50 protein-coding genes, 5 tRNA genes and 2 pseudogenes (2 of these 57 cut by a window edge) are annotated in these 56,579 nt (G+C 73.2%); 28 read left to right on the forward strand and 29 right to left on the reverse strand.

Going from position 1 to position 56,579, the window contains the following annotated elements:
* The 7 genes and pseudogenes from KBX63_RS21705 to KBX63_RS21730 form a co-directional block, all read right to left on the reverse strand.
* Positions 1-65, reverse strand: the beginning of a protein-coding gene (locus tag KBX63_RS21705; RefSeq protein WP_210913424.1) for an endonuclease/exonuclease/phosphatase family protein. 745 nt of this gene lie to the left of the window's left edge; the window shows 65 of its 810 coding nt (coding positions 1-65); its start codon is at positions 63-65; its stop codon lies beyond the left edge, outside the window.
* A gap of 8 nt (positions 66-73) precedes the next feature.
* Entirely contained in the window at positions 74-1,564 is a 1,491-nt protein-coding gene (locus KBX63_RS21710; RefSeq protein WP_210913426.1) for a phosphatase PAP2 family protein, read from the reverse strand.
* Positions 1,565-1,645: 81 nt separating this feature from the next.
* Entirely contained in the window at positions 1,646-2,647 is a 1,002-nt protein-coding gene (locus KBX63_RS21715) for a YihY/virulence factor BrkB family protein (RefSeq protein ID WP_210913429.1), read from the reverse strand.
* Positions 2,640-3,644, reverse strand: coding sequence for a diacylglycerol kinase family protein (locus tag KBX63_RS21720; RefSeq protein WP_210913431.1), 1,005 nt, complete (start codon positions 3,642-3,644; stop codon positions 2,640-2,642). The genes KBX63_RS21715 and KBX63_RS21720 overlap by 8 nt, the downstream gene beginning before the upstream one ends.
* A gap of 149 nt (positions 3,645-3,793) precedes the next feature.
* Positions 3,794-3,973 (reverse strand): annotated as a pseudogene (locus KBX63_RS36785) (Clp protease N-terminal domain-containing protein); the annotation flags it as partial.
* A 189-nt stretch (positions 3,974-4,162) separates the two neighbouring features.
* A pseudogene (locus tag KBX63_RS36790) lies at positions 4,163-4,345 on the reverse strand (Clp protease N-terminal domain-containing protein); the annotation flags it as partial.
* Positions 4,345-4,581: an HTH domain-containing protein gene (locus tag KBX63_RS21730; RefSeq protein ID WP_074318164.1), complete on the reverse strand. Its 237-nt coding sequence runs from the start codon at positions 4,579-4,581 to the stop codon at positions 4,345-4,347. The pseudogene KBX63_RS36790 and the gene KBX63_RS21730, both read right to left, overlap by 1 nt.
* 169 nt (positions 4,582-4,750) lie before the next feature.
* On the opposite strand from KBX63_RS21730, the gene KBX63_RS21735 reads away from it, so the two are divergent.
* From KBX63_RS21735 to KBX63_RS21755, 5 genes are all read left to right on the forward strand, one after another.
* Positions 4,751-5,611 (forward strand): universal stress protein, encoded by an 861-nt coding sequence (locus KBX63_RS21735; RefSeq protein ID WP_210913436.1) that lies wholly within the window; start codon positions 4,751-4,753, stop codon positions 5,609-5,611.
* Positions 5,612-5,683: 72 nt separating this feature from the next.
* The gene (locus tag KBX63_RS21740) at positions 5,684-8,077 is read left to right on the forward strand and encodes a phosphoketolase (protein WP_210913439.1); all 2,394 of its coding nucleotides are present in this window, start codon (positions 5,684-5,686) and stop codon (positions 8,075-8,077) included.
* Positions 8,078-8,087: 10 nt separating this feature from the next.
* The gene (locus tag KBX63_RS21745) at positions 8,088-8,945 is read left to right on the forward strand and encodes a universal stress protein (protein ID WP_210913442.1); all 858 of its coding nucleotides are present in this window, start codon (positions 8,088-8,090) and stop codon (positions 8,943-8,945) included.
* A gap of 140 nt (positions 8,946-9,085) precedes the next feature.
* Complete coding sequence (locus tag KBX63_RS21750; protein WP_247662842.1) at positions 9,086-10,081, forward strand: nitroreductase; 996 nt, start codon at positions 9,086-9,088, stop codon at positions 10,079-10,081.
* 94 nt (positions 10,082-10,175) lie between these two features.
* Positions 10,176-11,852, forward strand: coding sequence for a GAF domain-containing sensor histidine kinase (locus KBX63_RS21755; RefSeq protein WP_210913586.1), 1,677 nt, complete (start codon positions 10,176-10,178; stop codon positions 11,850-11,852).
* Positions 11,853-11,867: 15 nt separating this feature from the next.
* Here KBX63_RS21755 and KBX63_RS21760 read toward each other — a convergent pair whose 3' ends face one another.
* A complete protein-coding gene (locus KBX63_RS21760; RefSeq protein ID WP_210913443.1) occupies positions 11,868-12,506 on the reverse strand; it encodes a response regulator transcription factor in 639 nt (212 codons plus the stop codon).
* A 222-nt stretch (positions 12,507-12,728) separates the two neighbouring features.
* On the opposite strand from KBX63_RS21760, the gene KBX63_RS21765 reads away from it, so the two are divergent.
* On the forward strand, positions 12,729-13,703 hold the full coding sequence (locus tag KBX63_RS21765) for a nitroreductase (protein ID WP_210913444.1): 975 nt from the start codon (positions 12,729-12,731) through the stop codon (positions 13,701-13,703).
* A 33-nt stretch (positions 13,704-13,736) separates the two neighbouring features.
* Here the strand turns inward: KBX63_RS21765 and KBX63_RS21770 are convergent, their stop codons facing one another.
* The gene (locus KBX63_RS21770; protein WP_210913445.1) at positions 13,737-14,729 is read right to left on the reverse strand and encodes an NAD-dependent epimerase/dehydratase family protein; all 993 of its coding nucleotides are present in this window, start codon (positions 14,727-14,729) and stop codon (positions 13,737-13,739) included.
* Positions 14,730-14,977: 248 nt separating this feature from the next.
* Between KBX63_RS21770 and KBX63_RS21775 the strand changes: the two genes are divergently transcribed.
* Positions 14,978-17,341: an IPT/TIG domain-containing protein gene (locus KBX63_RS21775; RefSeq protein ID WP_210913446.1), complete on the forward strand. Its 2,364-nt coding sequence runs from the start codon at positions 14,978-14,980 to the stop codon at positions 17,339-17,341.
* 150 nt (positions 17,342-17,491) lie between these two features.
* On the opposite strand, the gene KBX63_RS21780 is transcribed toward KBX63_RS21775, so the two are convergent.
* Positions 17,492-17,566 (reverse strand) — tRNA-Val (locus tag KBX63_RS21780).
* A 46-nt stretch (positions 17,567-17,612) separates the two neighbouring features.
* A tRNA-Gly gene (locus KBX63_RS21785) sits at positions 17,613-17,685 on the reverse strand.
* A 147-nt stretch (positions 17,686-17,832) separates the two neighbouring features.
* Between KBX63_RS21785 and KBX63_RS21790 the strand changes: the two genes are divergently transcribed.
* Positions 17,833-18,075: a DUF6458 family protein gene (locus KBX63_RS21790; RefSeq protein WP_210913448.1), complete on the forward strand. Its 243-nt coding sequence runs from the start codon at positions 17,833-17,835 to the stop codon at positions 18,073-18,075.
* A 124-nt stretch (positions 18,076-18,199) separates the two neighbouring features.
* On the opposite strand, the gene KBX63_RS21795 is transcribed toward KBX63_RS21790, so the two are convergent.
* Positions 18,200-19,018 (reverse strand): isocitrate lyase/phosphoenolpyruvate mutase family protein, encoded by an 819-nt coding sequence (locus KBX63_RS21795; protein WP_307871790.1) that lies wholly within the window; start codon positions 19,016-19,018, stop codon positions 18,200-18,202.
* Between the two features lie 70 nt (positions 19,019-19,088).
* Between KBX63_RS21795 and KBX63_RS21800 the strand changes: the two genes are divergently transcribed.
* The 3 genes from KBX63_RS21800 to KBX63_RS21810 all read left to right on the forward strand — a co-directional run bounded on the left by KBX63_RS21800 (position 19,089) and on the right by KBX63_RS21810 (position 20,780).
* Positions 19,089-20,069 carry a helix-turn-helix domain-containing protein gene (locus KBX63_RS21800; protein WP_210913450.1) on the forward strand — a complete coding sequence of 327 codons (981 nt, stop codon included), beginning with the start codon at positions 19,089-19,091 and terminating at the stop codon, positions 20,067-20,069.
* A 154-nt stretch (positions 20,070-20,223) separates the two neighbouring features.
* A complete protein-coding gene (locus KBX63_RS21805; protein WP_210913453.1) occupies positions 20,224-20,646 on the forward strand; it encodes a hypothetical protein in 423 nt (140 codons plus the stop codon).
* On the forward strand, positions 20,643-20,780 hold the full coding sequence (locus tag KBX63_RS21810) for a hypothetical protein (RefSeq protein ID WP_210913455.1): 138 nt from the start codon (positions 20,643-20,645) through the stop codon (positions 20,778-20,780). Before KBX63_RS21805 ends, KBX63_RS21810 begins: the two co-directional genes overlap by 4 nt.
* A 96-nt stretch (positions 20,781-20,876) precedes the next feature.
* On the opposite strand, the gene KBX63_RS21815 is transcribed toward KBX63_RS21810, so the two are convergent.
* The 3 genes from KBX63_RS21815 to KBX63_RS21825 form a co-directional block, all read right to left on the reverse strand.
* Positions 20,877-20,951 (reverse strand) — tRNA-Val (locus tag KBX63_RS21815).
* Between the two features lie 14 nt (positions 20,952-20,965).
* Positions 20,966-21,036, reverse strand: a tRNA-Cys gene (locus tag KBX63_RS21820).
* Between the two features lie 34 nt (positions 21,037-21,070).
* Positions 21,071-21,143 (reverse strand) — tRNA-Gly (locus KBX63_RS21825).
* Positions 21,144-21,599: 456 nt separating this feature from the next.
* On the opposite strand from KBX63_RS21825, the gene KBX63_RS21830 reads away from it, so the two are divergent.
* The 3 genes from KBX63_RS21830 to KBX63_RS21840 all read left to right on the forward strand — a co-directional run bounded on the left by KBX63_RS21830 (position 21,600) and on the right by KBX63_RS21840 (position 25,981).
* Positions 21,600-22,202: a TetR/AcrR family transcriptional regulator gene (locus KBX63_RS21830; RefSeq protein WP_210913457.1), complete on the forward strand. Its 603-nt coding sequence runs from the start codon at positions 21,600-21,602 to the stop codon at positions 22,200-22,202.
* A 102-nt stretch (positions 22,203-22,304) separates the two neighbouring features.
* Positions 22,305-22,883: a TIGR03086 family metal-binding protein gene (locus KBX63_RS21835; protein WP_210913459.1), complete on the forward strand. Its 579-nt coding sequence runs from the start codon at positions 22,305-22,307 to the stop codon at positions 22,881-22,883.
* Positions 22,884-23,050: 167 nt separating this feature from the next.
* On the forward strand, positions 23,051-25,981 hold the full coding sequence (locus KBX63_RS21840; RefSeq protein ID WP_210913461.1) for a M36 family metallopeptidase: 2,931 nt from the start codon (positions 23,051-23,053) through the stop codon (positions 25,979-25,981).
* Between the two features lie 49 nt (positions 25,982-26,030).
* On the opposite strand, the gene KBX63_RS21845 is transcribed toward KBX63_RS21840, so the two are convergent.
* Positions 26,031-26,915, reverse strand: coding sequence for a hypothetical protein (locus KBX63_RS21845; RefSeq protein WP_307871791.1), 885 nt, complete (start codon positions 26,913-26,915; stop codon positions 26,031-26,033).
* A gap of 150 nt (positions 26,916-27,065) precedes the next feature.
* On the opposite strand from KBX63_RS21845, the gene KBX63_RS21850 reads away from it, so the two are divergent.
* From KBX63_RS21850 to KBX63_RS21870, 5 genes are all read left to right on the forward strand, one after another.
* Positions 27,066-27,734, forward strand: a complete 669-nt coding sequence (locus tag KBX63_RS21850) for a methyltransferase (protein WP_210913462.1) — start codon at positions 27,066-27,068, stop codon at positions 27,732-27,734.
* Between the two features lie 9 nt (positions 27,735-27,743).
* Complete coding sequence (locus KBX63_RS21855) at positions 27,744-28,931, forward strand: cytochrome P450 (RefSeq protein ID WP_210913464.1); 1,188 nt, start codon at positions 27,744-27,746, stop codon at positions 28,929-28,931.
* A 35-nt stretch (positions 28,932-28,966) separates the two neighbouring features.
* On the forward strand, positions 28,967-29,815 hold the full coding sequence (locus KBX63_RS21860; RefSeq protein ID WP_307871792.1) for a polysaccharide deacetylase family protein: 849 nt from the start codon (positions 28,967-28,969) through the stop codon (positions 29,813-29,815).
* 89 nt (positions 29,816-29,904) lie between these two features.
* Positions 29,905-30,837, forward strand: a complete 933-nt coding sequence (locus KBX63_RS21865; RefSeq protein ID WP_210913468.1) for an ATP-binding cassette domain-containing protein — start codon at positions 29,905-29,907, stop codon at positions 30,835-30,837.
* A complete protein-coding gene (locus KBX63_RS21870) occupies positions 30,834-31,643 on the forward strand; it encodes an ABC transporter permease subunit (protein ID WP_210913471.1) in 810 nt (269 codons plus the stop codon). The genes KBX63_RS21865 and KBX63_RS21870 overlap by 4 nt, the downstream gene beginning before the upstream one ends.
* 29 nt (positions 31,644-31,672) lie before the next feature.
* Here the strand turns inward: KBX63_RS21870 and KBX63_RS21875 are convergent, their stop codons facing one another.
* The 4 genes from KBX63_RS21875 to KBX63_RS21890 all read right to left on the reverse strand — a co-directional run bounded on the left by KBX63_RS21875 (position 31,673) and on the right by KBX63_RS21890 (position 35,979).
* Positions 31,673-32,350, reverse strand: a complete 678-nt coding sequence (locus KBX63_RS21875) for a response regulator transcription factor (protein WP_305798340.1) — start codon at positions 32,348-32,350, stop codon at positions 31,673-31,675.
* Positions 32,347-33,948 carry a sensor histidine kinase gene (locus KBX63_RS21880; protein ID WP_210913473.1) on the reverse strand — a complete coding sequence of 534 codons (1,602 nt, stop codon included), beginning with the start codon at positions 33,946-33,948 and terminating at the stop codon, positions 32,347-32,349. The genes KBX63_RS21875 and KBX63_RS21880 overlap by 4 nt, the downstream gene beginning before the upstream one ends.
* Positions 33,949-34,002: 54 nt before the next feature.
* Positions 34,003-34,707: a dethiobiotin synthase gene (gene bioD, locus KBX63_RS21885; RefSeq protein ID WP_210913597.1), complete on the reverse strand. Its 705-nt coding sequence runs from the start codon at positions 34,705-34,707 to the stop codon at positions 34,003-34,005.
* A 135-nt stretch (positions 34,708-34,842) separates the two neighbouring features.
* Positions 34,843-35,979, reverse strand: a complete 1,137-nt coding sequence (locus tag KBX63_RS21890; RefSeq protein ID WP_210913600.1) for an 8-amino-7-oxononanoate synthase — start codon at positions 35,977-35,979, stop codon at positions 34,843-34,845.
* 243 nt (positions 35,980-36,222) lie between these two features.
* Here KBX63_RS21890 and bioB point away from each other — a divergent pair, with 243 nt between their 5' ends.
* The 4 genes from bioB to KBX63_RS21910 all read left to right on the forward strand — a co-directional run bounded on the left by bioB (position 36,223) and on the right by KBX63_RS21910 (position 39,261).
* On the forward strand, positions 36,223-37,218 hold the full coding sequence (bioB, locus tag KBX63_RS21895; protein ID WP_074318140.1) for a biotin synthase BioB: 996 nt from the start codon (positions 36,223-36,225) through the stop codon (positions 37,216-37,218).
* Positions 37,219-37,223: 5 nt separating this feature from the next.
* Positions 37,224-37,418 (forward strand): hypothetical protein, encoded by a 195-nt coding sequence (locus tag KBX63_RS21900; protein ID WP_210913475.1) that lies wholly within the window; start codon positions 37,224-37,226, stop codon positions 37,416-37,418.
* A 4-nt stretch (positions 37,419-37,422) separates the two neighbouring features.
* Positions 37,423-37,929, forward strand: coding sequence for a GNAT family N-acetyltransferase (locus KBX63_RS21905; RefSeq protein WP_210913482.1), 507 nt, complete (start codon positions 37,423-37,425; stop codon positions 37,927-37,929).
* Between the two features lie 135 nt (positions 37,930-38,064).
* Entirely contained in the window at positions 38,065-39,261 is a 1,197-nt protein-coding gene (locus tag KBX63_RS21910) for a YbfB/YjiJ family MFS transporter (RefSeq protein WP_210913483.1), read from the forward strand.
* Between the two features lie 70 nt (positions 39,262-39,331).
* Here KBX63_RS21910 and KBX63_RS21915 read toward each other — a convergent pair whose 3' ends face one another.
* From KBX63_RS21915 to KBX63_RS21925, 3 genes are all read right to left on the reverse strand, one after another.
* Positions 39,332-40,318 carry a GlxA family transcriptional regulator gene (locus KBX63_RS21915; RefSeq protein ID WP_307871793.1) on the reverse strand — a complete coding sequence of 329 codons (987 nt, stop codon included), beginning with the start codon at positions 40,316-40,318 and terminating at the stop codon, positions 39,332-39,334.
* 62 nt (positions 40,319-40,380) lie between these two features.
* The gene (locus KBX63_RS21920; protein ID WP_210913486.1) at positions 40,381-40,908 is read right to left on the reverse strand and encodes a DUF488 family protein; all 528 of its coding nucleotides are present in this window, start codon (positions 40,906-40,908) and stop codon (positions 40,381-40,383) included.
* A gap of 291 nt (positions 40,909-41,199) precedes the next feature.
* Positions 41,200-44,136: a glycoside hydrolase family 9 protein gene (locus KBX63_RS21925; protein WP_210913488.1), complete on the reverse strand. Its 2,937-nt coding sequence runs from the start codon at positions 44,134-44,136 to the stop codon at positions 41,200-41,202.
* A 358-nt stretch (positions 44,137-44,494) separates the two neighbouring features.
* On the opposite strand from KBX63_RS21925, the gene KBX63_RS21930 reads away from it, so the two are divergent.
* From KBX63_RS21930 to KBX63_RS21940, 3 genes are all read left to right on the forward strand, one after another.
* The gene (locus KBX63_RS21930; protein ID WP_210913496.1) at positions 44,495-45,289 is read left to right on the forward strand and encodes an LPXTG cell wall anchor domain-containing protein; all 795 of its coding nucleotides are present in this window, start codon (positions 44,495-44,497) and stop codon (positions 45,287-45,289) included.
* Positions 45,290-45,674: 385 nt separating this feature from the next.
* Positions 45,675-47,240 (forward strand): aldehyde dehydrogenase family protein, encoded by a 1,566-nt coding sequence (locus KBX63_RS21935; protein ID WP_210913498.1) that lies wholly within the window; start codon positions 45,675-45,677, stop codon positions 47,238-47,240.
* An 89-nt stretch (positions 47,241-47,329) separates the two neighbouring features.
* Positions 47,330-47,728: a VOC family protein gene (locus KBX63_RS21940; RefSeq protein ID WP_247662826.1), complete on the forward strand. Its 399-nt coding sequence runs from the start codon at positions 47,330-47,332 to the stop codon at positions 47,726-47,728.
* Positions 47,729-47,792: 64 nt separating this feature from the next.
* On the opposite strand, the gene KBX63_RS21945 is transcribed toward KBX63_RS21940, so the two are convergent.
* Positions 47,793-48,857, reverse strand: coding sequence for a GNAT family N-acetyltransferase (locus KBX63_RS21945; protein ID WP_210913500.1), 1,065 nt, complete (start codon positions 48,855-48,857; stop codon positions 47,793-47,795).
* Positions 48,858-48,951: 94 nt separating this feature from the next.
* Positions 48,952-49,656, reverse strand: a complete 705-nt coding sequence (locus KBX63_RS21950; RefSeq protein WP_210913501.1) for an amino acid-binding protein — start codon at positions 49,654-49,656, stop codon at positions 48,952-48,954.
* Between the two features lie 144 nt (positions 49,657-49,800).
* Here KBX63_RS21950 and KBX63_RS21955 point away from each other — a divergent pair, with 144 nt between their 5' ends.
* The gene (locus KBX63_RS21955; protein WP_210913502.1) at positions 49,801-50,880 is read left to right on the forward strand and encodes a phosphotransferase family protein; all 1,080 of its coding nucleotides are present in this window, start codon (positions 49,801-49,803) and stop codon (positions 50,878-50,880) included.
* A complete protein-coding gene (locus KBX63_RS21960; protein WP_210913503.1) occupies positions 50,880-52,100 on the forward strand; it encodes an acyl-CoA dehydrogenase family protein in 1,221 nt (406 codons plus the stop codon). The genes KBX63_RS21955 and KBX63_RS21960 overlap by 1 nt, the downstream gene beginning before the upstream one ends.
* Positions 52,101-52,217: 117 nt before the next feature.
* Here KBX63_RS21960 and KBX63_RS21965 read toward each other — a convergent pair whose 3' ends face one another.
* The 4 genes from KBX63_RS21965 to KBX63_RS21980 all read right to left on the reverse strand — a co-directional run.
* On the reverse strand, positions 52,218-53,264 hold the full coding sequence (locus KBX63_RS21965; protein WP_210913504.1) for a LacI family DNA-binding transcriptional regulator: 1,047 nt from the start codon (positions 53,262-53,264) through the stop codon (positions 52,218-52,220).
* Positions 53,265-53,346: 82 nt separating this feature from the next.
* A complete protein-coding gene (locus tag KBX63_RS21970; protein ID WP_210913505.1) occupies positions 53,347-54,780 on the reverse strand; it encodes a GH1 family beta-glucosidase in 1,434 nt (477 codons plus the stop codon).
* The gene (locus KBX63_RS21975; RefSeq protein ID WP_210913507.1) at positions 54,777-55,619 is read right to left on the reverse strand and encodes a carbohydrate ABC transporter permease; all 843 of its coding nucleotides are present in this window, start codon (positions 55,617-55,619) and stop codon (positions 54,777-54,779) included. The genes KBX63_RS21970 and KBX63_RS21975 overlap by 4 nt, the downstream gene beginning before the upstream one ends.
* A gap of 10 nt (positions 55,620-55,629) precedes the next feature.
* Positions 55,630-56,579: the 3' portion of a carbohydrate ABC transporter permease gene (locus tag KBX63_RS21980; protein WP_210913510.1), read on the reverse strand. It continues 22 nt past the right edge of the window; the window shows 950 of its 972 coding nt (coding positions 23-972); its start codon lies beyond the right edge, outside the window; it ends in the stop codon at positions 55,630-55,632.

A 56,579-nucleotide genomic window follows, 5' to 3' on the forward strand; every position in this document is an offset into this window, starting at 1 on the left:
AGCCGGTCGGTGCCGCCCCGGTCCCGGCCGCCGGTGCGGATGTTCCAGGTCATCACTCGCAGCACGGCGACGCTCAGTCGGCCCGGCCGGCTCGGGCCAGCTCGTCGTCGAGGGCGCCCACGTCCTCCGACTCGATGCTCGGCCGGTTTCCTTCCCGCACGTCGGCGTTCGGCCGAATGACCAGGTAGAGCAGCCCGATCCAGAGCACGGAGAGCAGGATCGCGCCCATGAAGTCGGTCGGGTGGTGCATCCCCCGGTACATCCGCGAGGTCGCCACCCCGACCGGCATGATCACCGCGAGCGCCACGAAGACCCAGCGCCACCAGCGGTCGGTGCGCGGCAGCACGATGACGGCGATGGCCAGCCAGACGCAGATGGTCGCCGCGATGTGCCCGGACGGGAAGGAGGAGGTGGGCATCTGGCCGTCCAGGTTCTCCACCGCCGGGCGCGGCCGGTCGACCGCCCGGGCGGAGGCGAGGAAGAGGGTCAGCTCGCCGACCATCGCCAGCGCCACGAAGAGCACCGGCCGCCACCGTCGCCACACCGCCAGCACCAGCGGACAGAACACCAGCGAGATCAGCAGGATCGCGTGCGTGTCGCCGAACTTGCTCCACCACCAGCTCACCTCGGTCAGCACGCCGGTGTGCCGGTCGGCGAACCAGCGCGGCACCGCGGTGTCGAGGGTGTCGAAGAAGGTGCCCTTGGCGTGGTAGCTGACGTACGTGCCGAAGCCGTACAGCGCCCCGAAGACCAGCACCCAGCCGACCAGCAGCTCGGCCACCGCCGAGCGGGGGTGGGCCAGCACGTGCTCCTCGGCGGAGGCGGGGGCGATGTCGTGCCCGGCCTCCGGTTCCAGGCCTTCGGTCAGCGGCGCCACCGGCCGGCCCCGCTCGCGGCGCCACAGCCGGAACGCGTACGCGGTGACGCCCAGCCAGGCGGCGCCGAGCAGCCAGCCGGCCAGCACGTCGGAGATGAAGTGCACGCCCAGCGCGATCCGGGTCAGCCCGACCAGCGCCACCAGCACGACCGCACCGGCGATCGCCGGCTTGCGCCAGCGTGGCGCCATCGCCGGCAGGAACACCAGCAGCAGCGCACCGTACGCGACGAACGACCCGAGCGCGTGCCCGCTCGGGAAGCTGTTGCCCGGCGCGCTGGCGATCGGCACGTCCACCACCGGGCGGAGCCGACCGACCAGCGTCTTCAGGGACGGGTCGAGGATCAGCCCGCCGACCCCAGTGATGATCAGATAGACGGCCAGCCGTGGCTGCCGCCGGATCAGCAGCCCGACCACGGCGATGGTGACAAGCCAGATGAGGATCGGCCGGCCGCCCAGGTCGGTCACCGCCTGGAGCACGGTGACCAGCGCGTGGTGCGGGGCGACGAGATCGTTGAACCACTCGGCGACCGCGTGGTCGGCGTCCTGCAACGGGCTCCACCGCACCCGGACGAGCAACAACAGCAGCCCGAAGGCCACCCCGGCGCCGGTGACGGCCACCAGACCGGCGATGCTCCGCTCGGCGAAATGCCCGATCGGACGCCGCGCCACCTCTTTGACCGCGGTCACCCCGCACCTCCCTTGTCTACTGGCGAGGCGCTTTACCCGATCGGCGCCGTGCGTACACGCGAGGGCCGCGCGGGGGGCGGGCTACAGGGAGGTCATGTTCCCGGTGTCGAAGAGCTCGGCGCGGTCGGCCTCGGGCTCCCACAGGTCCGGTTGGGCCGGCTCCCGCACACCGATGCGCAGGGCCTCCAGCTGTGCGGCGAAGGCCAGCCCGCCGAAGAGCGCCATGCCGGTGAGGTTGGCCCAGAGCAGCAGCGCCATCATCCCGGTCAGCGCGCCGTAGGTCTGCCCGAAGCCGTCGCTGAACCGCACGTACGCGGCGAGCAGCAGGCTGGCGAGCCACCACAGCGCCGTGGCGATGCCGGCGCCGAAGAACAGCCAGGACAGGCCGGGTTGCCTGCGGCGCGGCGCGCGCCGGAACAGCACCGCCACGGCGAGCACGGTCAGCGCGAGGCTCAACGGGAAGCGGACCACCGTCCAGATGCCGTTGGCGACCTCACCCCACTCGTAGTGCTCCCGCACCGAGTCGCCCATCGCGCCGCCGCCCACCAGGATCAGGAAGCCGGCGAGCGCGGGCAGGCCGGCGGTGACGGCCAGCACGGCGGCGCGGAGGTACTTCCACAGCGCCGGGCGGTCCCGCTCCACGCCGTAGATCCGGTTGGCGCCCCGTTCGATCTGGGCCATCGTGGTGGTCAGCGCGACCAGCCCGGTGAGCAGACCGAGGGTGAGCGCCAACTCGCCGGCGTCCTCGACGCGTTCACCCTCGCCGAGCAGCTCGGCCACCACCTGCTCACTCTGGCCGGGGGTCAGCGCCAGCACGGTGTCGGCGACCACGCGGCCGCCCTCCTCGACGCCCAGCTCGCTGATCAGGCCGGTGAGGGCGATCAGGAACGGCACCACGGCCAGGCAGAGTTGCAGCGCGAACGCCCGCGAGTGGCTGAACCCGTCGCCGTAGCGGAACCGGATGAAGGCGTCCCGCAGCAGGTGCCAGCCGCCCTGGCGACGTAGCGTGTGCCAGGCGTCGTCGGCGGAGAGCTCCTCGTCGGCCATCAGCCGGGTCTCCGGCACGATCCGGGTGCTACTCACGGCGCGCTTCCTCGATCAGCTGCTCGCCCCGCTCTCCGGCCTTCTGCGCGTCGACAGCCAGGTCGGGGGCGTCCTCGGGCTGTGGCACGCAGAGCCAGAGCGCCTGGGGACGCACCGCCGCCCGCAACTGCCGGCCCGGCGAGATGAGGTCGCCGTCCAGCTCCCGGGGCTGGGCCCGGTTGCTGGTGACCACCACGCGCCGCCCGCGGAACACCTCCATCTGCGGCACCCGGCCGTTGCGGCGGATCACCGCCCAGCCGAGCGCGAGCCAGTGCCGCAGGTTTCGCGGGGTGAGCACCGCGATGTCGAGCCAGCCGTCGTCCGGCTCGGCCTCGGTGAGCAGCCGCACGCCGCCTTGGAGTCGGCCCACGTTGGCGATCAGCACCGAGCGGGCCCGGCGGCGCACCGGCGGCCGGTCGTCGATGCGGATCTGCACCCGCATCGGCCGGTCCCGCAGGTGCCGGGCGGCGCCCACCACGTACGCCGGCCAGCCGATGCGGGCCTTGGTCGTCTCGGAGGTGGCGGCGAGCATCTGGGCGTCGAAGCCCATTCCGGCCATCACCGTGAAGTACCGGTCCTCGACGGCGCCGACGTCGAGCAGCCGCCGGCCGCGCTCGATGGCGACCTGGAGCCCGGCGGCCATGTCGGTGGAGAGACCCAGGTTGGCGGCGAGCAGGTTGCCGGTGCCCTGGGGCAGCACGGCCAACGCCACGTCGGTGCCGACCAGGCCGCTGACGCAGGACATCACGGTGCCGTCGCCGCCGCAGGCGAAGACCAGATCGACGCCGGCCTTGACGGCCTGCTCGGTCTGGCCCCGGCCCGGGTCGTCGATGGTGGTCTCGAACCACTGCGGCTCGGGCCAGCCGGCGGCGGCCAGGGCGTCGTTGACGGTGCGGCGCAGGTCGTCGAGATCGGCGACCTTAACCGGGTTGACCACCACGGCGGAACGCAGCCCACCGTCGCCGCCCGAGGGCCGCCTGTCCTGTCCAGCATCCACGGCGCCAGTGTGCAGCACCGGGGCGCCTTCAGCGAGCCCACGAGCGGCCGGCGTCGGAAGTGCCACAGACAGGTTTCAAGCCGACCGTCACCGTTCACCGCAGCGCGCCTGTCAGCGCGTTGTCAGGCCGCCGTCCGCAGCGCGCTCTCCACCCGTCGGCGCAGGTCGTCGAGGTCGACCCCGGCCTCCGTGAGCACCAGTGCACCCAGCCCCTGCCCCTCGCGGAGCACCCCGAGCAGGATGTGTTCGGTGCCGATGTGGCGGTGGCGCAGCCGCAGCGCCTCGCGCAGCGACAACTCCAGCGCCTTCTTCGAGCGGGGCGAGAACGGCCCGCCCAGGAACCGCCGGCGGCCCCAGCGGCGCCGCGGTGCCGGCACGGCCTCGCGCAGGGCGTCCGGGCCGAAGGACTGCTCGATGCGGGCCACGATCGCGGCCAGGTCGATGCCGATTTCCCGCAGTGCCGCCGCGTCGGCGTCACCGAGGCCGGCGCCACCGCTGGCGGTGTGCCGGCGGACGCGCTCTCGCAGGTCGTCGGCGCGTACGCCGACGTCGGCGAGCACCCGGCTGGCCAGACCCGCCTCGTCGGCGGTCAGGGCGAGCAGCAGGTGCTCGGTGCCGACCGGGCGCTGGCCCTCGGTCCGCGCCTCCTCCAGCGCCCGCCGCACGACCTCGCGCGCCCGGTCGGTGAACCGTTCGAACATCACGCCTCCCAGGATTGATTGACCGCCGGCCGCCCGGCGTGCTTCTTGTGGACCGCCTGCCGGCTGACCTCGAGCGCGTCGGCGATCTCCTGCCAGGACCAGCCCTGTCGACGGGCGTTGTCCACCTGGACCACCTCGAGCCGCTCGAGCAGCCGACGCAGCGCGCGGACGGCGCGCAGCCCGACCCGGGGGTCGGTGCTGCCGGCTGCCGCCGCGAGTTCCGTCGCCTGACTCATGCCGTCAACATACGTTGACAGCGCCACTCGTGTCAACCCTCGTTGACGAGCCGCCGCCATCACGTCCGACGGCGCGACCCGATCCGGCCCGCCGCCGTCACCGTCCGACTACCCTCGGTCAGGGACAGCGTGGTCGTGCCCGGGCGCGACGCCCGGGAGGTGATGTCGGATGGCCGCATCCGCCGATGCAGCGGTGCTGGTTGGCCTCGGCTCGGACCACGACCTCCCAGTCCTTCACCAGGCCGCGCAGGAGGCCGCCGCGCACGGCCGGCCACTGCACCTGCTGCACACCTTCGACTGGCACGAGGCCTTCGCCGCGGACACCGTCGCCGCACCCCGGGACCACGCCGAGGATCTGATCACGCGGGGCGCGCAGCTGGCCCACGAGATCGAGCCGGGGCTGACCGTCCGCGGCGAGATCGTCGAGGGCCGCCTGTTGTCCATCCTGATCCGTCGATCGGAAGCGGCCTTCCTGCTCGCGGTCGGCGACAGCGGGATGGCCGGCAGCGGCAAGTGCATCCCGTCCGACACGTCCGCCGTACAGCTGGCCGCGCGGGCCGGCTGCCCGCTGCTGGTGGTCCGCCAACAGCAGCCGCCGCCGGGCCCGGTGCTGGTCGGGGTGGACGGGTCGCCCAGCTCGACCCTCGCTCTGGAGTGGGCCTTTGAGTGCGCGGCCCGGCGCTGCACCCGACTGCTGGCGCTGCGGGTGGTGGAGCCCGACGAGGACACCGACATGGTCACCGACCAACTGGCCGAGGTCGTGGCCCGGTTCGCCGCCCGTCGGACGGACGTGGAGTCCGAGTCCCGCGTCATCCGTGGCGATCCCGGCCAGGTGCTGGTGGACGTGTCCCGCTCGGCGCAGGTCGCGCTGGTCGCCGCCCGGGGCGACGAACCGGGCGGCGGGATGCTGGGGGCGGTCGCCCAGTCCGTGCTCTACCATTCCCCGGCCCCTGTGATCGTCGTCCGGGGGCTGGCCGAGGCCCCGCTCACCGGGCCCGGCGCCCGCCCGAACCGGGCCCAACGGCCCTGACCTCGGGGCGCAGGCGACGGCGAGGCTGGACGTCGGATGCCCCACTCCCCGATCTGCGAGAGGCTCAGCATCATGGACACCGCACTCGATCCAAACCGGTCGATCACCGACGACGAGCTGCGCCGGCTGCACGCCTACTGGCGCGCCGCGAACTACCTCACCGTCGGGCAGATCTATCTGCTCGGCAACCCGCTGCTACGGGAGCCACTGACCCCCGACGACATCAAGCCACGGCTGCTCGGGCACTGGGGCACCAGCCCCGGGCTCAACCTGATCTACGCCCACCTCAACCGGGTGATCGTGGCGCGCGACCTGAACGCCATGCTCGTCACCGGCCCTGGGCACGGCGGCCCGGCCATCGTGGCCAACACCTGGCTGGAGGGCAGCTGGTCGGAGCGCTACCACGACGTGTCGCGCGACGAGGCGGGGATGGCCCGGCTGTTCCGCCAGTTCTCCTTCCCCGGCGGCATCCCCAGCCACGTGGCGGCGGAGGTGCCGGGTTCGATCCACGAGGGCGGCGAGCTGGGGTACGCGCTGAGCCACGCCTACGGCGCCGCCTTCGACAACCCCGACCTGGTGGTGGCCTGCGTGATCGGCGACGGCGAGGCGGAGACCGGGCCGCTGGCCGGCAGTTGGCTCTCCAACGTCTTTCTCAACCCGGCCCGCGACGGCGCGGTGCTGCCCATCCTGCACCTCAACGGCTACAAGATCGCCAGCCCGACCGTACTGGCCCGGATCCCCGAGGCGGACCTGCTCGACCTCATGCGCGGCTCGGGCTACGAGCCGTACGTGGTGGCCGGCGACGACCCTGCCCAGGTGCACCGCACCCTCGCCGCGACGCTGGACCGGACGCTGGACGAGATCGCCGCGATCCAGCGGAGGGCGCGCTCCGGCGGCGTCGTCGAACGTCCCCGCTGGCCGATGATCATCCTGCGGACGCCGAAGGGCTGGACCGGCCCGCGCGAGGTCGACAGCAAGGAGGTGGAGGGCACCTACCGCGCCCACCAGGTGCCGCTGTCGCAGGTACGCGACAACCCGGCGCACCTGGCCGAGCTGGAGCACTGGCTGCGCAGCTACCGGCCGGAGGAGCTGTTCGACGCGACCGGCGCGCCGGTGGACGAGCTGCGGACGCTGCCGCCGCGTGGCGACCGGCGGATGAGCGCCAACCCGGTCACCAACGGCGGCGTGGTGCTCCGCGACCTGACGCTGCCCGACTTCCGCGAGTACGGCGTGGAGGTGCCCCACCCGGGCGAGCCGATGGCCGGCGCGACCGGGGTGCTCGGCCCGTGGATCCGGGACGTCATCGCCGCCAACCCGCAGACGTTCCGGCTGTTCGGCCCGGACGAGATCGCCTCCAACCGGCTGGACGCCGCCTTCGGGGCTACCGACCGGGCCTGGATGGCGGGCACGGTGCCGGACGATGACCACCTCTCCCCCGACGGCCGGGTGATGGAGGTGCTCTCCGAGCACCTGTGCCAGGGCTGGCTGGAGGGCTACCTGCTGACCGGCCGGCACGGCGTGTTCACCAGCTATGAGGCGTTCATCCACATCGTCGACTCGATGCTCAACCAGCATGCCAAGTGGCTGAAGGTGACCCGGGCCATCCCCTGGCGGCAGCCGCTCGCCTCGTTGAACTATCTGCTCTCCAGCCACGTCTGGCGCCAGGACCACAACGGCTTCTCCCACCAGGACCCGGGCTTCATCGACCACGTGGTCAACAAGAAGGCCGAGGTGGTCCGGGTCTACCTGCCGCCGGACGCCAACACCCTGCTCGCCACGATGGACCACTGCCTGCGCAGCCGGCACTACATCAACGTGGTGGTGGCCGGCAAGCAGTCGGCACCGAACTGGCTGACGATGACCGAGGCGATCCAGCACACCCGGCGTGGCCTGGGCATCTGGGAGTGGGCCAGCAACGACGGCGGCGCCGAGCCGGACGTGGTCCTCGCCTGTTGCGGGGACGTGCCCACCCTGGAGACGCTGGCCGCCGCCGAACTGCTGCGCCAGCATCTCCCGGAGCTGAAGGTGCGACTCGTCAACGTGGTGGACCTGATGCGGCTCCAGCCGGACACCGAGCACCCGCACGGCCTGACCGACAGAGAGTTCGACACCATCTTCACCGAGGACCGCCAGATCATCTTCGCGTACCACGGCTATCCGTGGCTGATCCACCGGCTCACCTACCGCCGTACGAACCACGAGAACCTGCACGTGCGCGGCTACAAGGAGGAGGGCACCACCACCACCCCGTTCGACATGGTGATGCTCAACGACCTGGACCGCTTCCACCTGGTCATCGACGTCATCGACCGCGTGCCCGGGCTGGCCGCCCGCGCCGCGCACCTGCGCCAGCAGATGGTCGACGCCCGGCAGTCGGCCCGCGACTACACCCGCCGGTACGGCCAGGACGACCCACAGGTCGCGGAGTGGCGCTGGGTCCGCGAGACCGACCCGACCAACCCCTGAGGAGAACGACGTGCGTGACGCGGAGATCCTGGTCGGCTACGACGGCTCGACCGACGCCTCGGTGGCCCTGGACTGGGCGCTGGACGAGGCCGAGCAGAGCGGCCAGCCGGTGCGGCTGGCGTACGTCTTCGAATGGCTGACCGTGGCCGGCTGGGTCGGCCCGGGCGTGGCGCCCGGCGTCTGGCCGGACGACACCGCACGGCGGCAGGTGGAGCAACTGGTCCGGGATGCGGCGGCGCAGGCCGCCGCCGCGCATCCCGGGCTCGCGGTCACCGGCGAGGTGTACGACGGCCCGCCCGCCCTGGTGTTGCAGGAACGCTCGGCCGAGGCCGGCCTGCTGGTGCTCGGCAGCCGCGGCCACGGCGGATTCGGTGGGCTGCTCGCCGGGTCGACGGCGGTGGCGGTCGCCGCGCACGGGCACTGCCCGGTCGTGGTGGTCCGGGGCGGGGCCGGCGGTGCGCCGACCGACGCGTCGGGCGGACCGGTGGTGGTCGGCGTGGACGGCTCCGAGCCGTCGCTGGTGGCGCTCGGCTTCGCCGCCGAACGCGCGGCCCGCCGGCGGGCGCCCCTGCGCGTCCTGCGGGCGTGGACGCCCGGCCCCGGCGGGGCGGCCGGAGTGCCGGACGAGCGGGCGGCGGTGGAGGAGACGCTGGAGCCGTGGCGGCGGACGTACCCCGAACTGGCCGTGACCGTCGACCTGGTCCCGGGCAGCCCGGCGGCCATGCTGATCGAGGCGAGCCGCGACGCGCGGCTGGTGGTGGCCGGCAGCCGGGGCCGGGGCGGGCTGGCCGGCATGCTGCTGGGCTCGGTCAGCCAGCAGTTGATCCAGCACGCCCACTGCCCGGTCGCGGTCGTCCGGGAACGCTGACCCCGGGGGCGTAACGACCCGACCTGCCCGGGACCTACGACCCCTGCGCGCCGCCGTGGGATGCCGCAGGATGGAGCGGCAAGCCACGCAGAGCACCGCCGCCCGAGGCACGGACGGGCAGAGACGGAGAGGTCGTGACGATGAGTCAGGAAGGCCAGCTGACCACCGCGCTGGCGGAGGCCGCCGCCACCGCCGGCCACGCCCCCTCGGTGCACAACACCCAACCCTGGCGCTGGCGGGTGCTGCCCGACGCGTTGGAGCTGCGCATGGTCCGCGACCGCCAGCTCGCGGCCACCGACCCGGAGGGTCGGCTGCTCGCCCTCAGCTGCGGCGCGGCCCTGCACCACGCCCGGCTGGCGCTGGCCGCCGAGGGGTGGCGCGCGGTGGTGGAGCGGCTGCCCGACCCGCGCGACGGCGAGCTACTGGCCCGGCTGACCACCCTGGACCGCGCGGAGGTCGACCCGGACGCCATGCGGATGGTGCAGTGCATGCAGATTCGGCACACCGACCGGCGGCCGGTCAGCGACGAACCGGTGCCCACCGCCGCGATCGGGGAGGTCACGCGAGCGGTCACCGCTGAGGGCGGCCGGTTGCAGATCCTCGACCGCGACCAGGTGCTGGAACTGGCCGCCACCGCCGCGCACGCCGACACGGTCGAGGCCGAGGATCCGGCGCTGCGCGCCGAGCTGGCGTACTGGACCAGCCGGGCGGGCACCGGCACCGGGCTGCCGCCGGAGGTGCTGCCCGAGCAGCCTCCGCAGACCACCGTGCCGGCGCGCGACTTCGGCCGCCCCGGCAGCCTTCCGGTCGGCGGCGGCCACGACCGCACGGCGGTGTACGCGCTGCTGCACGGCGACGAGGACGAACCGGACAGCTGGCTGCGCGCCGGCGAGGCGCTCTCCGCCGGCTGGCTGACCGCCACGCGGCTCGGCGTGTCGGTGGTGCCGCTCAGCGCGGTGGTGGAGGTGCCGGGCACCCGGCAGACCCTGCGTCAGCTGCTCGCCGGCCTCGGCTTCCCGTACCTCGTGCTGCGGTTGGGGATCGCGGACCCGGCACACGCAGGCCCGCCGCCCACCCCGCGGCTGACCACCGAGCAGGTGGTCGACACCTCCGCGGTCCGCGGCGAGCGGGGCTGACGGGTCCGGGCACCACGATCACCGGCGATACCATCACGCGGTGACCAGCACCCCGCAGCCCCGCGAGGAAGCCCAGGTGACCCCGTCGCTCGGGCTGAGCCCGCTGTCCCGGGTCCACCTCGACGAGCTACTCCAGGAGATGCTCGACCGGGTCGGCGAGGTGGTCACCAGCCGGGAGCGGCTGCGCGCCCTGCTCGACGCGGTGGTCGGCATCGGCACCAACCTGGATCTGCGCAGCACCCTGCAACGCATCGTGCAGGCGGCCTGCGAGCTCGCCGGCGCCCGGTACGGGGCGCTGGGCGTGGTCGGCCCGGACCGGCTGCTGTACGACTTCATCGTGCACGGCATCACCCCCGAGCAGCACGCGCAGATCGGCGACCTGCCGCACGGGCGGGGCGTGCTCGGCCTGCTCATCGACGACCCCCGGCCGCTGCGGATGCCGGACATCACCCAGCACCCCCGCTCCTACGGCTTCCCGGCCAACCACCCGCCCATGCACAGCTTCCTGGGCGTGCCGGTGCGCATCCGGGAGCAGGTGTTCGGCAACCTCTACCTCGCGGAGAAGCAGGGCGGCGCGCAGTTCACCGACGACGACGAGGAGATCGTGGTCGCGCTCGCCGCCGCGGCCGGCGTGGCCATCGAGAACGCCCGCCTGTACGCCCTGGCGCACCGGCGGGAACGCTGGCTGGCCGCGACCGCCGAGATCACGTCGGTGCTGCTCGGCGAGGTCCGCCGCACCGACGCGCTGGCGCTGGTCGCCCGCCGCGCCCGGGAGGTCGCCGAAGCCGAGCTGGCGCTGGTCCTGCTCTACGACACCGACACCGCGCAGTTCACCGTCGAGGTGGTCGACGGCGCCGACGAGCAGGCCCACGCGCTGGTCGGCACGGTCCTGCCGGCCGCCGACACCAGCTTCGGCGCGGCGATCGCCGAGGGCCGGCACGACCAGGTGGACAACCTCGCGCACGCCGCCCCGTGGCCGGCGCTGCTGCACACCGGGCCGGCGGTGATCTCACCGCTGGCCACCGCCGAGACCCTGCACGGCGTGCTGGTGGTGGCACACCGGCCGGAACGCGGTGGCGGCGCCAGTGAGGACGACGTGGCCCTGCTGGGGAGCTTCGCCGGGCAGGCCGCGCTGGCCATGGAACGGGCCCGCGGTCAGGAGGAGCGGGAGCTGCTGGTGGTCCTGGAGGACCGTGAGCGGATCGCCCGCGACCTGCATGACGTGGTGATCCAGCGACTCTTCGCCACCGGCCTGCAACTGCAGAGCGCCGCGCCGATGATGACCCGCCCGGAGGTGGCCAAGCGGATCAACGCCGCCGTCGACGATCTCGACGCGACCATCCGGGACATCCGCCGGACCATCTTCGAGTTGCGTACGCCGATGACCGCGGCTCTGCGTACCGAGATCCGTGAGGCGGTCGAGGTGGCCGCCGAGTCGTTGGGCCACAAGCCCCACCTGGAGCTGACCGGGCCGGTGGACAGCGCCGTCCCGGACGCGGTCCGCCCGGACCTCACCGCCGTGCTGCGCGAGGGGCTGTCCAACGCCGTCCGCCACGCGCAGGCCAGCCAGGTCACCGTTGCCGTACGCGTCGACGCCGGCCACGTCACCGTCACGGTCGCCGACGACGGGGTGGGCTGCGACCCGAGCGCGGCCCGGGGTGGCCTGGTCAACCTGCGCGAACGCGCCGAACGTCACGGCGGCACCTTCACGATCCGCCCGGTCGACCCCCACGGCACCGAGGTGAGCTGGTCCGTGCCGCTGCGCGACTGACCCGCGCGGGCCGGGTCAGGGGGTCTTGCCGAGCAGCCGGGTGGCCAGGACGGCGGCCTGCGTGCGGCGCTCCAGGCCGAGCTTGGCCAGCACACTGGAGACGTAGTTCTTCACCGTCTTCTCGGCCAGGAACATCTTCCCGGCGATCTCCCGGTTGGTCAGCCCCTCCGCCACGTACTCCAGGATCCGCCGCTCCTGCTCGGTGAGCGACTTCAGCTCACGCGGCTGCTCCACGCCGTTGCGGATGCGCTCCAGCACCCGGGCGGTGATCGCCGGGTCGAGCAGCGACTGCCCGGCCGCCACCCGGCGCACCGCGTCGACCAGGTCGGTGCCGCGGATCTGCTTGAGCACGTACCCGGAGGCACCGGCCATGATCGCCGCGAACAGCGCCTCGTCGTCCTCGTAGGAGGTGAGGATCAGGCCCTTGATGGACGAGTCGACGGCGCGCACGTCCCGGCACACGTCGATGCCGTTGCCGTCGGGCAGCCGCGCGTCGAGGATCGCCACGTCGGGCTTCAACGCCGGAATACGGCGGGCCGCCTCCAGCGCCGAGCCGGACTCGCCGACCACCTCGATGTCGCCGCCGCTCTGCAACAGGTCGGCCAGGCCACGGCGGACGACCTCATGGTCGTCGAGGAGGAACACCCGGATCATTCCTCGTTTCTACCCGGGCACCGCGTGTGGTGCACGGGCCAAAGGTCCCGACCAGGACGGTCCGAGGTCCGGGGTGGGGCCGGCGCACCAGCCAGGGACAATCGGGCCCGACGGGTCGGGACGTCCGGCCCTGCCCGGCACCCGCCCGGCGGACGGACCGTGGGGGTACGTCCGACGTCGGGGCACCACCGGCCGCCGGCCCACCGGGAAAGGAGCACCGCCATGGACACCGGCTACACATCGGTCCACCTGCGGACCGCCGCCGTGGACGCGGTCCGGGCACCCTCCCTGCACAACAGCCAGCCGTGGCGGCTGCGGCTGCGCGACGGCGGGATCGAGGTGCTGGCCGACCCGGCCCGGCGGCTGCCGGCGACCGACCCGAGCGGGTGGGGTGTCCGCATCGCCTGCGGCGCGGCGCTGTTCAACCTGCGGATCGCGCTGGCCGTGGCCGGCGTCCCGGCCCGGGTGCGGCTCCGCCCCGACCCGGCCGAGCCGGACCTGCTGGCCCGTATGGTCCCGGACGTCCCACGCCGGCCCACGCCCGGCGAGCAGAGCCTGTACGCCGCCATCCCCCGCCGGTTCAGCAACCGGATGCCGTTCTGGCCGAACCCCGTGCCGGCCGACGCACGGTGGCGGCTCGGCGAGGCGGCCCGCGCCGAGCAGTGCTGGCTGGAGCTGTTGATCGGCGTGAGCGCGGTCTCCGCGTTCGGCGAGATCGCCCGCGGCGCTCACCGGGTGCTGGAGCGCGACCCCGCCTACCGGTCCGAGCGCGAGCGGTGGCTCCGCCGGGAGCCCGCGCCGGACGGCGTGCCCGCCTCGGCCGGCGGCCCGCAGAGCGAGCCGCAGGACGTGCTGCCGGCGCGCGGCTTCGGCGGGCGCGACCGGGCTCCCGGGCGCGACTTCGAGCCGGAGCCGCTGGTCGGGGTGCTCGGCTCGATGGGCAACACCGCCGTGGACCAGGTGGTCGCCGGGCAGGCCCTGCAACGGGTGCTGCTCACCGCCACCGACGGCGGGCTCAGCGTGTCGCTGCTCTCCCAGCCGATCGAGGTACCCACCGCGCGGGAGCAGCTACGGCTGTCACTGGGCCGGTTCGGCATGCCGCAGATGGTGCTGCGGATCGGGTACGGCCAGCCCGGCCGGCCGACCCCGCGCCGCAGTGTCGACGAGGTGCTGGACGTGCCGGCGGTGCCGGCCTGAGCCGGCACCACCGCCCGCGAGAGACGAGCCCGTTCACGCGGTGAGCAGCGCCGCCTCCCGCGCCGGGTCCAGCCCCACCGTCACCCGCCGCGGCTTGCCGGCGCGGGGCGGCACGGACCCAACCGCGCGCAACCAACGCCAGGTGTCGGCGACGGTCTCCGTCACCGGGCGGCATTTCAGGCCGGCCGCGTATGCCTTCTCCACCCCACGTTCCTGCAACCACCGGAACTCGTGGCGCGGTGGAATCCAGATCGGCAGGTCGTTCCAGGGGACGACGCCGGCGGCGAGGATCGGTTCCGGATCGGTCCAGCGCAGCGTGGCGCCGGAGCCGGTCACCGTGACGACCGAGTCCAGCAGCTCCCCCATCGTGGCGTGCCCCGGGCGGCTGATCACGTTGAACGCACCGCCGACCCCCTCGGCGGCCCGGTCCAGCGTCCACCCGACCAGGTCGCGGACGTCGATGTACTGCAGGGGCAGGTCCACCGGGCCGGGCGCGAGCACGTCACCGCCGCGGTCCACCCGCTGCAACCACCAGGGCAGCCGGCCGATGTCCTCCCCGGGCCCGAGGATCAACCCGGCGCGCACCAGCAACGCCCGCTCGCCGTAGACCTCCGTCGCGGCCAACTCTCCGCCCGCCTTGCACTCCGCGTAGTCCCCGTCGACGGCGTCGGCGCTCGCATCCACGGTTGGCGCCTCCTCGCCGACGTGCGCCGGCACCGGCGTGGCGTAGACCGATCCGCTGGAGATGTAGGCGTAGTGCGGGACCGTGGCGACCAGCGTGCGAGCCGCGTCCCGCACCGCCCGCGGGGCGCCGTCCCAGGTGTCGACCACCAGGTCGAACTCGCCGCCCGCCAGCGCCGCCAGGCCGTCCGGCGCGGTCCGGTCACCCCGCAACCGGTGGACGCCCGGCGGCGGCGACCCGTGCATCCCCCGGTTGAACACCGTCACCGACCAGCCCCGGCGTACCGCCTCGGCGACCGTCGCCCCACCCACGAAACCCGTCCCGCCCAGCACCAGCAGTCTCATGCGTCCACCCTGCCGGGTGATGGCGACGGGCGGCACCTGTGTTCACCGGTAGCGGATCTCCCCACAGCAGAACGGGCGCTCGACCGGTCTCCGTGGAGAGACCAGGCGGACACACAGCGTAGCCGTGCCGTAACCCTGTGCGTTCGTTGTCGTTCAGTCGGTGACGGGCAGCCTCAGACCAACTGTGCCCGGGTCAACTCAAACGAACGGGGGAAGCGGTGCCTTCTGTCCTACAGAGATTCGGGGCGGTGTCGACGGCGACATTGCTCGGTGCGCTGGCCAGCGTGGGCTTCAGTGCGCCGGCGCAGGCGCAACCGGGAAGCGCCAGCGCGAGAGGCGTCGTCGTCGACCTGTCCGCCGAGGTCCTCGACGTCGCGGTGATCAGCGCAGGGGCCGTCATCGGCACGGCGACCGCTCCGCCGGGCGGTGGCACCGACACCTCGACGTCGCTGGCGATCTCCGTGCCGGGTGCGGTGGGGGTCAGCGCGAGCGGCACCGTCGAGGAGGTCACGGCCACCCGGGCGCCGGGCGTCTCGTCCGCGCTGTCGCGGGTGAACGGGCTCAACCTCGATGTGCTCGGTATCGACGTCCTGGACGCCACCGAGGTCTCGGCGAGTGTGTCGTGTCCGCTCGTCGGCCCGCAGACCGCCGACACGACGCTGGTCGACCTGGAACTGCTCGGCTCCGCGGTCACCCTGGCGGCCAACGGCCCCACCGTGATCGCGAGCACCGCCGTGACGGTGGCGGGCCTGGCCGGTGCCACCCTCACCGCCTCGTTGACCCGTACCGAGGTCACCACCGCACTGGGTGCCACGGCGGTCGCCGTACGCGCCACCCTCACCCTCGCCGGCACCGTCCTCGGAGCGCCGGTGACCATTCCGGTCGGCACCGTGATCGTCGCGGAGGCCACCTGTGAGCGACCGCCCATTCCCGCCCCGCCCACGGCGGCGACGATCGTGCCGGATGAGGGTCCGCAGTCGGGTGGACAGACGGTGACGATCACCGGCACGGGCTTCGTTCCCGGTGGCACCACCGTCACCTTCGACGGGACACCGGCCACCGACGTGGTCGTCGCCCCGAACGGCACGTCACTGACCGCCGTGACCCCACCCGGCGCGGTCGGACCCGCCTCGGTGGTGGTGAGCACCCCCGGCGGTACGGCGGCACCCTTGCAGTACACGTACCTCGCCGACGGCAGCGACGCGGTGATCACCAACCTGACACCCACGTCCGGACCGACCTCGGGCGGCACCACCGTGACGATCACCGGCACCGGCCTCACCGGAGCCACCCAGGTCACCTTCGACGGCGTGCCCGGCACCGACTTCACCGTCAACCCGGCCGGCACCACCATCACCGTCGTCACCCCGCCGAACGCCGCCGGACCAGCCACCGTCGAACTGGTCTTCCCCGCCGGCGAGGTCACCGCACCCACCTTCACCTACGTCGCACCGACCATCGAGTCGGTCGTACCGAACCAGGGCCCCAGCACCGGCGGCACCACGGTCACCATCACCGGCACCGGCCTCGGCGCCGCCACCGGCGTGAACTTCGGTGACACCCCCGGCGCCAACGTCGTGGTGGACCAGACCGGAACGTCCCTCACCGTCGTCACACCACCGGGCGCCCCCGGCGCCGTCGACGTCACCGTCCTCATCCCCGGCGCCAACGCCACCGCACCCGACGCCTTCACCTACCAGGCCGCCCCGCCGGCATCGGCGGCGATCACGCCCGATGAGGGCCCGCAGTCCGGTGGGCAGACGGTGACGATCACCGGTAGCGGCTTCGTTCCCGGTGGCACGACGGTCACCTTCGACGGGACACCGGCCACCGATGTGGTCGTCGCCCCGAACGGCACGTCACTGACCGCCGTGACCCCACCCGGCGCGGTCGGACCCGCCTCGGTGGTGGTGAGCACCCCCGGCGGTACGGCGGCACCCTTGCAGTACACGTACCTCGCCGACGGCAGCGACGCGGTGATCACCAACCTGACACCCACGTCCGGACCGACCTCGGGCGGCACCACCGTGACGATCACCGGCACCGGCTTCACCGGAGCCACCCAGGTCACCTTCGACGGCGTGCCCGGCACCGACTTCACCGTCAACCCGGCCGGCACCACCATCACCGTCGTCACCCCGCCGAACGCCGCCGGACCAGCCACCGTCGAACTGGTCTTCCCCGCCGGCGACGTCACCGCACCCACCTTCACCTATCAGGCCGCCCCACCGATCGTGGACACCCTCAGCCCGGGCCAGGGGCCCACGAACGGTGGCACCACCGTGACCGTCATCGGCTCAGGGTTCGTGCCCGGCCAGACGACGGTCAGCATCTGCGGGCGGACCATACCGGCGAATGAGGTGACGGTGGCCGCCGACGGGCGCTCGTTGAGCTTCCGCACGCCCGCCTGCCGCTCAGGCGACACCATCGTCACGGTGAGCACCCCGGGCGGGGTGTCGAACGGACTGACGTTCCGCTACGTCGGGCAGATCCTGCCCGTCACCGGTGACTCCCTGGGCACACCGCTCACCTTCGGCGCGATGCTGACAATTCTCGGCGCGTTCCTGGTGCTGTTCACCCGCCACCGCAGACACAACAGCGCGTTGAAGTGACGACCGCACCCGTCCGGCCAGGGCCCTACGGGGCAGTGGCCGGACGGGCACGGTACCGACAGCACGGTCAGTGACGTTGACGCAGCGAGTCGACGTGGCCCGGCGCGGAACGGCTCGTCACCGGTATTCCGGTGACGAGCCGTTCTTCGTTGGTGGGCGATACTGGGTTTGAACCAGTGACCTCTTCCGTGTCAGGGAAGCGCGCTCCCACTGCGCCAATCGCCCGTGGTGACCGCCCGAACCGGTAGCCAGGCCCGTGGGGCGGATCGCGAGCGGACGACGGGATTCGAACCCGCGACCCTCACCTTGGCAAGGTGATGCGCTACCAGCTGCGCTACGTCCGCACGTCCCCGGTGTGCGCCGGCGACAGGTGAACTCTACCCGACCGCAAGATCGCCCGGAGCGCCACCCTGGGTGGGTGGCGGTTGCGCTGGTCGGCACCGGGGTACTGAAGGACTCGACAGCGCACCACATCCCCTAAGGAGGCTGTCGTGGGTATCGGCACCAGCATCTTCCTGATCGCGCTCGGCGCGATTCTCACCTTCGCGCTGGACGCGAGCGTCGGCGGTATCAACCTCGACGTGGTCGGCTGGATCCTGATGGCGGCCGGTGTGCTCGGCCTGATCATGACCACGCTGATCTGGGGTCGTCGCCGCGAGGTGGTCACCACCAGCGAGCAGCCGGTGGAGTACCGCCAGGTCGAGGAGCGGCGGGACATCGCCCCGCCGCTGTGACACCCCCTGTCCGCCGCCGGCGGAACACGCGATCCCGGGCCGGCCGCCTCGATCGAGGTGGCCGGCCCGTCGCACCCGTGACCCCGGCGCGCCGCAGGCGGCACCGCCGCGCGGCCCTCGCCGGTCACCGCATCAGCGCGTTGAGCGTTCCGTAGTCGAGGGTGTCCGCCAGCGCGCCATACGTGCCCGCGCCAAGGGCCTCGTCCGCTGCCCGGCGGGCGACCGCGTACGCGGCCTCCGCGACCGACGAGCCGAGGCTCACCCGGGCCACGCCCAGCCGGGCCAGGTCCCCCACTGCCGGCGCACCCGGCCCGGCGAGCACGTTCAGCGGCGCGGGCACCGCCTGCACCAGCGCGCGGATGGTCACCAGGTCCACCACCCCGGGCACGAAGATGCCGTCCGCGCCGGCGGCGAGATAGGCGGCGGCCCGGGCCACGGTCTCGTCGACGTCCCCGGCGCCGCAGAGGAACGTGTCGATCCGGGCGTTGACGTAGAGCGACAGCCCCGCCGCGTCGGCCGCGCCCCGCACCGCGCAGATCCGGGCGCACTGGTCGGGCAGGTCGCGCAACGGCGGCCCTGCCTCACGTCGGGCGTCCTCGACGTTCACGCCGACGGCACCGGCGCCGAGCACGGCGCGGGTGGTCACGCCGACCTCCGCCGACGTCACCCCGTACCCGGACTCGATGTCCGCGGTGACCGGCAGCGACACCGCGGCGGCGACCCGGCCGACCAGGTCGACGGCCGCGTCGCGTCCGAGGACGTCGCCGTCGGGCGCACCCAGGCTCCAGGCGACGCCGGCGCTGGTGGTGGCCACCGCGCGGGCGCCGGCGGCCGCCACGATGCGGGCGCTCGCGGCGTCCCAGGCGTTGACCAGGACCAGCGGCGACCCGGGTGTGTGCAGGGATCGGAACAGTTCAGCTCGGGTGTGGTGGTGTTCACTCACCCGGCAAGTCTCGGCCGGCCCCGACCCCGGCGGTAATGTTTCAGTCCCAGCTGAATCCACCGGGGGTGCCGTGGTCGCCATCAGCATGTCGGCGGGTGCGGTCGCCCGCATCCGGTTCGCCGTCTCCTGCCTGTGGGAGGTCGTCGCGAGCGTCCGGGTGCTGCGCAACCCCGCGGACCACGCCGTCCACCTGCCCTGGGTACGCCGGGTCCGTCCGCCGCTGGTCGAAGCCGGGTTGGTCGGCCCGGACGGCGGGCTGCTCTGGCAGCTGGTGCCGGCCCGGCCCGGCTACCTGGCCGACTTCCTCACCCCGCCGCCCGCCGGCCTCATCCCGGACCTGGCCGCCGAACTGGCCGCCCTGCGCGACACCCCGGCCGACACCGTGCGTGCGCACCTGGACCTGTACCCGGGCGACCGCACGCCGGCGCTCGCCGCCCTGTACGCCGACCCGCCGGCCGGGCTGCGCCGGCTGACCGGGGAGATCGAGGCGTACTGGCGGATCGCCCTGGCCCCGCACTGGCCACGGCTACGGCTGCTGCTCGACGCCGACGTCACCGCCCGCGCCCGCCTGCTCGCCGAGGACGGCGCGGCGGTTCTCCTCAACGACCTGCACCGGCAGGTCCGGTGGGAGGACGACACCCTGCTCGTCGCGCAGCGGCACTGCCTGGCGCCGGACGTCGCGGACGGCCCGGGCCTGGTGCTGGTGCCGTCGGTCTTCGTCTGGCCGTCGGTGGCGAGCGTGTCCGCCGGGGACGCGCCGCAGCTCGCCTATCCCGCCCGTGGGCTCGGCACGCTCTGGGAGCGCCCGAGCGGCGTCCCGGACGCGCTGGCCGCCGTCCTCGGTCGCGGGCGGGCCCGGCTGCTCACCGAACTGACCGGGCCGGTGAGCACCACCGAGCTGGCCCGGCGTAGCGGGATGTCACCCGGCGGGGTCTCCCAACACCTCACCGCGTTACGCGCGGCCGGCCTGGTGGTGACCCACCGGCGGGGCCGGACAGTGCTCAGCGCCCGCACCGACCTCGCCGAGGCGCTGCTCTCCGCGGCGGGGTAGGAGCGTTGTCGCTGGTGAAGGGCGTTCCGACCGCGCGTTAAGATCCGGAACGTGGAGTCCCTCGACGCGGTGCTGGCCGCGCACCGCGCGTACCTGCTCGGTTGGAACATCGGCGCACCCGGGGGGTCCCGACCTACCGACCTACCGCAGCGATGTGCCACACACGTCCCTCAACGGCGTGCTGCGCGTGGCCGGACGCACGCCGCAGGCCGCGCTCACCGAGGCCCGGCACCGCCTCGACGGCGTACCTCGGGTCTGGTGGGTCGGCCCGGACAGCGACGCTGACACGGCCGACGGCCTGGTGTTCCTCGGCGCCGTCGAGGTCGCCCTCCTGCCGATCATGACCGTGGTGATCGAGGCCGCGGCCGACGCGCCGACGCCGGCCGGGTTGCACATCGCCGAGACCACCGACGTGGACGCGTTCGTCCGGGCCTATGCCCGGGTGTCCGGAATCCCGGCGGAAGGCGTGGCGGTGACGATCGACCGGGAGAAGGCGTTCACCGGCGACGGCACGGTGATCAGGCTGGCCGGCCACCTCGACGACGGCCGGATCGGCAGGGCGTCGGCGCGGCGATGACCAGGGCGGCGCTCGACCTGGCTGCCGAGCGGGGCGTCCGCACGGCAGCACTCACCTCGATTCCCGTCGGCGAGCCGGTCTACCGCCGCCTCGGCTTCCGCACCGTGGGCACGTTCCGGCTGCTGACCTTCTGAGCCGAGCCGGGGGTGGCCCATGCTCAGCGGGCCCCCGGATGCAGAAAAGCTCGCTACCGGGACCCGGTAGCGAGCTGTCTGACCTGCTCATCGAACTGGTGGGCGATACTGGGTTTGAACCAGTGACCTCTTCCGTGTCAAGGAAGCGCGCTCCCACTGCGCCAATCGCCCGTGCCTTGTTGCTGAGGTGGGGACGGGATTTGAACCCGCGTACACGGCTTTGCAGGCCGTTGCCTCGCCTCTCGGCCACCCCACCGAGGTTGCCCCCGTCGTACGTGGCGGCAGCTCCGAGCGGACGACGGGATTCGAACCCGCGACCCTCACCTTGGCAAGGTGATGCGCTACCAGCTGCGCTACGTCCGCACGCCCCCGGCGTTCCCGGGTGACGGATGAGAACTTTAGCCGAGCCGGTGAACGACTGCCAACTCGGGGTCCGCGTCGGCGCGTCCCTCCCCACCGTGCCCGCACGGTGCGGGGTGATCGACTCCGCATCCCCGATGTCGGGGCATCTGCCACCCGGGGACAACGCGGCATCGCCGACGTCGAGCCGATCACCTCGGGCCAGCTTCCTAGGGGGCTGACCTGGGCCTCACTGGCCGTCACCGTCCCGGGTCGCCGGGGGATGCCGGTCCGCGGTCGGTGGGGCGGCGGCCGACAGGCGTCCCCGTGCGCCGGTCGGTGCCGGCGGACCTCGACGAACGCCCCTAGAAGAACGAGGGAAGGCAGCATCGGGAAGTGTCCGGCTTCCGACTGTCGCATCGCGGATCGGACGGTAGCGGTAACTGTTCGTGTTCGGTCCGATGGGCTACGGTAACGGTCGTGACGAGACGTGCGGCCGAGATCCGCCTGGATGCCCTGCTGCGCACCGCCTGTGACGTGATCGTTGAGCGCGGTCTGGCCAACACCCGGACGGCGGACGTGGCGCAGGCCGCCGGCGTCAGTCAGGCCCTGGTTTTCTACCACTTCGCCACCAAGGAACGGTTGCTCGCGCAGGCGTTCGCGTACGCGGTCGAGCAGGATCTGGCCCGGCTGGACGCGGTGACCCGATCCTCGGCCCCGCCGCTGACCAAGCTCCGCCGGATCCTCAAGCTCTACACACCGGCCGGGCGGGCCACCTCCTGGTCCATGTGGATCGACGGCTGGTCGGAGTCGCTGCGCACCCCCGAGCTGGAGAAGGTCTCCCGCCGGCTCGACCTGCGCTGGCGGCAGGACCTGGCCGCGGTGATCTCCGCCGGGGTCGCCGACGGCACCTTCCAGTGCGCCGACCCGGACGGGGCCGCCTGGCGGATCAGCGCGGTGATGGACGGCCTGGCCGTGCAGCTCGCCGTGCACGACCGGGTGATCTCCCGTCGGCAGTTCGGCGAGTGGGTCCGCCTGGTCACCGCCCGGGAGCTCGGCCTGGACCTGACCGACCTGGACTGATCCGCTGGCGGCCACCCGCCGGCCCGATGGATCGGCGGATCACCCTGCCGTGGCCGGGCAAAACCGCTCGGCCCACCACGCCCGCCCGGAACAATCGGCAGCATGGATCTGCTGGAGGCGTACCGCCGGAGCCTGGCCGAGTTCATCGACCGGGTGGACCAGGTCGGGCCCGGCCAGTGGTCCGACCCGACACCCTGCCCGGACTGGGACGTTCGCGCGCTGGTCAACCACGTGGTCAGCGAAGGCCGGTGGAGCGTGCCGCTGCTCGCCGGCCGGACCGTCGACGAGGTCGGCGGCCGGTTCGACGGCGACCAGCTCGGCGCCGACCCGGCCATGATGGCGCGGGAGGCGGCCGCGCAGGCCGAGATCGCCGCCACCCATCCCGGCGCGCTCGACCGCACCGTGCGCCTCTCCGCCGGCGACACCCCGGCCGACGAGTACCTCCAGCAGCTCCTCGCCGAGCACCTGGTGCACGGCTGGGACGTGGCGGTGGCGATCGGCGCCGAGCCGCGACTGGACCCGGATGTGGTGCCGGTGTGCGCCCGGTGGTTCGCCGGCCGGGTCGACGACTACCGGCGCGACGACCTGGTCCGGACCGGGGCGCGGGTGTCCACCGACGACGAGCAGGACCACCTCCTTGCCGCCTTCGGCCGCGACCCCGACTGGGCGCCGGGCGGCTGAGCGCGCCGCGCCCGTGGGCGCTCCACGTTGATTTATCTCGATCTGTCGGCGCGTCACCGCGCCCGGACCTTGCCGCCACCTCGACCGGCTGATATCCACAGATGCGCATGCTTACCGCGCAGCGTCGGCCGGCGGCCGCCGGCCATCCGCTCCCACGAGGAGGTCCCGTGCCACAACCGGAGTGGTCACCCCCGATGAGCCGGCGCCGACGCCGGCTCATCGCCGTCCTGGCGTCGACGGCGACGGTCGCCGCGCTGCTCCCCACCGGCGTGAGCACCGCAGCCCCCACGGGCGGCGCGCCGTCCGCCGAGCGCTCGTCCGGGCCGTTCGCCGAAGGGCACCAGCACGCCGACGTCGACAACCGCCGCGGTACGGCGGCACCGGACGCCCGCCAACGCGGGCTGGCCCGCGCCGCCGACCCGGACGTGCGATGGAACCGGCTGGGCACTCCGCAGGCGCTCGGCCCCGGCCGCGCCCCGCTCGCCACCGGGCTGCCCACCGACCCGGAAGCCGCCGCCCGCGCCTACCTGGCCGCCAACCAGGACCTGTTCGGGATGGACGCCGCCGCGGTGGCCGACCTGGAACGGGTGCTGGTCCGGCCGATCGGCAGCGGAGCCGTGGTCACCCTGCGGCAGCGCTTCGGCGACCTGCCGGCCGGGCCGGACGGCCTGGTCACCGTCGCGGTCACCGGCGGCACGGTGCTCTCGGTCAGCTCCTCGCTGGCCCGCACCACCGGCGCACCCGCGCCGGCCACCCGCACCGCCGAGCAGGCGTACGCCGCCGCGCTCGCCGACGCCAAGCTGGACGCCACCGCGGTGGCCAGCCACACCGTGCGCGCGGTGGCCGTACCGACCCCGTTGGACGGACCCCGGGCCGGGTACGAGGTGACCCTGATCGGCGCGGACACCGACCACCCGGCCGCGTTCACCAGCTACGTGGACGGCATCACCGGGCAGGTGCTGGTTCGCGAGGACCTTGTCGACTTCGACTCCGACAACCCGAGCTGGGCGGTCTTCCCGGCCACCCCGCCACGCAACCTCGGCCCTGGGCAGGACCCCCGGGTGCGCTGGTGCGGCGACCCCGCGCCGGGCTGCCAGGCCGCCTTCCGCGACCCGGCCACCGGCCAGCCATGGGATGTCGACGCGGCCACCGGCACACCCACCTTCACCTCGCGCGGCAACTCGGCCAACACGGTGCTCTCCTGGGGTGCCGGCACGCCGGTCGTCCCGGCCACCCCCAGCCCGGAACGCCGCTACGAGTACCCGTTCACCGACCAGTGGCACCAGGCCCGGTGCAACCCGGAGGTGTTCACCTCGGCCCAGCGCAACGACGCGGACGCGGCGATCTCCAACCTGTTCGCCATGCACAACCGGATGCACGACTGGGCGTACCAGCTGGGCTTCACCGAGTCGGCGTGGAACCTCCAAGCGGTCAACCTGAAGCCGGGCGGCCTTGGCGGCGACGCCGAGCAGGGCCGCGCGCAGCAGGGCGCGCTGACCGGCAACCGGAACAACGCCAACCAGGGCACCCCACGCGACGGGCTGCCGCCGACCACCAACATGTACCTGTGGCAGCCGCAGGCCGGCGGGCCGTACCCGCCGTGTGTCGACGGCGACTACGACATGACGGTGATCGGCCACGAGTACACCCACGCGATCAGCAACCGGATGATCGCCGGCCCGGACAGCGGGATCGGCGGCCACCAGGGCGGGTCGATGGGTGAGTCGTGGAGCGACCTGCTCGCCGCCGAGTACCTCTACCAGAACGGGCTGCGGGCCCCCGGCGAGACGCCCTTCGTCACCGGCGGCTACGTCACCGGCAACCTGGTCAGTGGCATCCGCAACTACGACCTCAGCCGCAGCCCGCTCAACTACTCCGACATCGGCTACAACACCGGTGGGCCCGCCGTGCACGCCGACGGGGAGATCTGGGGCGCCACCAACTTCCGGGTCCGGTCCGCGCTGGTGAAGCGGTACGGCCTCGGCACCCCGCAGCGGCAGCTGGAGTGCGCGCAGGGCAAGGTCGCCGCCGACAAGTGCCCGGGCAACCGGCGCTGGTCCCAGCTCGTCTTCGACTCGTTCCTGCTCCAGGCGGCCAGCCAGGTCAGCATGCTCGACATGCGGGACAACATGCTCACCGCCGACCTGCTCCGCTTCGGCGGCGCCAACCAGGACCTGATCTGGGCCGAGTTCGCCCGCTCCGGGATGGGCCGCGACGCCGTCACCAACGGCGCCGCCGACACCGATCCCACGCCGAGCTTCGCCTCGCCGAGCGGCGGCAACGCGACGCTCACCCTGCGGCCGCGCGGGGACAGCGCCGACGCGCCGATCCGGGTGTACGTCGGGGAGTACGAGGCGCGGGCGATGCCGGTGGCGGACACCGACCCGGCGACGCCGCTGCCGGACACCGTGGAGCTGGTGGCCGGCACGTACAACCTGCTCGCCGTGGCACCCGGCTTCGGGCACCAGCGGCTCAGCGTGGTCGCGAAGGCCGGTCACGACGGGTACGTGGACCTGCGGATGAGCCGCAACCTCGCGTCCACGGCGTCCGGCGCCACGATCACCGGTGACGGGGTCAACCTGGACCGGATCGCCGACGACACCGAGGCGACGAACTGGGCCTCGCGGGACGGGGTGGCCGGCCGGGAGCTCACCGTGGCACTGCCCGGGGACGCCCCGCAGGTGGTCAAGCGGGTGAACGTCAGCGCGATGCTGCGACCGGCGATCGTCGGCGACGCCGACACCGGCAGTCAGAACGCGCTCAGCGCGCTGCGGTCGTTCGCGGTGTCCGCCTGCAACGCGAAGACCACCGACTGCGCGGATCCGGCGCGCTGGCAGCGGATCTACACCAGCGCGGGCGACGCGTTCCCCGGCGGGGCGTACCGGGCGTACACCCGGGACATCAACCTCCGGACGTTCGCGGTGCCCACCACGCTCGCCACCCACCTGCGACTGGAGGTGCTGGCCAGCCAGTGCACCGGCGGCCCGCACTACGCCGGTGAGCAGGACGACGACCCGGCCACGACGACGGACTGCGCGACCGCCAGCCCGGCCCGGGACCAGGTCAGGATCGCCGAGTTCCAGGCGTTCTCGAAGTGACACCGTCGGGGCCGGCGGACCTCCGCCGGCCCCGACGGCCACCCCCCGATCAGCGGCGGGCCGGCCGCCAGCGATCGGCCGGGGGTCGCTCCCAGCGCCGGTCCACCGGTGGGTCGTCCGCCTCGGTGGTCGCCGTCCGCGTCAGGTGGCGCAGCCGCAGCAGCAACCCCATCCCCAGCGAGAGCAGCAACCCGCCGAGCAGGAACGCGGCCTGCACCAGGCCGAAACCGCCGGACTGTGCGACCGGACGGCCGGCGCCGGCAGCCGGCGGCGCGGCGTCGATCGGTTGGTCGCCGACCGGCTCGTCCGCCGGACCGCTCTCCGCCCCGGCCGGCTCGCTCGCCGGGTCGCTCGGCTCCACCGGTGTCGCGGTCGGCTCCGCCGCCGCGCTCGGGGTGCCGCCCGCCCCCACCACCGAGCGGGTGGCCGTCTGCCGGGCCAGCAGGCGCAGGTTCGCGTCGTACGCCTCCGCGGCGAGAGTGACCCGTCCGTCGGTGACGTCCTCGGCGAAGGCCACCCGGTAGCGGGCGGTGACCGTGCGGCCCGGGCAGAGCGTGCCGGGGTCGAGCTGCCGGTCGGTCAGCCGGGCCACGTCGCCCTCGGTCCGGATCTCCAGCGGAAACGCGCCGGTCTCCTCCACCCGGTCCATCTTCACCTGGTCCAGTCGGATGCCCTGCACGCTGAGCACCATCGACCAGCGCACCTTCACGCATCCACCGCGCCGGTCCGTCCGGGAGACCACCGCGGAGACCGTGCGCACCTGGTCGCCGGCGGTGAACCGGGCCGGCAGACCACTCAGCTCGGTGGTGAACGCCGCCCGCGCCGGAGCCGCGAGCACCAGCTCCACGCCGCTCAGACAGGCCAGCACCACCCCGAGCCTCAGCGCGTACCGCCACACCGTCACCACCGCCGTCCTCCGTTCGGTCGTCCCCACCCCGAAACGCTAGGAGCGCGGCGTCGACCCGACCAGACGGGTGTGTTCGCACCGGACGGCAAGCACGGGGCGGGTTTTCACCGACGGTGGTGAACCGGTCACTGCTCCCCCGCGACACGCCGGGCGCCTGGTCGCTGGGACAATCCCCGGGTGTCCGAACTCTCCACCACCTTCGTCCGGCTCAACGCCCGGCTCGCACCGGTCGCCTTCGTTCCGGAGGTGCGGCTGCACCAGGCGGACGAGCCGATCGGGCTCTGGGAGCTGACCGAGGGTGAGTTCAGCAGCGACCGGCCGCCGCCGTTCTGGGCCTTCGCCTGGGCCGGCGGTCAGGCGCTCGCCCGCTACGTGACCGACCACCCGGAGCGGGTCGCCGGCCGCCGGGTGCTCGACCTCGCCTCCGGCTCCGGTCTGGTGGCCATCGCCGCCGCCCGCGCCGGCGCGGCGTCGGTGCGGGCCGTCGAGGTGGACGAGTTGGCGGTCGCGGCCGTCGCCCTCAACGCCGAGGCCAACGGAGTACGCGTCGACGCCGAGTTCGGCGACATCCTCGACGGCGACGCCGGGGACGCCGAGGTGGTGCTCGCCGGGGACGCCTTCTACAGCGAGGCGATGGCCCGCCGGATGCTGCGGTTCCTGCTCCGCGCCACCCGCGCCGGCGCCCTGGTGCTGGTCGGGGACCCCGGCCGGGCGTTCCTGCCCCGGGACCGCTTCGACGAGCTGGCCCACTATGACGTGCCGGTGCCGGAGGCCCTGGAGAGCGTCCGGGTGAAGCGCACCACCGTCTGGCAGTTGCGGGCCGGGCTGCCGGGAGCCGCCGGCTAGCGTGTCGGCGTGCTGTTCCGGAGCTGGGGATCCGCGGTCGAGGCACCCTGGCCGGACGTGGCCACGGTGGCCGACCACGTCGGCGTACGCCATCTGGTGGTCACCCGACACGCGCTGGTCCGCCACGTCCTCGCCGACCCGCTCACCTATCGGCCGGACAACGCGCTGGACGCGGTCACCCCGATGCCGGTGACGGCGCTGCGGGTGCTCGCCGGGCATCGGTTCCGGCTGCCGCCCACCCTCGCCAACAACTCCGGTGCCAGCCATCCGGCCATCCGGTCGATCGTCGCCGGCGCGCTGCACCCCGCCCGGGTCGCCGCGCAGCGCCCCTGGCTCACTGCGCTGGTCCGGGACCGGGTCACCCGGCTGAGCGCCACGCTCGACGCCGGCGAACCGGTCGACCTCTACGCGGAACTCGCCGCCGACCTGCCATTGCTCGTGCTGGCCCGACTGGTCGAGCTGCCGGACGCGCCGGTCGGCGCGGTCAAGGAGTTCGCCCGGGCCGCGCTGGAGCTGTTCTGGGCGCCACTGGACGCCGACCGGCAGGCGGCACTCGCCACCGAGGTGGGCAGGTTCCACGGTGTGCTGCGCGACTTCGCGGCCACCGGCGGCGGGCTGGCCGCCGAACTGCGTGCGGCCGGGCACGCGCCGGACGTGGTGGTCGGCGCGCTCTTCTTCCTGCTCGTCGCCGGACAGGAGACGACCTCGCAGTTCCTCACCCTGCTGCTGCACCGGCTGGCCGGCGAACCCGCAGTGCGGGCCGGGCTCCGCACCGGCGAGGTCGCGGTGGCCGACGTGGTGGAGGAGGGGCTGCGGCTGGAACCCCCGATCGTCACCTGGCGCCGGGTGGCGGCGGCGGACAGCACGCTGGGCGGGACCGCGGTGCCGGCCGGCACGACCCTCGTACTCTGGCTGGCCCGCGCCGGCCGGGACCCGGCAGTCGTCGAATCGCCGGACGAGTTCCGCCCCGGCCAGCGCGGATCGCGTCGGCACCTGGCGTTCGGGGCGGGCGCGCACCGCTGCGTCGGCGACGTGCTGGCCCGGATGGAGGCAGCCGTGGTGGTGGCCGAGGCCACGCCGCTGCTGGACGGTGTGCGGGTGATCCGCCCACCCTGGTGTCCGGACAATCTCACCTTCCGGATGCCGGACACCTTCGTCGTCCGCCGTCGGGAGGACGCGACCACCACACCGAGCTGATCGGCTCCTGACCTCAACTCGGTAGATTGCCGTGCGTGTCAGCCGCCCCTGCTCGTCGGATCCGTTTCGTCGTCCCGTTTCTGGCCCTGCTGGCGCTGAGTGCCTGCGCAGCCGGCCCCGGCCACACGTTCCACGCCCGGCAGATCACCGCGGGCCAGCCGAGCCCATCCGCCTCGGCCCTCACCCCGTCGGCCTCGCCGTCCGCGACGGCGAAGCCCGCGCCCGGAAGCGTGGCCTGGTACGTGTCCCAGGTGCCGGCCTTTCCCGAGGCGCCACCGCCACAGCCGGTGCCGCTGCCAGCGACCGGCGCGTCCCCGTTCTGGCACCGCCTGCCGACCGACCAGAAGGTCGCCTTCATCACCATCGACGACGGAGGACTGGCCCGCCCACCTGCGGTGATCGACTTTATCTGGGCGGCGCGCATCCCGGTCACGATGTTCCTGAACTCACCGGCGGCGGCGGAGCACACCGACTACTTCCGGCAGATCGAGGCGGTGGGCGGGGTCGTCGAGAACCACACGATCACGCACACCTCGCTGGCTGGCCGGTCGTACGCCTACCAGAAGCAGGAGATCTGCGGTGCGGCGGACAGGTTGGAGGCACTGTTCGGCAAGCGCCCGACTCTGTTCCGCCCGCCGTTCGGCAACCACGACGCCACCACGTTGCAGGCCGCACACGACTGCGGCGCGAAGGTGGTCTTCCACTGGACCGAGACCGTCCACGAGGGGAAGGTGCGCTACCAGACCCCGGAAAAGGTGATCCAACCCGGCGACGTGCTGTTGATGCACTTCCGACCGGCGCTGATGGACGACCTGCTCGCGGCGTTGAAGGCGATCCACCGGGCAGGGCTCACCCCGGCACTGCTGGAGCAGTACGTACGGTGATCAGCCCGCCACCGACCTGACGAAAGTCAGGGGTGGGTGGTGCCGTTCGGGCGCGGTGGGGCACCGGTCCGCGCGCCTAGCGTCAGCGCATGATCACATTACGTGGGTTGACGAAACGGTTCGGGGCGACCGTCGCGGTCGACGCGTTGACCGTCGACGTCGCGCCCGGCCGGGTCACCGGCTTCCTCGGCCCGAACGGCGCCGGCAAGTCCACCAGCATGCGGATGATCCTCGGCCTGGACCGTCCCACCGCCGGGCAGGCGCTGATCGGCGGCCGGGCGTACCGGGAGTTACGCCGCCCGCTGCACGAGGTGGGTGCGCTACTCGACGCTCGGGCCGTCCACCCCGCCCGGGCCGGTCGGGCGCACCTGCTGGCCATGGCCCGCAGCAACGGCATCCCGGCCCGCCGGGTGGACGAGGTGCTCGACACCGTCGGGCTGGACGGGCGCGCCGCCGCCAAGCCGGGCCGGACCCTCTCCCTCGGCATGGGCCAGCGGCTCGGCATCGCCGGCGCCCTGCTCGGCGATCCGCCGGTGCTGATGTTCGACGAGCCGGTCAACGGCCTCGACCCGGACGGGGTGCGCTGGGTTCGGCAGCTGATGCGCTCGCTGGCCGACCAGGGGCGGACGGTCTTCGTCTCCAGCCACCTGATGAGCGAGATGCAGCTCACCGCCGACCAGCTCGTGGTGATCGGCCGGGGACGGCTGCTCGCCGACGCGCCGATCGACGACGTGATCGCCGGCAGCACCGTGGCCGTCCGGGTCCGCAGTCCGCACCCGGACGGGCTGGCCACCCTCGCCACGCGCCTCGCCGCCAACGGCGCCACCGTCGAGTCGGTCGGCCCCGACGAGCTGACCGTCACCGGGACCACCGTCGACCGGGTGGGTGACCTGGCGTACGAGCTGGGGGTGCGGTTGCACGAGCTGAGCCCGCACAGCGCGTCGCTGGAGCAGGCGTTCATGGAGTTGACCGCCGACAGCGTCGAGTACGCCGGCGGTCCGACCGGAAGCGGGGCACGATGAGCACGCGAACCATCCCGGACACCCGTCCCGCCCCGGCCGCCCCGGCCGCCCTCCGCGGCGCGGTGGCCGCCGAGTGGACCAAGCTGTTCTCGGTACGGACCACCTGGTGGACGGCGCTGGCCGGGCTTCTGGTGATGGCCGCGAGCGCCGGGCAGCTCGCCATCTACGCCGCCAACGACAACACCAACGACGACCCGGCCGACGACCGCGGGATCCTCACCGCCGGCAGCGTGATGATCGGCTCGGTCGAGCTGACCCAGTACGCGGTGCTGGCGCTGGGTTTGCTGGCGATCACCGCCGAGTTCACCAGCGGCACCATCCGGACCACCCTGCAGTGCACCCCGTCCCGCGGTCGGGTGCTGCTGGCCAAGGCCGTGGTCGCCGGCACGGTCACCTTCGCCTTCGGGCTGCTGCTCGGCGGCGTCGGCGCGCTGGTCGCCCGGCCGGTGCTCGGCGAGTGGGGCCGCGCGCCGGCCGCCGGCACGATCGGCGACATCGCGGCGGTGGCGACCTACCTGGCGCTGGTCGGCGTGCTCGCGCTGGGCCTCGGTGCGGCCCTGCGCAGCGCGGTGCTCACCCTCACCGTGCTCTTCGCCACCCTGATGATCGTGCCGCTGTCGCTCCAGGAACCGGACATCGCCGTGCTGAACCGGATCGCCGACGTGTTCCCCGGCGTGGCCGGTGCGCACTTCCTGGCCGGCGACACCGAGCCGTACCCGGGCGCGGTCGGGCTGCTGCTGCTCGCCGGGTGGGCCGGCGCGGCGCTGCTGCTGGGCCGTGCCGCGCTGCGCCGCCGCGACGCCTGAGTGCTGAGCGGGGGCTCCCGGGCCCCCGCTCAGCCGTCGACCAGCCCCGCCTCGTACGCGATGATCGCCGCCTGCACCCGGTTGCGGACGTCCAGCCGGGTGAAAATGCTGGTCAGGTAGCTCTTCACGGTGCCCTCCACCAGGTGCAGCCGGCGGGCGATCTCCGCGTTGGACAGCCCCGCCCCGACCAGGGCCAGCACCTCCCGCTCCCGCTCGGTCAGCCCGGCCGTCCGGTCCCGCGCGGCGGGCCGGCGGGCCAACCGTCCGGCGTCCAGCTCGATCACCCGGCGGGCCACCCGCGGCGACAGGTACGCGCCGCCCTCGGCGACCGCGTGCACCCCGGCGATCAGCTCGCGGGGGTCACCGGCCTTGAGCAGGAACCCACTGGCACCGTGCCCGAGCGCCCGGGCCACGTGGTCGTCCTCGCCGAAGGTGGTCAGCATCAGCGTGGCAGTGTCCGGCGCCACCCGGCGGATCTCGGCGGCGGCGGCCAACCCGTCCAGCCGCGGCATCCGGATGTCCAGCAGCGCCACCCGGGGCCGGTGCGCGCGGACCAGCTCCACCGCAGTCCGCCCGTCGCCGGCCTCGGCGACCACCTCGATGCCCGGGTCGGCGGCGAGGATGGCGCGGACGCCGGCCCGGATCATCGCCTCGTCGTCGGCGAGGACCACCCGAACCGGCGTGGCTGCGAAGGCGTCCATGGTCATCCCGCGATCCGCTCCTTGCTGACCAGTCGGCCATCGGTGAAACAGAGCCGCCAGGTCGGTTCGGCGAGGGGAAAGTTGCCGTCGGTGTACCACTCGCAGCCGGCCTCCTCCGCGCCGATCGGCGGGGTGAGCTGCCGGCGGGGCAACCCGGCCAGGTCGGTGCGCGCGGTGCCGGGCCGCATCCGGTCGAACGACGACTCGTCGAGCACCGTGCCGGCCGTGGCGAACGAGTAGTAGACCAGCGACAGGGCCAACGCCAGCCCGGCCGGGGCGGCGAGCGCGGTCAACAGGCTGCGCCGTACCCGGCGGCGGGCCTCGAGCAGCCGCCGCTCGGCGTCGACCGGCCGCTCCCCGCCTCCACCCTCGACCAAACCGGCGTCGGTCACCGCCACGGGCTCGGCGGTCACGGCCGACCACCGCCCGGCGGGAACGACGCCGGCCGGGTCGGCGGACAGCGGCAGCCGGGCCCGTACCGAGAAGCCACCGTCCGGGCCTGGACCGGTGTCCAGGACCCCGCCAGCCAGCCGGACGCGCTCGGCGAGGGCGAGCAGACCGCTGCCGGAGGACGGCGGGCTGGGCAGCGGGCCGGCCGGTGGCGGCCCGTTCCGCACCCGCACCTCGATCTCGTCCCCGCAGGGGGCGAGAGTGACGATGACCGGGGCGCCCGGGGCGTACCGGGCCGCGTTGGTGAGCGCCTCCCGGACCACCCCGTGCGCGGCCGGCCCGGTCATCCCGGGCAACTCCACGGCGCCGGGCGGAGCGTCCAACCGCACCGCCATCCCGGCCTCCCGAGCCCCGTCCACCAGGTCGGCGACCGTCTCGCCCGCCGGTCGGAGCCCCGCCGGGCCGTCCTCCTCCCGGAGCACCCCGATGATGCCGTGCAGCCGTTCCGTGGCGGCGGCGACTCTGGCTCGCAGCTCCCCCACCGCCGCCCGGTGCCCGGGGTCGAGGTCCTCGGTGAGCTCCAGCGCGGCGGCGCGCAACGCGATCAGGCTGAGGTCGTGGCCGAGAGAGTCGTGCATCTCCTCGGCGATCCGGGCGCGCTCACGCAACCGGATCCGCTCGGCGGCACCGCGCTGCTCGCGCGCCAGCGCGTCGGCGTGCCGCCCGCCCGCGTCGGCCAACTCCCGCTGCTGCCGGCGGTACCGGCCGACCAGCCACGGGAACACGCCGGCGAACAGCAGCACCGAGGCGAGCAGGAACCAGGTGCCCGCCCCGGTGCCGAGCAACCCCAGGTTCACCGCCGTGCCGGCGACCGCGATCACGCCGAACAGCACGGCCGCCGGGGCCGCCCCGGCGCTGCGCCGCCCGGTCAGGTAACTGAACACCGGGATGGCGAACACGAAGTTGCCGTCGACCAGTGACCCGAGCACCACCAGCAGCAGACCGACCAGCGGGCGACGCCGCCCCAGTGCCACCGCCACGGCCAGCACCGTCAACCCACCGACCAGCAACGCCAGGTTGTGCCGCGAGTGCGGCGGGGTCAGCCTGGCGTACCCGATCGGGGCGGCGAGCACCACCCAGAGCAGCACGTCCGGCAGACCCTGCCACCGCGCCACCCCCGACGCACCGAACGCCGGCCACCTCGCGAACCTCACGGCGGTCAGGCTACCCACGCCCGACCTGGCCGGACACTGACGAAAGTCAGGTGTTCAGCCGCTCTCCTCGGCCCAGGCCCGCCAGTCGTCGAGCACGCCGTGCAGGGACGGGGTGAGCCAGCCCGGCGCGGAGCGCCGGAACACGCCCGGGTCCATCGCGCCGGCACCGGCGGGCACCGCGCCGAGCAGGTTCGGCACCAGGTCGGTGAGGTTGGTCCAGTGCACCAGCTCCGGCGTGGCCGGCCAGGCGCCGATGACCACGCCGGCCGGCACCGCCCGGCGGTCCAGCGCCTCCAGGGTCAGCGCGGTGTGGTTGAGGGTGCCCAGCCCGGCACGGGCGACCACCACGGCGGGCGCGCCGAGCGACACCGCCAGGTCGGCCATCGTCCACGGCTCACCGGACGGGCGCAGCCCCATCGGGACCAGCAGCCCGCCGGCCCCCTCGACCAGCACCAGATCGTGCTTGTCGGTCTCCTCACGGACGGCGTCCACGGCGGTGTACAGCTCCAGCGGCGGCAGCTCGGCGACCCGGGCGGCGGCCAGCGGGGCGAGCGGGTCCGGATAGCTGGCCAGGGTGCGGCCGGTGAGCGGGGCGGCCATCCGGTTGACCGCGTCCACGTCTCCGGGCTCACCACCGGCCGTACCGGTCTGACCCGGTTTGACCACGGCCACCCGCAGGCCCGCGGCCTGCGCGGCGGCGGTGATCGCCGCGGTCACCACGGTCTTGCCGACCTCGGTATCGGTACCGGTGACCAGCACCACCCCCTGCCACGCGCTCACGGAACCATCTCGGTTCGCGACTGCGGGGCTCGCAACACCGGCTCACTCCTCGCGCTCACGGGACCATCTCGGTTCGCGACTGCGGGGCTCGCAACACCGGCTCACTCCTCGCGCTCACGGGCCGCACTCGACGATGACGTCCAGGGCACGCTCGAAGGCCGGCCGGGACACCCCGGCGCTGACCGTGAGTCGCAGCCGGGAGCGGCTGTCCGGGGTCGACGGCGGCCGGAAGCAGCCCACCGCGACGCCCCGGTCCCGGCAGTCGGCGGCCCAGGTCGTCGCCGCCTCCGGGCCGGGGGCGGTCACCGAGATCACGGCCGCGTCCGGCGCGGAGACGGTCAACCCGGCCGCACGCAGCCGGTCGACCGCCAGCGCCACCCGCTCGACCAGCTCGGTACGCAGGTCGTCACCGGCCCGGGCCAGACGCAGCGCGGCGTGCACGCCGGCGGCGACCGCCGGCGGCAGCGCGGTGTCGAAGATGAACGTGCGGCCGGTCTCGACCAGGTGCCGGACGAACTCGGCCGGGCCGGCGACCACCCCGCCCGCGCCACCGAGCGCCTTGGACAGGGTTGCGGTGACCACCACGTCCGGTTCGCCGGCGAGCCCGGCGGCGGCGACCGCCCCGGCGCCGGCCGGACCGGTCACGCCGAGCGCGTGCGCGTCGTCGACCAGCAGCAGCGCGCCGTGGCGGCGGGCCACCGCGTGCAGCCGGGCCAGCGGAGCGAGATCGCCGTCGACCGAGAAGACCGACTCGGTGACCACCACCGCCGGGCGGCCGGGGGCCCCCGCGAGCGCGGCGGCCACCGCCGTCACGTCGGCGTGAGCGGTGACCAGGGTCTCCGCGCCGGAGATCCGGCAGCCGTCGATCAGGGACGCGTGGTTGTGCGCGTCGGAGACGAGCAGCGTGCGGGGTTGGACGAGGGCACGCAACGCACCCAGGTTGGCCAGGTAGCCGGAGGAGAAGACGAGGGACCGGTCGGTGCCCAGCCACTGCGCCAGCTCGTCCTCCAGCGCCTGGTGCGCGTCGGTGGAGCCGCGCACGAGGCGCGACCCGGTCGCCCCCAGCCCGTACGCCGACAGCGCCGCTGCGGCGGCACCGATGACCTCCGGGTGGGTGGCCAGGCCGAGGTAGTCGTTACCGGCCAGGTCGGTCATGCCGTCGGCGGCGGGACGCGGGTGCAACCGCCGGGTCAGCCCGGCCTTCGCCCGCAACTCCGCACGGCGGTCGAGCGCCGCCAGCCAGTCCGCCACCGTCACCCCTTCGCCGCCGTCCGCGCCGGTCACGCCGACACCCGTCGGGCGAAATTACCACCCGCCACCACCGGCCCGACGGATCCACTCGGTACGCGAGGTCGACCTGCACCGAACTTCAGCTTCCCGGCCGGTCCGCTGCGACGACTGCCGCGTACCGCCAGGGCCCGACCACGCCCGCCGCCCGCTCGACCGGCCGGCGGCCCGTTTCGGCTGACCGGGGGGCCTTGTAGGGTACGAGCCATGCCAGAGATCCTCGACCAGGCCCGGACGCAGGTCCTGGGTGACGGTGTCGGCCTCGACGAGGCCGGCGTCCTCGCCGTGCTGAACCTGCCCGACGAGCACCTGCCCGCCGCCCTCCAGCTCGCGCACGACGTGCGGATGCGGTGGTGCGGTCCGGAGGTCGAGGTCGAGGGGATCGTCTCGCTGAAGACGGGCGGCTGCCCGGAGGACTGCCACTTCTGCTCCCAGTCCGGCCTGTTCACCTCCCCGGTGCGCTCGGTCTGGCTGGACATCCCGTCCCTGGTCGAGGCGGCGAAGCAGACCGCGAAGACCGGGGCGACCGAGTTCTGCATCGTGGCCGCCGTCCGCGGCCCGGACGCCCGGCTGATGAAGCAGATGCGCGAGGGCGTCGCCGCCATCAAGGCCGAGGTCGACATCCAGGTCGCCGCGTCGCTGGGCATGCTCTCCCAGGAGCAGGTCGACGACCTGGTCGACATGGGCGTGCACCGTTACAACCACAACCTGGAGACCTGCCGGTCGTACTTCCCCAACGTGGTCACCACGCACTCCTGGGAGGAGCGCTGGGAGACGCTGCGGATGGTCCGCGACTCCGGCATGGAGGTGTGCTGCGGTGGCATCCTCGGTCTCGGCGAGACCGTCGAGCAGCGGGCGGAGTTCGCCGCGCAGCTCGCCGAGCTGAACCCGCACGAGGTGCCACTGAACTTCCTCAACCCCCGACCCGGCACGCCGCTCGGTGACCGTCCGGTGGTGGAGGGTAAGGACGCGCTGCGGGCCATCGCCGCGTTCCGGCTGGCCATGCCCCGCACCATCCTGCGGTACGCGGGCGGCCGGGAGATCACCCTGGGTGACCTCGGCACCCGCGACGGTCTGCTCGGCGGCATCAACGCGGTGATCGTCGGCAACTACCTGACCACGCTGGGTCGACCGGCGACCGCCGACCTGGACCTGCTGGACGAGCTGAAGATGCCGGTCAAGGCCCTCTCCGCCACGCTGTGACGGCCATGACGACGACGGAGCTGTGGTGCGACCGGTGCGGTGACCCGGTGGCGGCCGGCGCAGCCCACCCCGGCTGCGCGTCGGCCCGCCAACTCGAGCCGCCCCGGTACTGCCACCGCTGCCGCCGTCGGATGAAGGTGCAGGTGCTGCCGGTCGGGTGGTCGGCGGTCTGCGTCGAGCACGGCGAGATCAGGGGCTGAGCCGATGCTGCGAGGGCGGGCGGTGACCCTGCGACCGGCGACGGTCGAGGACGTGCCTGCGCTCGCGGCGATCCGGGCCGATCCCGAGGTACGCCGGTGGTGGCGGGGCGGCGACGATCTGGCCGAGTCCGTTCGCGCCGACCTGGCCGACGACGAGCTGACCCAGTACGCCATCGAGCACGACGGCCAGGTGATCGGCGCGATCCAGTGGTACGACGAGCCGGACCCGGACTACCGGCACGCCAGCCTGGACATCTTCCTCGATCCGGCGGTGCGCGGCGCCGGGCTCGGCGTGGACGCCATCCGCACCCTGGCCCGGCACCTCATCGAGGAGTACGGCCACCACCGGTTCACCATCGACCCGGCGGCGGCGAACAGCGCCGCGATCCGCGCGTACGCCAAGGTCGGTTTCCGGCCCGTGGGGGTGCTGCGCCGCTACGAGCGCGGCGAGGACGGCCGCTGGCACGACGGCCTCCTGATGGACCTGCTCGCCGACGACCTCGTGGAGTGAACCGCAGCTACACCGCGTCCCCTGCCGATGTCCCGATCCGAGGGTCATCAGTCCATCCGGCCGGCCACCGACCACCGGCAGTGCCGGGTTCCTCCTGATCAGCGGGCCGACGAGCCCGCCGACCAAGGAGGAACCATGTCCCGATTCCCGTCCTGGCGGGAACCGCTGATCGCGCTCGGCCTGGCCGCAGGGCCGGTCGTGGCGCTCGGCTTCACCCGCTTCGCGTACGCCCTGATGCTGCCCGCCATGCGCGGCGACCTGCACTGGACGTACGCCCAGGCCGGCGGCTTGAACACCGCGAACGCCGCCGGCTACGTGCTCGGCGCCGGCACGGCCGTGTTCTGGGCCCGCCGGTTCGGCGACCGGGCCACGTTCCTGAGCACCCTCGCGGTGAGCGCGCTCATCCTGCTGCTGACCGCCGCCACCGCGGACTACCCGGTGCTGGGCCTGCTGCGTTTCGTGGGCGGGGTGACCACGGCTGTCACCTTCGTACTCGGCTCGGCGCTCGCCGCCCGGGCTGCCACCGGGGGCGGGCAGCGGCGGGCCGCGACGCTGGTGGCCCTCTACATGGCCGGGGTCGGCATCGGGGTGGTGCTCTCCGGTCTGCTGGTGCCGGTGGCGCTCGCGGTGGCCGGGGACGCCGGCTGGCGGGCTGGCTGGCTGCTGCTCGGCGGGGCCGCCGTGCTCGCAATCGTCCCGGCCCTGCTCGCCGTTCGCCGGGTCACGCCCGTGACCGGAGTCACCCGCGCCGGCCTGCCCCGGGCGGACCTGGCGCGGCTCGCCCCGACCTTCGCCTGGTACGTGCTCTTCGGCGCCGGCTACGTGAGCTACCTGACCTTCGTGATCGCGCTGCTGCGCGACGAGGGACTGCGCACGCCGGGGGTCGCCGCGTTCTTCGTGACGCTCGGCCTCGCCTCCGCGCTGACCACGCTCAGCGTGTGGGGGAAGTTGGTCAGCCGGCTGCCCGGTGGCCGGGCACCTGCGCTGGTCTCGCTGGTGGTGCTACTCGGCGTGCTGCCGGTGCTGCTGCTGCCCGCCGGTCTGCCCGCGGCACTGCTCTCGGCGGTGGTGTTCGGCAGCGGTTTCATGGCCGGTCCGACGGCGGCCACGGTGCTGGCCCGCCGGGCCCTGCCGGTCAGCGGCTGGACGGCCGGCATCGCGCTGCTGACGGTGGCGTTCTCGCTCGGCCAGATGGTCGGTCCGCTGGTCTCCGGCGTGCTGTCGGACTCCGGCGGGATCGCGGCCGGACTCTGGCTCTCGGTGGCCCTGCTCGCCGTCGCCACGCTGGTCGCCCTGCGGCAGCCTGATCCCGCGCCGGCAGTCGTCCCCTAACCGGAGTTCGCCTCCGGCCGCTGAGCCCGGTGGTCTCCGGTCGGGGCACCGGCCGGAGACCACGGCCGGATCACTGGTGGCCCGAGATGCCGGTGGTGCGGAAGCGGGACCGGTAGGCGCCGGGGTTGACGCCAACGTGCCGCAGGAAGATCCGCCGCATCGTCTCTGACGAGCCGAAACCGACCCGCCGGGCCACCACGTCCAGGGTGTCGTCGCCGCGCTCCAGCAGGCCACGCGCCGCCTCCACCCGGATTCGGTCCAGGTACCCGGCCGGGGTGGTGCCCAGCTCGGCCCGGAACAGCCGGGCCAGGTGCCGGGGGCTCACGCCGCCGAGCGCCGCCATGCCGGCCAGGTCGTACGACCGGGCCGGGTCGGCGACCACCGCGTCCAGCACCCGGCGGAGCACGGAGTTTCGGGTGCTCTCCACGCTGGTCCGGACGCTGAACTGGGACTGCCCACCCGGGCGCTGCATGAAGACCACCAGGTGCCGGGCGACCGCGCGGGCGATCTCCGGGCCGAGGTCCGCTTCGACCAGCGCCAGCGTGAGGTCGATGCCGGCGGTGATCCCAGCCGAGGTGATGATCCGGCCGTCGACGATGAAGATCGGGTCCGGGTCGACGGTGACCGCCGGGAAGTGCGCGGCGAGCTGGTCGGCCAGATCCCAGTGCGTCGTCACGCGCCGCCCGTCGAGCAGACCGGTTGCGGCGAGTGCGAACGCCCCGGCGCAGACCGACGCGGTCCGTCTGGCCCCGGCGGCGAGCCGGCAAATCTGGTCCAGCAGCGCCCTGTCCGCGGCCGCCGCCTGCCAGTCCGGCGCCCCCGGCACGACGAGGGTGCCCACCGGCCCGACGACGTCGGGCAGCGCCACGTCGGCGCCGAGCCGAGCGCCGGCGCTGCTGACCACGTCCCGGCCGTCGGGCGAGGCGAGCACCGACCGGTACGCCCCGCCGTGCTCATTGGCAACGGTGAGGACCTCCAGTGGGCCGGTGACGTCGAGCAGCCGCACCCCGTCGTAGACGACGAACAGCACCGTGTCACCGCGCTCTGGGGCTCTCACGGGTCGAGCCTAGCCAGCCGCCGGACGACCGGACACGCCATCGGGCGCGACGGCCGGGCGCCTCAACCGTCCCAGCACAGGTGCCCGTCGGGGAGCCGTCGGGCGCCCTCGGCTTCCCGGTGCGGGCTGAGCCGCCCGTCCGGCATCAGGTGCGCAACGGGCGTCGTGCGACCGAGCACCGCGACGTCGGCGATGAGCCGGCGGTGGCAGCGCCACCAGAGGCTCTCGCTGCACATCACCACGGTGGTCCGCCGGGCCGCGTCGGCCAACACCTCGGTCAGTGCTGCGTCGAACTCCGACGTGCGGGTGTACGCGGCGTACGCCCGGAACGCCGCGACCGTCCACCAGGTGTCCGGCGCCGGATCCCCGGCCGGAACGTGCCGGCGTCCGCCGAGCCGCGGCTCCCAACGGTAGTCGACCCCGCACTCGGGCAGCCACCGCTCAAGTTCCTCCCGCCGCACGTCCGGGTTGGTGCGGCTGGCCGGGTACCGCCGCACGTCCACCACCAGGGCCACCCCTGCGCCGGTCAGCAGCTCGCCCAGCCGCACCCGGTCGGCGGTCCCGTGCCCGACGGTCAGCAATTCCCCCACGACGATGGCTTGCCCCGAATCCCGTCGGCTTATCCCCGGACCCCGGCGAGACCCTGGACAGTGCTGTTCCCGTGAACGGGAACTGCCCAAGATCCGGCGGCGTGGCGCCAACCAGCCGGCCAGACTGCCCAGGATACTGCCCGCCGACGCGCTCGACCGGCTCGTCTTCGAGCAGGTGGGCGTGCTCACCACCGCGCAGGCCTCCCGGTTGTTGGGCGACGGTGTGGTGCGCGGCCGGATCCGCTTGGACAGTTGCCGTTCCCCGTGCACGGCAACTGTCCAAGATCTCAGTCAGGCAAGGGTGCACGCGGTGCCGTTGAGCGTGAAGGCGGTGGGTTTCGGGTTGCTGCCGGTGTGCGTGCCGTTGAAGCCGAAGCTCACCGACGCCCCCGGGGCCACGGTGCCGTTGTAGGAGAGGTTCGTCGCGGTCACCGCCGCGCCGGCCTGGCTGACCGTCGCCGACCAGCCCTGGCTGACGGTCTGCCCGCCGGGGAGACTGAACCGCAGCGTCCAGCCGTTGATCGCGGTGGTACCGGTGTTCGTGATCGTCACGGTGGCGGTGAAGCCGGTGCTCCAGTCGCTGGTGCCGTACCCCACCGAGCAGGCGCCGGCGACCGGCGGGGGCGCGGTGGTCACCGTGACCGGCGCGGACGCCGCGGACGTGTTGCCGGCCGCGTCCACGGCCACCACGTAGAACTGGTACGCCGTCGAGGCGGTCAGCCCGGACAGGGCGAGCGTGGCGCCGGTCGGCGAGCCGACGAGGGGGTCGGTCGCGCCGGCCTCCCGGTGGACCCGGTACCCGGTGACGCCGACGTTGTCGGTCGACGGCGCCCAGCTCAGGGTGAGCCCGGTGGCGGTGACCGCCGAGGCGACCGGGGTGCCGGGCGGGCTGGGGGCGGCGGTGTCGGCGGTGTCGGCCGGCGGCGTGGTCACGCTGAGCACCGGCGACGCGGCTGACGAGTTGCCCGCGCCGTCGCGGGCCACCACGGTGAACTGGTACGTCCGCTCGGGCAGCAGTGGCGAGACGGTCAGTGAGGTGCCGGTGCCGGGCCGGATCACCACCACGTCGTTGCCGACCAGGAATTCGCGGACCTCGTAGCCGGCCAGCCCGCTGCCGCCGCTGTCGGTGGACGCCGGCCAGGTCAGGGTGACCGACCTCGGGGTCAGCTGGGACGCCACCGGCTTACCCGGAACGGTCGGCGCGGTGGTGTCCGGCACGGCCGGTCCCGGCTCGTCGCCCCAGACGCGGGTGCCTCCGGAGTAGAGCGGCACCTTCCGGTTCGGCCCGGCGGTGGCCTGGTACGACGGGTCGTTGGTCGGGTCCCAGGTGCCTCCCTCCGGCACCCCGATCTTGAACTGGACCTCCATCCGGTGCTGCGACTGCCCGGCCGGGGCGATGGTTAGCCCCGTGCAGTCCACCTCCACGTACCAGATGTCGCCGCTGAGTTGCTTAGCCGTGGTCGGGGACGGGCAACCCTGGGTGTAACCCGGGGTGACCTGCACCGGCCCGGCGCCGTCCGGGCGGAAGTAGTAGCGGAACCGACCGTCGGTCAGGGCCCGGGCCGGGAACGCCGACCTGTTGTAGATCATCGCCTTGAGACCGGTGGCCCGAGGCTCGGCCTGCATCACCGTGGTTTCCACGGTCAACTCGTCGACGTCCGGCGTCTCGGCGACCGGGAAGTTGGCCAGCGGCGTGCCACCGTACTCGGAGACCAGCCGGACCAGCGCGGAGGTGAAGCCGGCGTTGTAGTCGGTGGCCACCTCGTTCATCACGTAGTCGGACCGGCTGTCGCTGTACGCGTCGTTGGCCGCCGACGGCCCCCCGACCAGCGCGCCGTAGAGGGTGTGCCGGGTCTCCACGGGCACGCTCTGGCTGTCCCACCAGGAGCCGTGCGCGGTGCGGTGGTGCGGGTTGCGCGGCGCGTTGGCGCCGAAGCCGATGACGTAGCTGGAGTTGCGCGGGTTGTCGCCGAGCGCGTAGTTGATCTGCCGGACGGCGAAGTCGTGGTAGCGCGCCTTGCGGGTCGCGTCGGTGGTCTTGTCGCTGTAGACCAGCGCGGCGAAGGAGGTGTTGGCGGCGTAGCGCAGCGCACCCCAGGAGTCGAGCACCGCCATCCCGCCGGGCGAGTAGGGCACCCGCTGCCCGTCCACGCCGACGGTCCAGTAGTCCAGCCAGCGGTTGGCGTCGTCGACGTACTTCTGCTTGCCGGTCAGGTTGGCCAGCAGCACGTACGCGCCGAACTGCTTGTTGTCCCAGGCGATGGTCCACTTGTAGGAGCGGGTGGTGGACTGGTTCTCGGTGCCGAGCTTGTCGTACTCGCTCTCGGCCTTGGCCAGGTAGCCGGCATCGCCGGTCGCCCGGTGCAGCCAGATCGCGCCCCAGACCAGTTCGTCCTGCCAGCCGCTCCAGGAGCGGTAGAAGCTGGTCGCGTCGGTGATGCACTCGTGGTAGGCCTTCCGCACCGTGTCGGCGAAGGTGTAGAGCTGCCGGGCGTGCCCGAGCAACCGGTCGGCGTAGGCCGCGTCGGTGGGCCGGAACACCATCGAGGAGGCGGCCATCGCGGCCGCCGTCTCCCCCGCCAGGTCCGCGCCGCCGCAGCTCGCATCGATCCGGTACGCGGGCCGCGCCATCGGCAGCACCTCGGCGGGTCCCCACCACTTGTGGTCGTCGTCGCCCTTGCCGACCTGTCCGTAGAGGACGTTCGGCGCGGGGTGCGCCTTGATGAAGTAGTCGTTGACGAAGCGCAGGTTGTTGAGCAGGTGCGGCAACTGCCCGGAGGCGGTGTAGCCGCTGCGGTACTCGACCGCGCCCCAGGCGAGCATCGTGGCGCTGAACGCCATCGGGAAGCCGAACTTCACATGGTCGCCGGCGTCGTACCAACCGCCGGTGAGGTCCAGCCCCGCGTCGGCGCCGTCGGTGAGCGCGCTGTCGCCGCGCCAGGAGACGCGGTTCCAGTCCGGCAGCCGGCCGGACTGCTGCGCCTCGTAGAAGAGCAGCGACTTCTGCAGCGCCTCCGCGTAGTTGAAGTCCGGCGCGGCGGACGCGGGCCCGGACGGGGGTGCGGCGACCGACAGGGCGAGCCCGGTGAGCAGGGCGACTCCGGCGGCCAGCAGCCGACGCTGGCAGGGCTGGTCGACGACCGGTGGCCGGCACCGGTCGGGGCGGCCGGGGACCGGCGGCCGGTACCGGTCAGGGCGGCCGGGGACCGGCCGGGTGCGGTGGCGCATGGCGATCTCCTGTCGGAGGCGCTGCCGACGGTCGCGCCGGCGCGGGACGGCGTCGGACGGCACGGCCACCGGCGGCGGCGAGGGGGTGGCGGTGTGACCAGAGGCCACTGTGGAAGCGCTCCCATGGATAGTCCACGATGTAATGCGAGTGCCGCCGGTTGGGAAGCCCGCCGCGCGCCGCAGCGCCCCAGCGCCCGTACGCGTTACAGCGACACGCGCAGGAACACTGTCTAAGTTGGCCCGAATCCTGTTCCTGTCCGGCATGTCGTCCCAGCTCAGGCCGATCGACCGATGTCGCCGACGGATCCCACGCATGGGATCATGTGCCGTCCCCTCGATCAATCCCGGAGGAATCCTCATGCCACAGCGTCGGCGCCTGGCGCGCGCGGCCATCTGCACGGCCGCCGCCACGGCCGGTCTCGCTCTCGCCACCCCGGCGTGGGCGGTCGCCACGTCGGTTCCGCTCAACCCGGCTCACGTGGGCTCCACCGCGGCGACCTTCCCTGACAAGGACTGCAACGACGACCGGTTCGACAACCTGCCCGCCGGCTACGACGGCTGGCACTTCGTCCTTCCGCAGGGCAAGCCGTCCAGCGGCTTCGAGTCGCTCACCCTGACTTTCAGCAACGGGTCCACCGCGGTCACGGTGCAGGTGCCGGACAGCACCGACGCCTACCCGGACTACTTCTACTCGGCCGGCGGCAAGCAGATGCACGCCTACCTCTTCACCCCGGCCGGGTGGAAGCTGACCGGCGGCAGCGCCGAGGTCACCAACGCGGTCGACAAGTTCAACCTGAGCCACACCTGTGCCGGCACCATCGCGACACAGTCCCCGAGCCCCACGCCGTCGACGTCGGTCTCGCCGTCTACGTCAGTCTCGCCGTCGACCTCGGTCTCGCCGTCGACCTCGGTCTGGCCGTCGGAGTCGGTTTCCCCGTCGGAGTCGGTTTCCCCGTCGGACTCGACCACGCCCACGGGCTCGGTCTCGCCCTCGGCGAGCACGGGCGGCAACGGTGGCAGTGACACCGAGGGCGGCCTGCCGCTGACCGGTGTGGCCGCGACCAGCATCGCGCTGGGTGGCGTCGCCCTGATCGGCGGTGGCGCCCTGCTGATGATGCGGCGCCGTCGCGACCGGATCACCTTCACCAGCTGACCCCGCACGACGCCGCGGTCGGCCGCCGGACCCTGTCCGGTGGCCGGCCGCGACCCGTTTCCTCCGCCGGCCGGCACGTCCGCACCACCGCCGAGGTGAACACCACTCTGGACGATCGATTCGTTGCGGGCGCCCATCCGTACCGACGGGTAACCCGGTCGACGGCGCCCGGAGAAAGCTCACATCATCGAAGTCAACCGATCGATGGTCGGCGTACGCGCAGTTCAAGGTGATCCGGGGCGCGCGCGGCGCCCAGCGAGCGAGCGCGTGGGCGTCCAGCCAGACAAACGTACTGTTGCTGACCCGCTACCCGACGCGGGACAGTACCGATCACCAGCGGTGCCATCGACGCCGCCGCTCCCCGGTCAACCCTGAGGAGAACGCGATGGCACTACGACTCGCCGAGGGCACCGCATGGTCCGACGTCCTCGCCCGCGCGGTGGCCGCCACCCCCGAGGCGTTCGGCGCCGAGGTCGACGGCGTCACCACGCTGCACAACCTGGTCGAAGGCGACTGGCGGGCGGTCGGCCGCCCCACGCCGGCCCGCACCCCGGTGGACAACACCGTCGTGATCAACCTTCCCCGGCTCGACGCCGACACCGCCCGCGCCGCCGTCGCGCACGCCGCGGCCGCACACCGGGCCTGGGCACAGACCCCGCTCGCCAACCGCAAGGCGCGGGTCATCGACGCGCTCGACGCGCTCACCGCCCACCGCGACCTGCTCGCGCTGCTGCTGGTCTGGGAGATCGGCAAGCCGTGGCGGCTGGCCTGCGCCGATGTGGACCGGGCGCTGGACGGCGTCCGCTGGTACGCGGGCGAAATCGACCGGATGCTCGCCGACGGCCGCGAACCGCTGCCCGGCCCGGTCAGCAACATCGCGTCGTGGAACTACCCGATGAGCGTCCTCGTGCACGCCGAACTGGTCCAACTGCTCGCCGGCAACGCGGTCATCGCCAAGACCCCGTCCCAGGGCGGCGCGGTCTGCCTGACCGTGGCGCACGCGCTGATGCGCCGGGCCGGGCTGCCCGCCACGCTGGTCTCCGGCGGCGGCGAGGAACTGTCAGAAGTGCTGGTCCGGGCACCGGAGATCGGCGCGGTGGCATTCGTCGGCGGGCGCTCCAACGGAGGCAAGGTGGCCGCCGCGCTGCTGGACAGCGACAAGCGGCACTTCATCGAGCAGGAGGGCCTCAACGCCTGGGGCATCTGGAACTTCTCCCAGTGGGACCTGCTCGCCGCGCACCTCAGGAAGGGCTTCGAGTACGGCAAGCAGCGCTGCACCGCGTACCCCCGGTTCGTCGTGCAGCGTGACCTGGTCGACGAGTTCCTCGACATGTACCTGCCGGTGGTTTCCTCGATCCGATTCGGGCATCCGCTCGCGGTTGCGGGGACCTGGACGGCTGGCGACCCGCTGCCCGAGCTGGACTTCGGGCCGCTGATCAGCGCCGCCAAGGCCGAGGAGCTGCACCGCAAGGTGGACGAGGCGGTCCGCGGTGGCGCGGTGCCGCTGCACCGGGGCAAGCTGACCGGCGCGCCGTTCCTGCCCGGACAGGACACCTCGGCGTACGTGGCGCCGTCGGTGCTGCTCGCCCCGCCCGGCCGGTCCCGGCTGATGCACGCCGAGCCGTTCGGGCCGGTCGACACGATCGTCGTGGTGGACACCACCGACGAGTTGCTGGCCGCGATGAACGCCTCCAACGGCGCGCTGGTCGCGTCGCTGGCCTGCGACGACACCGACGAGGCCGGCAAGCTCGCGGTGGACCTCCAGGCGTTCAAGGTGGGCATCAACAAGCCGCGCTCACGGGGCGACCGCGACGAGCCGTTCGGCGGCCGGGGCGCCTCCTGGAAGGGCGCGTTCGTCGGCGGTGACCTGCTGGTGCAGGCGGTCACGGTCGGCGGCGACAGCCGGCTCTACGGCAACTTCCCCGACTACAGCAGCTACCCCACCACCTGACCGCGGTGTAAGGAAGGGCCCCTTGTTAACGCCTGCTGCATAGCAAGGGGCCCCTCTTAACACCGGGCCCGTGGGCGTACCGTCAAGAGATGGCGATCATCGCGCAGCTTTCCCTGGGCGTGTCCGACGCCCGGCGGGCGGCGACGTTCTGGGCGGCCGCCCTCGGCTACCGTCGCCGGGCGCCCCGATTCGATGGCGACGACTGGATCGTGCTGGAGCCGCCCCCCGGGACGCCGGGCATGGCCATCGCGATGGACCTCAGCGAGAGCCCGGTGCAGGAGTTCCCCCGCCTCCACATGGACCTGGACGCCGGCGAGCGCAGCCTCGACGAGGAACTCGACCGGTTGCTCGCCCTCGGCGCGCAGCGGGTGGACTGGCGGCACTATCCCACCGACCCGCACCCGACGGAGCCGCCGTACGTGGTGCTCGCCGACCCCGAGGGCAACCGGTTCTGCGTGTCCGGCCACCGCGAACCCCCCGCGCGTTGACACGTCCACGCTCCGTTCCGGGTGAGCCTCCGCGAGCCGCTTCGTTGTCAACAAGGGGCCCTTCCTATGCACCAGGCGTTAAGAAGGTGCCCTTCCTTTCCGCGGCGAGCGGGACGGTGAGGCTGAGCAGGGTGCCGTCGCGCTCTGCCGAGCTGGGCCGGTTCAGCCGGCGCAGGGTACGCAGCATCGGGGTGTTCTCGGCCTGTACGTGCAGCACCAGCGCCACGTGCCCGGTCCGCTCGGCGTGTCGGGCCAGCCGGCGCAGCAACGCCGAGCCGAGCCCGCGCCGCTGCCAGTCGTCACGCACCAGTAGCGCCACCTCGGCCTCGTCGCCCTCACCGAGCAGGTTCGCCATTGCGACCACCGACTCCGCGCCGCCGTCGTCGTCGGTGGCCGTGGCGATCAGGGTCAGCCCTCGGCTTGGCTCCAGCAGCCGGCGCAACCGGGCCGGCTGCGGCAGCGCCGTCCCGCTCAGGTAGCGCCGTTGCCGGCTGCGCGGCGAGCACCCCTCGTGCAGCTCCAGCACGCCGGACAGGTCGTTCGCGCAGGCCGGTCGGACGGCCAGCTCGGCGCCGTCGGGCAGCACGACGGTGACCTGTTCGGCGGCCCGGCGCGCCACGGTGGCGGCCAGCTCGACCAGGGCCTGCGCCCGGGCGTACTCCGCCGGAGTGAAGGCGGGCGCGGCCCGGCGCAGCGCGAACGAACCGCCTGCCGGGTCCGCCAGCAGCATGCTGGCGCCGATGATCCCCCGGTCGACGCTGGTCGACGCCGGCCGCCAGCTGACCGAGTCGGCGCCGAGCAGGGTGGACAGCGCCTCGCCCGTCGCGTCCGGGTCACGCACCAGCCGGTTGGCCAGCCCGAGCACCCGGGTGGGCTGGTCGGCCAGGCCGCGCGCCTCGCTGCGCGCCACCCAGCAGTCCCGACCCCGACCCCGCTCGACGGCGGCGATCAGCCCGGCCTCGTCGAGCGCGTCGGGCGCGTCGACGAGGAAGTCGTCCACCGCGCCCCGTTCGGTGGGCTGCACCTGCACGGTGAGGATGTTGACCCCACGCAGCGCGAGGCTCGCCGTAAGGACCGACAGGTAACCCGGCCGGTCGTCCACGGTCGCTCGGATCCGCCACAACGTCATGGTTGAAACTCCCTTCCCCGGTACGAGCCTCGTCTGCGGCTGTTGCCGCCCGGTTGCTCGCCGGTGACGGCCCGGGAACTCCTCGGGCTGCCGCTCAGGGGCCGGCTACCAGCGGGGGCGCGCCGACCAGGTCCAGCCGGTCGCCGAGAATCACCGCGCTGGCCCGGACGAGCTGGGTGAGCCGGTCCACCTCGGTGCTGTGGAACGCGGCGGCGGAGAGGGCTTCGCTGTGCTCGCGGGCCACCACCAGGACCAGGCCGGCCCGCCCGAACGGCGCGATCGCGTGGTGGGTCCCGTCGGGCGTGGTCGTCGACCGGCCGCGCAGGGGGGTCACCTCCGGCAACCGCGGCGGTACGGGAGCCCGCCAGCTGGCGTGCCCCACGGTCGCCCCGCCGGCGCCTCCGGTCCGCGATGCCCAGTCCACCGGCACCACGGCGGCGGCGGCCCAGTCGGCCGCCAGCAGCCCCGGTACCGCGTCGACCAGTGTGGCCAGCCCGTCGGCGGGGTTCGCCGCGACCTGGGCCAGCAGCTCCGCGTCCTGACCGGTGGTGGTGGGCGTGCCGATCGCCCGCCACACGCCGTCGACCCGTACGCCCGGGATCGCCGCGAGGCCGGCCAGCAGCCGCTCCACCCGGGCCGCGCCCGGCCAGACCACCGTGAAGTCGTCCACCGCGCGCCCGCCGAGCCGCTCCAGGACGACCACCTGGACGATGTCCGCGCCGGACACGCCCAACGTGCGGGCGACCTGGCCGAGGGTGCCCGGACGGTCCGGCAGGGTGACCCGAACTCGCAGCAACATGTCTGTCCCTCCGCTCGGCGGGCCGGCAACGGCCGGCAGGCTGGCCACAGCCTGGGCGTTGACCATTTCGTCCCTGTTGCAGAGGCATGTCCCGAGGGAAAATCTGACCTTGACAACGTGAGCGGGCTGCCATCAACTAGTCGGATGACCGATCCGGCCGTCGATGCGCTCCGGCCGGGGGCCCTTCCGACGTCCCCCGCCGGTCTGGACCTGGCCCGACTCGCCGGCTATCTGGCGGACCACCGCCCCGAGCTGGCCGTCGGGCCGCTGCGGGCCCAGCTGATCGCGGGCGGCAAGTCCAACCTCACCTACCTGCTGCGCCTCGGCGACCGGGAGGTCGTGCTGCGCCGGCCGCCGCTGGGGCACGTGCTGGCGACCGCGCACGACATGGCCCGCGAGTTCCGGGTCATTTCGGCGCTGGCGCCGACCGAGGTACCGGTGCCGGGTGCCCTGCTGCTCTGCACCGAGCCGGAGGTGATCGGCGCGCCGTTCTACCTGATGGAGCGGATGCCCGGCGAGGTGTTCCGCACCCGCCGGCAGACCGACCCGCTGGGCGACGAGCGACGCCGCGCGCTGGCCATGGCGATGATGGACACTCTCGCGGCACTGCACACCGTCGAGCCGGCGGCGGTCGGGCTGAGCGACTTCGGCCGCCCGGAGGGCTACCTGGCCCGGCAGGTCCGCCGGTGGGCCGGGCAGCTCGACCGCTCGCGCAGCCGGCCGCTGCCGGGCATCGACGAGCTGCGGGACCTGCTCGCGGCGACGGCGCCGGAGGGCGCGAACGCCGGCCGCATCGTGCACGGCGACTACCGCCTGGACAATCTCCTCGCCTCGGCCGACCCGGTCGCCGTGCACGCGGTGCTGGACTGGGAGATGGCCACCCTCGGTGACCCGCTGGCCGACCTGGGGCTGCTGCTGACGTACTGGGACGTGCTGGGTGACAGCGAGTCGGCCGCCGGCAACCCGGTGGCCGACGGGCTCGGCCCACGCGCCGGCTTCCCCACCGGCGCCGAGCTCATCGAGCGGTACGCCGGGCGCAGCGACGTCGACGTCGGGCCGCTGCACTGGCACGTGGCGCTCGGCTGTTTCAAGCTCGCGGTCATCTGCGAGGGCATCCACTACCGCCACACGCTCGGGCAGACGCTCGGCGAGGGCTTCGACCGGATCGGCGAGATGGTGGCACCGCTGGTCGCGCACGGGCTGACCGCCGCCAGGGAGCGGTGATGGACTTCTCGTACGACGCCCGGACCGAGGAGCTGCGCGACGAGCTGACCCGGTTCCTGACCGAGCACGTCTATCCGGCCGAGCCGGTGCACGCCGAGCAGGTGGCCACCGGCGACCCGTGGTCGCGTACCCCGGTGCTGGCCGAGCTGAAGGCGGAGGCCCGCAAGCGCGGCCTGTGGAACCTCTTCCTGCCCGACCCGCGCTACGGCGCCGGCCTGACCAACCTCCAGTACGCCCCGCTCGCCGAGCTGACCGGCCGCAGCCCGCACCTGGCGCCGGAGGCGGTCAACTGCGCGGCGCCGGACACCGGCAACATGGAGCTGCTGGCCGAGTTCGGCTCGGAGGCGCAGCGGGAGCGCTGGCTCGCGCCCCTGCTGGAGGGCGAGATCCGCTCCGCGTTCTGCATGACCGAGCCGGACGTCGCGTCCTCCGACGCCACCAACATCGCAACCCGGATCACCCGTGACGGCGACGAATACGTGATCAACGGTCGCAAGTGGTGGTCGTCCGGTGCGATGGACCCGCGCTGCGAGATCTTCATCGTGATGGGCAAGACCGACCCCGGCGCGGACCGGCACCGCCAGCAGAGCATGGTGCTGGTCCCGCGGGACACCCCGGGCGTGACCGTACGTCGGGGCATGACCGTCTTCGGCTACACCGATGGTTCGCACGGCGGTCACGCCGAGATCGACTTCACCGACGTCCGGGTGCCGGCGGAAAATCTGATCGGCGCCGAGGGCACCGGGTTCGCCATCGCCCAGGCCCGGCTGGGCCCGGGCCGGATCCACCACTGCATGCGGCTGATCGGGATGGCCGAGCGGGCGTTGGAGCTGCTCTGCCGACGGGCGAACGAGCGGATCGCGTTCGGCCGGCCGCTGGCCGAGCAGGGCGTGGTGCGGGAGTGGATCGCCGAGTCGCGGGTGCGCATCGAGCAGTCCCGGCTGCTGGTGCTCAAGACGGCCTGGCTGATGGACACCGTCGGCAACAAGGGCGCGCACACCGAGATCCAGGCCATCAAGATCGGCACCCCGGCGATGGCGGAGTGGGTGATCGACAAGGCCATCCAGGGGTACGGCGGCGCCGGCGTCAGCCAGGACACCCCGCTGGCCGCCCTGTGGGCGCAGACCCGCACCCTGCGCCTCGCCGACGGCCCCGACGAGGTCCACCGTTCCTCCCTGGCCAAGCGCGAACTCCGCCGCTGGACCCCCACCCCCGCCTGACCCCCACCCACCCGGGCCCGGCACCGCCCGTTGATCATGAGGTTATTGCCATCCGTGTCGGCGTGTCAGGGCAATAACTTCATGGTCAACGGCGGGTCCGGCGGCCGGCCGGCGGGGTCAGGCGGAGGTTCGGTGGATCAGCTGGGTGTCCAGGAGGATGTGCGGGGCGGGGAGGTCGTCGCCGCGGATCCGGGCGACCAGCAGCCGGGCCATCTGCCGGCCCATCTCCTCCACCGGCTGGAAGACGGTGGTCAGCGGGGGGTCCGCCTGCCGGGCGATCGGCGCGTCGTCGAACCCGATCACCGCGACGTCCTCGGGCACCCGCCGGCCGGCCTCGCGCAGCGTCCGTAGCGCGCCGAACGCCATCAGGTCGGACGCGACGAAGACCGCGTCCAGATCGGGGCAGGCATCCAGCAGCCGGCGCATGCCGGCCGCGCCGCTGCCCTCGCTGAAGTCGCCGTACGCGATCAGATCGGGGTTGACGCCGGCCCCGGTGGCCTTGACCGCCTCGGTGTAGCCGGCCAACCGGGCCAGGCCGGCGCCCATGTCCTGCGGACCGGCGATGGTGGCGATGCGTCGCCGCCCCCGGCCGGCCAGGTACTCCACCGCCTGCCGGGCGCCGCCCACGTTGTCCACGTCGACGAACCAGGCCGGCTGGGCGCCGGGTTGCAGCATCCGGGCCGGCCGGCCGCCGAGCACGGCGGGCAGGCCGCGCTCCTCCAGCAGGGTCGGCAGCGGGTCGGAGTCGTGCAACGACAGCAGGAGTACGCCGTCGACATGCTGGTTGGTCAGGTGGTGCTCGACCCGCTCCCGCTCCACCGCCGACTGGGCCATGGCCAGCCAGAGCTGCATCGGCGTCTCCAGCAGGCCGGAGCTGATCCCCCGTACGATGCCGGCGAAGAACGGCTCGGTGAAGACCCGTTCGCCGGATTCGGACACCACCAGCGCGACGGAGTCGGTCCGCTGGGTGACGAGGGCGCGGGCGGCCCGGTTCGGCACGTACCCCAGCTCGGCGATGGCCTGCTGGACCGCGGCCCGGGCCTCCGGGCTGACCTGGGGCGAGCCGTTGACCACGCGGGAGACCGTGCCCCGCCCGACGCCGGCGCGCGCCGCGACCGCATCGAGGGTCGGGCGCCCGAGCGACCGGGTGCGCTGCGTTGTCATCGTCTGCTCCTCCGACGGCGGGCGGACCCGGTGCCACCTGCGGGAGGTGGACACCAGGACCGCCCTGATGGCTGGCCCGAGCCTATTGTGCGGCCAGACCGTTGCGTCGGATCACCGAGGCGTACCACCTGGCGCTGGACTTGGGGATGCGGACCTGGGTGTCGTAGTCGACGTGGATCATGCCGAACCGCTTGGTGTAACCCCAGGCCCATTCGAAATTATCCATCAGCGACCAGGCGAAGTATCCCCGCAGGGGCACCCCGGCGTTGATCGCGTCGTGTGCGGCGCGCAGGTGGGCGTCGAAGTAGGCCAGCCGGTCGACGTCGTCGACCTCCCCGTCGATGACCGTGTCGACGAACGCGGAGCCGTTCTCGGTGACGTAGAGCGGCAGGTCGGTGTACTCGTCGTGCACCCGGCGCAGCGTCTCGACCAGGCCCGGGGCGTCGATCTCCCAGTTCATGTCGGTGACCGGGACGCCCCGGGTGACGAACCGGACGTTCTCGCTGCCCGGCCAGCAGGAGGGCGCCCGCCAGTACGGCTCCGGCTCGGCGCCCTCGACCGGGGTGGCGACCACGTGCCGGCTGTAGTAGTTGACCCCGACCAGGTCCAGCGGCGTGGCGATGGTGGCCAGGTCACCGTCGCGTACGTGGTCGAAGTCGGTCACCGCGCTCAGGTCGGTCACCAGGTCCTCCGGGTACGACCCGCGCAGCAGCGGGTCGAGGAAGAACCGGTTGGCCAGCGCGTCGATCCGCCGGGCGGCGTCGACGTCGGCGGGGGCGTCGCTGGCCGGGTCGACCGGGTAGAGGTTGACGGTCACCCCCACCTCGGCGCTGGGCCGGGCGGCTCGCAGCGCCTGCACGGCCAGGCCGTGCCCGAGCATCAGGTGGTGCCCGGCGCGGACCGCCTCCGCCCCGTTGGACCGGCCGGGGGCGTGCGCCCCGGAGCCGTAGCCGAGGAACGCCGAGCACCACGGCTCGTTCAGCGTGGTCCAGTAGCGCACCCGGTCGCCGAGCGCGTCGGCGACCAGCGTGGTGTAGTCGGCGAAGCGGGCGGCGGTGTCCCGGGCGGGCCAGCCGCCGGCGTCCTCCAGCGGTTGCGGCAGGTCCCAGTGGTAGAGGGTGAGCCACGGCTCGATGCCGTGCACCAGCAGCTCGTCGACCAGCCGCCGGTAGAAGTCCAGGCCCTGCGGGTTGGCCGCGCCGGTGCCGCCGGGCTGCACCCGGGGCCAGGAGACCGAGAAACGGTACGACTTCAGGCCCAGCTCGGCCATCAGCGCGACATCGTCGCCGAGCCGGTGGTAGTGGTCGCAGGCCACGTCGCCGGTGTGCCCGGCGACCACCCGGCCGTCGGTGTGGCTGAAGGTGTCCCAGATCGACGGGGTACGGCCGTCCTCGGCCGCCGCCCCCTCGATCTGGTACGCCGCGGTCGCGGCCCCCCACAGGAAGCCGGGCGGGAAGGTCAGCCCGGGGCGCTCGTCGAGGACGCCGACGGCGGGCGGGCTGGCGGGGTTGCTCACGACTTGACGGCACCTTCCATGATCCCGCCGATGATCTGGCGGCCGAACAGGAGAAAGACGAGCACCAGGGGGATGGTGCCGATCGCCGTGGCGGCGAACACCTGGGAGTAGTCGGTGTAGTAGGCGTACGAGAGGAAGGAGAGCGAGACCTGCAGGGTCGGGTTCTCCGGGGTGAGGATGGCGTACGGCCAGAGGAACGAGTTCCAGGTCTCCATGAAGGTCAGCAGACCGAGGACGCCGGCGGCGGGGCGCAGCGCGGGTAGCACGATGCTCCAGTAGATCCGGAACGTGCTCGCCCCGTCGACGCGGCCGGCCTCGATCAGCTCGTCGGAGATCGCCTGGCTGGCGTACTGCCGCATCATGAACACGCCGAAGGCGCTGACCAGGAACGGCACGGTGACCGCGTAGAGGGTGTCGTACCACCCCAGGTCCTGCATCATGCCCCAGAGCGGGATGAGGCCCATCTGGGTCGGGATCATCATCGTGACGATGATCGCCAGCAGGAGAGCGTTGCTGCCCTTGAACCGCAGTTTGGCGAAGGCGAACCCGGCCAGCGAACCGGTGAGCACCACCGACAGGGTGACCACCGAGGAGACGATGATCGAGTTCATCATGCCGGTGAGGAAGTTGGCGGCGTCGTTGTCGAGCACCCGTCCGAAGTTGTCACCGAACGCTCCGCCGGGGGTCAGCGGTGGCGGCACGTCGTTGATGGAGTCCAGGCTGCGACTGCCGATCACCATCATGTAGTAGAACGGGTAGATCGACAGCAGCGCCGCCAGGAGGAGCGCCACGTAGGTCAGCGGGCTGGTGCGCCACAGGCGCTGGGAAGCCGAGATCATCGATCTCTCCTCACTTCGCCGAGCGGCGGACGAGTAGGAAGTTGAACAGCGACACCACGACGATGATCATGAAGATCGCCCAGGCGACCGCGGCTCCGTAGCCGGCGGTGTTCAGGTTCACGATGCCCATCTCGTACATGTACATGGCCAGCGTCTGAAACTCCCGCTGGTTGCCGCCGATGATGTTGCCGTTGCCGAAGAGCAGGGGCTCGGTGAAGAGCTGCATGCCGCCGATCGTGGACAGGATGACCACGAAGATGAAGGTGGGCTTGAGCATGGGCAGGGTGATCTGCCAGAACTGCCGCCACGGGCTGGCGCCGTCGATCGCCGCGGCCTCGTAGAGGTCCTTCGGGATCGCCTGCATGCCGGCGAGCAGGATCAGGGTGTTGTACCCGGTCCACCGCCAGTTGACCATGGAGGAGATGGCCATCCAGGAACTCCACCGGTGCCCGTCCCAGTCGACCGCGTCGACACCGACGAAGCTGAGCAGCCAGTTGAACAGGCCGAACTCCCGCTGGAACAGCATCCCGAAGACGATCGCGACCGCGGCCACCGACACCACGTTCGGCATGAAGATCGCCATCCGGAAGAAGGTCTTGGCGCGCAGGAAGGTCCGGTTGAGCAGGTTCGCCAGGAAGAGGGCGAGCAACAGCTGCGGGATGGTCGACAGGGCGAAGATGCCGAACGTGTTGACCAGCGCGTTCCAGAAGTACTCGTCGGACGCCAACCGGGTGTAGTTGTCGAAGCCGATGAACGAGTGGTCGCCGATCATGTCCCAGTCGTGCAGCGACATCCAGGCGGTACGCACCATCGGGTACAACCCGAACGCGCCGAAGATCACGAAGAACGGGGCGATGTAGAGGTACGGCGAGTACTTGACATCGAGACGGTTGAGTAGCCTTCCCCGGCGAAGTCGGGAAGGGACGTCGGGAGAAGGCGGTGCTGCTGGCGACGGCGGTG

It is taken from the genome of Micromonospora sp. U21 (genome assembly GCF_018070045.1).
Lineage (GTDB): Bacteria > Actinomycetota > Actinomycetes > Mycobacteriales > Micromonosporaceae > Micromonospora.

Excerpts from the sequence above, each read along its gene's own strand:
- KBX63_RS21835 (WP_210913459.1), top strand. The coding sequence starts at position 22,305 with ATGGATCTGCTGGAGGCGTACCGCCGGAGCCTGGCCGAGTTCATCGAC.
- KBX63_RS21865 (WP_210913468.1), top strand. The coding sequence starts at position 29,905 with ATGATCACATTACGTGGGTTGACGAAACGGTTCGGGGCGACCGTCGCG.
- KBX63_RS21965 (WP_210913504.1), bottom strand. The coding sequence starts at position 53,264 with ATGACAACGCAGCGCACCCGGTCGCTCGGGCGCCCGACCCTCGATGCG.
- KBX63_RS21925 (WP_210913488.1), bottom strand. The coding sequence starts at position 44,136 with ATGCGCCACCGCACCCGGCCGGTCCCCGGCCGCCCTGACCGGTACCGG.
- KBX63_RS21770 (WP_210913445.1), bottom strand. The coding sequence starts at position 14,729 with ATGAGACTGCTGGTGCTGGGCGGGACGGGTTTCGTGGGTGGGGCGACG.
- KBX63_RS21740 (WP_210913439.1), top strand. The coding sequence starts at position 5,684 with ATGGACACCGCACTCGATCCAAACCGGTCGATCACCGACGACGAGCTG.
- KBX63_RS21945 (WP_210913500.1), bottom strand. The coding sequence starts at position 48,857 with ATGACGTTGTGGCGGATCCGAGCGACCGTGGACGACCGGCCGGGTTAC.
- KBX63_RS21730 (WP_074318164.1), bottom strand. The coding sequence starts at position 4,581 with ATGAGTCAGGCGACGGAACTCGCGGCGGCAGCCGGCAGCACCGACCCC.
- KBX63_RS21940 (WP_247662826.1), top strand. The coding sequence starts at position 47,330 with ATGGCGATCATCGCGCAGCTTTCCCTGGGCGTGTCCGACGCCCGGCGG.
- KBX63_RS21950 (WP_210913501.1), bottom strand. The coding sequence starts at position 49,656 with ATGTTGCTGCGAGTTCGGGTCACCCTGCCGGACCGTCCGGGCACCCTC.
- KBX63_RS21765 (WP_210913444.1), top strand. The coding sequence starts at position 12,729 with ATGGACACCGGCTACACATCGGTCCACCTGCGGACCGCCGCCGTGGAC.
- bioB (WP_074318140.1), top strand. The coding sequence starts at position 36,223 with ATGCCAGAGATCCTCGACCAGGCCCGGACGCAGGTCCTGGGTGACGGT.
- KBX63_RS21870 (WP_210913471.1), top strand. The coding sequence starts at position 30,834 with ATGAGCACGCGAACCATCCCGGACACCCGTCCCGCCCCGGCCGCCCCG.
- KBX63_RS21735 (WP_210913436.1), top strand. The coding sequence starts at position 4,751 with ATGGCCGCATCCGCCGATGCAGCGGTGCTGGTTGGCCTCGGCTCGGAC.
- KBX63_RS21975 (WP_210913507.1), bottom strand. The coding sequence starts at position 55,619 with ATGATCTCGGCTTCCCAGCGCCTGTGGCGCACCAGCCCGCTGACCTAC.
- KBX63_RS21900 (WP_210913475.1), top strand. The coding sequence starts at position 37,224 with ATGACGACGACGGAGCTGTGGTGCGACCGGTGCGGTGACCCGGTGGCG.
- KBX63_RS21810 (WP_210913455.1), top strand. The coding sequence starts at position 20,643 with ATGACCAGGGCGGCGCTCGACCTGGCTGCCGAGCGGGGCGTCCGCACG.
- KBX63_RS21960 (WP_210913503.1), top strand. The coding sequence starts at position 50,880 with ATGGACTTCTCGTACGACGCCCGGACCGAGGAGCTGCGCGACGAGCTG.
- KBX63_RS21910 (WP_210913483.1), top strand. The coding sequence starts at position 38,065 with ATGTCCCGATTCCCGTCCTGGCGGGAACCGCTGATCGCGCTCGGCCTG.
- KBX63_RS21750 (WP_247662842.1), top strand. The coding sequence starts at position 9,086 with ATGAGTCAGGAAGGCCAGCTGACCACCGCGCTGGCGGAGGCCGCCGCC.
- KBX63_RS21930 (WP_210913496.1), top strand. The coding sequence starts at position 44,495 with ATGCCACAGCGTCGGCGCCTGGCGCGCGCGGCCATCTGCACGGCCGCC.
- KBX63_RS21935 (WP_210913498.1), top strand. The coding sequence starts at position 45,675 with ATGGCACTACGACTCGCCGAGGGCACCGCATGGTCCGACGTCCTCGCC.
- KBX63_RS21760 (WP_210913443.1), bottom strand. The coding sequence starts at position 12,506 with ATGATCCGGGTGTTCCTCCTCGACGACCATGAGGTCGTCCGCCGTGGC.
- KBX63_RS21955 (WP_210913502.1), top strand. The coding sequence starts at position 49,801 with ATGACCGATCCGGCCGTCGATGCGCTCCGGCCGGGGGCCCTTCCGACG.
- KBX63_RS21905 (WP_210913482.1), top strand. The coding sequence starts at position 37,423 with ATGCTGCGAGGGCGGGCGGTGACCCTGCGACCGGCGACGGTCGAGGAC.
- KBX63_RS21875 (WP_305798340.1), bottom strand. The coding sequence starts at position 32,350 with ATGACCATGGACGCCTTCGCAGCCACGCCGGTTCGGGTGGTCCTCGCC.